The sequence below is a fragment of the Rhizobium sp. BK181 genome (genome assembly GCF_014193305.1).
GTDB lineage: Bacteria > Pseudomonadota > Alphaproteobacteria > Rhizobiales > Rhizobiaceae > Rhizobium.
In genome coordinates this window covers 1-56,470 of the sequence record NZ_JACHZA010000009.1, presented here as the reverse complement: position 1 = coordinate 56,470, position 56,470 = coordinate 1, and the positions used below count along the sequence as shown (strand labels likewise).

54 protein-coding genes and 3 pseudogenes (1 of these 57 cut by a window edge) are annotated in these 56,470 nt (G+C 58.3%); 29 read left to right on the top strand and 28 right to left on the bottom strand.

Annotated features, from left to right (window positions below; genetic code table 11):
- The 5 genes from FHT77_RS19805 to FHT77_RS19785 all read left to right on the top strand — a co-directional run.
- Window positions 1-807: the 3' portion of a hypothetical protein gene (locus FHT77_RS19805; RefSeq protein ID WP_183756621.1), read on the top strand. The gene continues 42 nt to the left of window position 1, outside the view; 807 of the gene's 849 nt are visible here — the last part of the coding sequence; its start codon lies off the left edge, out of view; it ends in the stop codon at window positions 805-807.
- A gap of 121 nt (window positions 808-928) precedes the next feature.
- Window positions 929-3,154: a tetratricopeptide repeat protein gene (locus FHT77_RS19800; protein WP_183756742.1), complete on the top strand. Its 2,226-nt coding sequence runs from the start codon at window positions 929-931 to the stop codon at window positions 3,152-3,154.
- 917 nt (window positions 3,155-4,071) lie between these two features.
- Window positions 4,072-4,308 (top strand): hypothetical protein, encoded by a 237-nt coding sequence (locus FHT77_RS19795; RefSeq protein WP_183756761.1) that lies wholly within the window; start codon window positions 4,072-4,074, stop codon window positions 4,306-4,308.
- A gap of 798 nt (window positions 4,309-5,106) precedes the next feature.
- Window positions 5,107-5,349, top strand: coding sequence for a DUF982 domain-containing protein (locus tag FHT77_RS19790; RefSeq protein ID WP_183756620.1), 243 nt, complete (start codon window positions 5,107-5,109; stop codon window positions 5,347-5,349).
- Window positions 5,350-5,604: 255 nt separating this feature from the next.
- Window positions 5,605-6,330 carry a Crp/Fnr family transcriptional regulator gene (locus FHT77_RS19785; RefSeq protein WP_183756619.1) on the top strand — a complete coding sequence of 242 codons (726 nt, stop codon included), beginning with the start codon at window positions 5,605-5,607 and terminating at the stop codon, window positions 6,328-6,330.
- 11 nt (window positions 6,331-6,341) lie between these two features.
- Here the strand turns inward: FHT77_RS19785 and FHT77_RS19780 are convergent, their stop codons facing one another.
- Window positions 6,342-6,581 (bottom strand): DUF6894 family protein, encoded by a 240-nt coding sequence (locus FHT77_RS19780; protein WP_183756618.1) that lies wholly within the window; start codon window positions 6,579-6,581, stop codon window positions 6,342-6,344.
- Between the two features lie 437 nt (window positions 6,582-7,018).
- Between FHT77_RS19780 and FHT77_RS19775 the strand changes: the two genes are divergently transcribed.
- Window positions 7,019-7,384, top strand: coding sequence for a response regulator (locus FHT77_RS19775; RefSeq protein WP_312859761.1), 366 nt, complete (start codon window positions 7,019-7,021; stop codon window positions 7,382-7,384).
- 135 nt (window positions 7,385-7,519) lie between these two features.
- On the opposite strand, the gene FHT77_RS19770 is transcribed toward FHT77_RS19775, so the two are convergent.
- From FHT77_RS19770 to FHT77_RS19760, 3 genes and pseudogenes are all read right to left on the bottom strand, one after another.
- A complete protein-coding gene (locus FHT77_RS19770) occupies window positions 7,520-7,708 on the bottom strand; it encodes a hypothetical protein (RefSeq protein WP_183756617.1) in 189 nt (62 codons plus the stop codon).
- 100 nt (window positions 7,709-7,808) lie between these two features.
- Window positions 7,809-8,019 (bottom strand): annotated as a pseudogene (locus FHT77_RS19765) (cold-shock protein).
- Window positions 8,020-9,183: 1,164 nt separating this feature from the next.
- On the bottom strand, window positions 9,184-10,098 hold the full coding sequence (locus FHT77_RS19760; RefSeq protein WP_183756616.1) for a MurR/RpiR family transcriptional regulator: 915 nt from the start codon (window positions 10,096-10,098) through the stop codon (window positions 9,184-9,186).
- A gap of 22 nt (window positions 10,099-10,120) precedes the next feature.
- Between FHT77_RS19760 and FHT77_RS19755 the strand changes: the two genes are divergently transcribed.
- The 6 genes from FHT77_RS19755 to FHT77_RS19730 all read left to right on the top strand — a co-directional run bounded on the left by FHT77_RS19755 (window position 10,121) and on the right by FHT77_RS19730 (window position 15,483).
- A complete protein-coding gene (locus tag FHT77_RS19755; RefSeq protein ID WP_183756615.1) occupies window positions 10,121-10,939 on the top strand; it encodes a transporter substrate-binding domain-containing protein in 819 nt (272 codons plus the stop codon).
- Window positions 10,940-11,002: 63 nt separating this feature from the next.
- Window positions 11,003-11,692: an ABC transporter permease gene (locus tag FHT77_RS19750; protein WP_183756614.1), complete on the top strand. Its 690-nt coding sequence runs from the start codon at window positions 11,003-11,005 to the stop codon at window positions 11,690-11,692.
- On the top strand, window positions 11,689-12,432 hold the full coding sequence (locus tag FHT77_RS19745) for an ABC transporter permease (protein ID WP_183756613.1): 744 nt from the start codon (window positions 11,689-11,691) through the stop codon (window positions 12,430-12,432). Before FHT77_RS19750 ends, FHT77_RS19745 begins: the two co-directional genes overlap by 4 nt.
- Entirely contained in the window at window positions 12,425-13,540 is a 1,116-nt protein-coding gene (locus FHT77_RS19740) for a succinylglutamate desuccinylase/aspartoacylase family protein (RefSeq protein WP_183756612.1), read from the top strand. The genes FHT77_RS19745 and FHT77_RS19740 overlap by 8 nt, the downstream gene beginning before the upstream one ends.
- A 23-nt stretch (window positions 13,541-13,563) precedes the next feature.
- Window positions 13,564-14,325, top strand: coding sequence for an ATP-binding cassette domain-containing protein (locus FHT77_RS19735; RefSeq protein ID WP_183756740.1), 762 nt, complete (start codon window positions 13,564-13,566; stop codon window positions 14,323-14,325).
- A gap of 456 nt (window positions 14,326-14,781) precedes the next feature.
- On the top strand, window positions 14,782-15,483 hold the full coding sequence (locus FHT77_RS19730; protein ID WP_312859760.1) for an SDR family NAD(P)-dependent oxidoreductase: 702 nt from the start codon (window positions 14,782-14,784) through the stop codon (window positions 15,481-15,483).
- A 103-nt stretch (window positions 15,484-15,586) separates the two neighbouring features.
- On the opposite strand, the gene FHT77_RS19725 is transcribed toward FHT77_RS19730, so the two are convergent.
- The 5 genes and pseudogenes from FHT77_RS19725 to FHT77_RS19710 all read right to left on the bottom strand — a co-directional run.
- On the bottom strand, window positions 15,587-15,949 hold the full coding sequence (locus FHT77_RS19725; RefSeq protein WP_183756738.1) for a DUF2147 domain-containing protein: 363 nt from the start codon (window positions 15,947-15,949) through the stop codon (window positions 15,587-15,589).
- 280 nt (window positions 15,950-16,229) lie between these two features.
- Window positions 16,230-16,880: a ChrR family anti-sigma-E factor gene (locus tag FHT77_RS19720; protein ID WP_183756611.1), complete on the bottom strand. Its 651-nt coding sequence runs from the start codon at window positions 16,878-16,880 to the stop codon at window positions 16,230-16,232.
- Window positions 16,877-17,446 carry a sigma-70 family RNA polymerase sigma factor gene (locus FHT77_RS19715; protein WP_246712721.1) on the bottom strand — a complete coding sequence of 190 codons (570 nt, stop codon included), beginning with the start codon at window positions 17,444-17,446 and terminating at the stop codon, window positions 16,877-16,879. Before FHT77_RS19715 ends, FHT77_RS19720 begins: the two co-directional genes overlap by 4 nt.
- Before the next feature lie 103 nt (window positions 17,447-17,549).
- Window positions 17,550-17,924, bottom strand: coding sequence for a DUF1365 family protein (locus FHT77_RS32280; RefSeq protein WP_409527464.1), 375 nt, complete (start codon window positions 17,922-17,924; stop codon window positions 17,550-17,552).
- Between the two features lie 35 nt (window positions 17,925-17,959).
- Window positions 17,960-18,049, bottom strand: a pseudogene (locus FHT77_RS19710) (NAD(P)-binding protein); the annotation flags it as partial.
- 209 nt (window positions 18,050-18,258) lie between these two features.
- Here FHT77_RS19710 and FHT77_RS19705 point away from each other — a divergent pair.
- On the top strand, window positions 18,259-18,519 hold the full coding sequence (locus FHT77_RS19705; RefSeq protein ID WP_183756610.1) for a ribbon-helix-helix domain-containing protein: 261 nt from the start codon (window positions 18,259-18,261) through the stop codon (window positions 18,517-18,519).
- Entirely contained in the window at window positions 18,516-18,878 is a 363-nt protein-coding gene (locus FHT77_RS19700) for a type II toxin-antitoxin system RelE/ParE family toxin (RefSeq protein WP_183756609.1), read from the top strand. The genes FHT77_RS19705 and FHT77_RS19700 overlap by 4 nt, the downstream gene beginning before the upstream one ends.
- 350 nt (window positions 18,879-19,228) lie before the next feature.
- Here FHT77_RS19700 and FHT77_RS19695 read toward each other — a convergent pair.
- A pseudogene (locus FHT77_RS19695) lies at window positions 19,229-20,214 on the bottom strand (IS1595 family transposase); the annotation flags it as partial.
- Between the two features lie 298 nt (window positions 20,215-20,512).
- Here FHT77_RS19695 and FHT77_RS19690 point away from each other — a divergent pair.
- The 5 genes from FHT77_RS19690 to FHT77_RS31415 all read left to right on the top strand — a co-directional run bounded on the left by FHT77_RS19690 (window position 20,513) and on the right by FHT77_RS31415 (window position 24,305).
- Window positions 20,513-21,319 (top strand): DUF1295 domain-containing protein, encoded by an 807-nt coding sequence (locus FHT77_RS19690; protein WP_183756608.1) that lies wholly within the window; start codon window positions 20,513-20,515, stop codon window positions 21,317-21,319.
- A complete protein-coding gene (locus tag FHT77_RS19685; protein WP_183756607.1) occupies window positions 21,316-22,344 on the top strand; it encodes a cyclopropane-fatty-acyl-phospholipid synthase family protein in 1,029 nt (342 codons plus the stop codon). Before FHT77_RS19690 ends, FHT77_RS19685 begins: the two co-directional genes overlap by 4 nt.
- Complete coding sequence (locus FHT77_RS19680; RefSeq protein ID WP_183756606.1) at window positions 22,341-22,907, top strand: hypothetical protein; 567 nt, start codon at window positions 22,341-22,343, stop codon at window positions 22,905-22,907. The genes FHT77_RS19685 and FHT77_RS19680 overlap by 4 nt, the downstream gene beginning before the upstream one ends.
- 15 nt (window positions 22,908-22,922) lie before the next feature.
- The gene (locus FHT77_RS19675; protein ID WP_183756605.1) at window positions 22,923-23,453 is read left to right on the top strand and encodes a lipocalin family protein; all 531 of its coding nucleotides are present in this window, start codon (window positions 22,923-22,925) and stop codon (window positions 23,451-23,453) included.
- Window positions 23,454-23,825: 372 nt separating this feature from the next.
- Window positions 23,826-24,305, top strand: coding sequence for an ankyrin repeat domain-containing protein (locus tag FHT77_RS31415; RefSeq protein WP_312859759.1), 480 nt, complete (start codon window positions 23,826-23,828; stop codon window positions 24,303-24,305).
- Between the two features lie 319 nt (window positions 24,306-24,624).
- Here the strand turns inward: FHT77_RS31415 and FHT77_RS19665 are convergent, their stop codons facing one another.
- Window positions 24,625-26,349, bottom strand: a complete 1,725-nt coding sequence (locus tag FHT77_RS19665) for an adenylate/guanylate cyclase domain-containing protein (protein ID WP_183756604.1) — start codon at window positions 26,347-26,349, stop codon at window positions 24,625-24,627.
- A gap of 609 nt (window positions 26,350-26,958) precedes the next feature.
- Window positions 26,959-27,879, bottom strand: coding sequence for a LysR family transcriptional regulator (locus FHT77_RS19660; protein ID WP_183756603.1), 921 nt, complete (start codon window positions 27,877-27,879; stop codon window positions 26,959-26,961).
- 107 nt (window positions 27,880-27,986) lie between these two features.
- Between FHT77_RS19660 and FHT77_RS19655 the strand changes: the two genes are divergently transcribed.
- The 4 genes from FHT77_RS19655 to FHT77_RS19640 are packed head-to-tail and all read left to right on the top strand — an operon-like array spanning window position 27,987 to window position 31,711.
- Window positions 27,987-29,069, top strand: coding sequence for a 4-oxalomesaconate tautomerase (locus FHT77_RS19655; protein ID WP_183756602.1), 1,083 nt, complete (start codon window positions 27,987-27,989; stop codon window positions 29,067-29,069).
- 41 nt (window positions 29,070-29,110) lie between these two features.
- Window positions 29,111-30,115: an ABC transporter substrate-binding protein gene (locus FHT77_RS19650; protein WP_183756601.1), complete on the top strand. Its 1,005-nt coding sequence runs from the start codon at window positions 29,111-29,113 to the stop codon at window positions 30,113-30,115.
- An 11-nt stretch (window positions 30,116-30,126) separates the two neighbouring features.
- Entirely contained in the window at window positions 30,127-30,948 is an 822-nt protein-coding gene (locus FHT77_RS19645; protein WP_246712795.1) for an ABC transporter ATP-binding protein, read from the top strand.
- Window positions 30,935-31,711, top strand: a complete 777-nt coding sequence (locus tag FHT77_RS19640) for an ABC transporter permease (RefSeq protein WP_183756600.1) — start codon at window positions 30,935-30,937, stop codon at window positions 31,709-31,711. Before FHT77_RS19645 ends, FHT77_RS19640 begins: the two co-directional genes overlap by 14 nt.
- Window positions 31,712-32,520: 809 nt before the next feature.
- On the opposite strand, the gene FHT77_RS19635 is transcribed toward FHT77_RS19640, so the two are convergent.
- The 3 genes from FHT77_RS19635 to FHT77_RS19625 are packed head-to-tail and all read right to left on the bottom strand — an operon-like array spanning window position 32,521 to window position 35,183.
- Window positions 32,521-33,975 carry an EAL domain-containing protein gene (locus tag FHT77_RS19635; protein WP_183756599.1) on the bottom strand — a complete coding sequence of 485 codons (1,455 nt, stop codon included), beginning with the start codon at window positions 33,973-33,975 and terminating at the stop codon, window positions 32,521-32,523.
- A 15-nt stretch (window positions 33,976-33,990) separates the two neighbouring features.
- The gene (locus tag FHT77_RS19630; RefSeq protein ID WP_183756598.1) at window positions 33,991-34,695 is read right to left on the bottom strand and encodes a response regulator transcription factor; all 705 of its coding nucleotides are present in this window, start codon (window positions 34,693-34,695) and stop codon (window positions 33,991-33,993) included.
- Window positions 34,692-35,183, bottom strand: a complete 492-nt coding sequence (locus tag FHT77_RS19625) for a hypothetical protein (protein WP_183756597.1) — start codon at window positions 35,181-35,183, stop codon at window positions 34,692-34,694. The genes FHT77_RS19630 and FHT77_RS19625 overlap by 4 nt, the downstream gene beginning before the upstream one ends.
- 199 nt (window positions 35,184-35,382) lie before the next feature.
- On the opposite strand from FHT77_RS19625, the gene FHT77_RS19620 reads away from it, so the two are divergent.
- Window positions 35,383-38,214: a PAS domain-containing sensor histidine kinase gene (locus FHT77_RS19620; RefSeq protein WP_183756596.1), complete on the top strand. Its 2,832-nt coding sequence runs from the start codon at window positions 35,383-35,385 to the stop codon at window positions 38,212-38,214.
- 135 nt (window positions 38,215-38,349) lie between these two features.
- Here FHT77_RS19620 and FHT77_RS19615 read toward each other — a convergent pair whose 3' ends face one another.
- The 6 genes from FHT77_RS19615 to FHT77_RS19590 all read right to left on the bottom strand — a co-directional run bounded on the left by FHT77_RS19615 (window position 38,350) and on the right by FHT77_RS19590 (window position 44,429).
- Window positions 38,350-38,670, bottom strand: coding sequence for a putative quinol monooxygenase (locus tag FHT77_RS19615; protein WP_183756595.1), 321 nt, complete (start codon window positions 38,668-38,670; stop codon window positions 38,350-38,352).
- A 4-nt stretch (window positions 38,671-38,674) separates the two neighbouring features.
- Window positions 38,675-39,610: an ABC transporter permease gene (locus FHT77_RS19610; protein WP_183756594.1), complete on the bottom strand. Its 936-nt coding sequence runs from the start codon at window positions 39,608-39,610 to the stop codon at window positions 38,675-38,677.
- Window positions 39,603-41,177 (bottom strand): sugar ABC transporter ATP-binding protein, encoded by a 1,575-nt coding sequence (locus FHT77_RS19605; RefSeq protein ID WP_183756593.1) that lies wholly within the window; start codon window positions 41,175-41,177, stop codon window positions 39,603-39,605. Before FHT77_RS19605 ends, FHT77_RS19610 begins: the two co-directional genes overlap by 8 nt.
- On the bottom strand, window positions 41,174-42,340 hold the full coding sequence (locus FHT77_RS19600) for a Gfo/Idh/MocA family protein (RefSeq protein WP_183756592.1): 1,167 nt from the start codon (window positions 42,338-42,340) through the stop codon (window positions 41,174-41,176). Before FHT77_RS19600 ends, FHT77_RS19605 begins: the two co-directional genes overlap by 4 nt.
- 110 nt (window positions 42,341-42,450) lie before the next feature.
- On the bottom strand, window positions 42,451-43,572 hold the full coding sequence (locus FHT77_RS19595) for a substrate-binding domain-containing protein (RefSeq protein WP_183756591.1): 1,122 nt from the start codon (window positions 43,570-43,572) through the stop codon (window positions 42,451-42,453).
- Window positions 43,573-43,616: 44 nt separating this feature from the next.
- The gene (locus tag FHT77_RS19590; RefSeq protein ID WP_183756590.1) at window positions 43,617-44,429 is read right to left on the bottom strand and encodes a sugar phosphate isomerase/epimerase; all 813 of its coding nucleotides are present in this window, start codon (window positions 44,427-44,429) and stop codon (window positions 43,617-43,619) included.
- A 191-nt stretch (window positions 44,430-44,620) separates the two neighbouring features.
- Between FHT77_RS19590 and FHT77_RS19585 the strand changes: the two genes are divergently transcribed.
- Window positions 44,621-45,973 carry an ROK family protein gene (locus tag FHT77_RS19585; protein ID WP_183756589.1) on the top strand — a complete coding sequence of 451 codons (1,353 nt, stop codon included), beginning with the start codon at window positions 44,621-44,623 and terminating at the stop codon, window positions 45,971-45,973.
- An 11-nt stretch (window positions 45,974-45,984) separates the two neighbouring features.
- Window positions 45,985-47,016 carry a substrate-binding domain-containing protein gene (locus FHT77_RS19580; RefSeq protein ID WP_183756588.1) on the top strand — a complete coding sequence of 344 codons (1,032 nt, stop codon included), beginning with the start codon at window positions 45,985-45,987 and terminating at the stop codon, window positions 47,014-47,016.
- 367 nt (window positions 47,017-47,383) lie between these two features.
- Here the strand turns inward: FHT77_RS19580 and FHT77_RS19575 are convergent, their stop codons facing one another.
- From FHT77_RS19575 to FHT77_RS19565, 3 genes are read right to left on the bottom strand one after another with little or no spacing between them, the layout of a single operon-like run.
- Window positions 47,384-47,809 (bottom strand): MEDS domain-containing protein, encoded by a 426-nt coding sequence (locus tag FHT77_RS19575; RefSeq protein WP_183756587.1) that lies wholly within the window; start codon window positions 47,807-47,809, stop codon window positions 47,384-47,386.
- Complete coding sequence (locus tag FHT77_RS19570) at window positions 47,806-48,030, bottom strand: hypothetical protein (RefSeq protein WP_183756586.1); 225 nt, start codon at window positions 48,028-48,030, stop codon at window positions 47,806-47,808. The genes FHT77_RS19575 and FHT77_RS19570 overlap by 4 nt, the downstream gene beginning before the upstream one ends.
- 1 nt (window position 48,031) lies before the next feature.
- Window positions 48,032-48,790: a GAF domain-containing protein gene (locus FHT77_RS19565; RefSeq protein WP_183756585.1), complete on the bottom strand. Its 759-nt coding sequence runs from the start codon at window positions 48,788-48,790 to the stop codon at window positions 48,032-48,034.
- A 434-nt stretch (window positions 48,791-49,224) separates the two neighbouring features.
- On the opposite strand from FHT77_RS19565, the gene FHT77_RS19560 reads away from it, so the two are divergent.
- The 3 genes from FHT77_RS19560 (at window position 49,225) to FHT77_RS19550 (ending at window position 52,331) form a co-directional block, all read left to right on the top strand.
- Entirely contained in the window at window positions 49,225-50,928 is a 1,704-nt protein-coding gene (locus tag FHT77_RS19560; protein WP_183756584.1) for an ATP-binding protein, read from the top strand.
- Between the two features lie 7 nt (window positions 50,929-50,935).
- Window positions 50,936-51,553, top strand: coding sequence for a response regulator transcription factor (locus tag FHT77_RS19555; RefSeq protein ID WP_183756583.1), 618 nt, complete (start codon window positions 50,936-50,938; stop codon window positions 51,551-51,553).
- 283 nt (window positions 51,554-51,836) lie between these two features.
- Complete coding sequence (locus FHT77_RS19550) at window positions 51,837-52,331, top strand: hypothetical protein (protein ID WP_183756582.1); 495 nt, start codon at window positions 51,837-51,839, stop codon at window positions 52,329-52,331.
- A gap of 727 nt (window positions 52,332-53,058) precedes the next feature.
- Here the strand turns inward: FHT77_RS19550 and FHT77_RS19545 are convergent.
- The 4 genes from FHT77_RS19545 to FHT77_RS19530 all read right to left on the bottom strand — a co-directional run bounded on the left by FHT77_RS19545 (window position 53,059) and on the right by FHT77_RS19530 (window position 56,467).
- Window positions 53,059-53,358, bottom strand: coding sequence for a putative quinol monooxygenase (locus FHT77_RS19545; RefSeq protein ID WP_183756581.1), 300 nt, complete (start codon window positions 53,356-53,358; stop codon window positions 53,059-53,061).
- A gap of 73 nt (window positions 53,359-53,431) precedes the next feature.
- On the bottom strand, window positions 53,432-55,114 hold the full coding sequence (locus FHT77_RS19540) for a cation:proton antiporter (protein ID WP_183756580.1): 1,683 nt from the start codon (window positions 55,112-55,114) through the stop codon (window positions 53,432-53,434).
- 343 nt (window positions 55,115-55,457) lie between these two features.
- On the bottom strand, window positions 55,458-56,111 hold the full coding sequence (locus tag FHT77_RS19535; RefSeq protein ID WP_183756579.1) for a BON domain-containing protein: 654 nt from the start codon (window positions 56,109-56,111) through the stop codon (window positions 55,458-55,460).
- A gap of 212 nt (window positions 56,112-56,323) precedes the next feature.
- A complete protein-coding gene (locus FHT77_RS19530) occupies window positions 56,324-56,467 on the bottom strand; it encodes an Hsp20/alpha crystallin family protein (protein WP_246719964.1) in 144 nt (47 codons plus the stop codon).
- Window positions 56,468-56,470: the final 3 nt, after the last annotated feature.

Below are 56,470 nucleotides of genomic sequence, written 5' to 3'. Positions count from 1 at the left end.
GTTGCTCTTGGTAATGCCCATGCGCAGGACGCTCCGAAAAAGCCGCATGTACCGCTCGAAAAAGGCATCGGCGTCGTCACGCCGACCGGGCCGGTACCGTCTCTGGCAGTGATCAACTCTGCGGGCGCTCGGATTGAAAACGGAAAACTCGTACTCAATGGCGTTGCCGCCAATTCGATCGTGTTTGCCGACCGGCCGGTACGGGCTGCCGGACATGTGATGACGGATCAGTTCATCATGCAATGGGACGATGGCAAGGACAATTTCGCGGTCGATCCACCGAATGCGACGGTCTCGGTGCTGGGGGGCGACGGGTCTGATGTGAGCGACGCTGTCGTGACATTGAAGACCCCGAAACTTGATGGCACGACGCTGACATTCGACATCACCGTTCTTGAGGGAAGCCTCAATGGCGCGACGGGGCCGGCCGCAGTCTTTATTGATCACTTCGGCGGAGGGGGTGGATTTGGCGGAGGTGGGTTTGGCGGAGGAAGTTTTGGCGGCGGTGGCTTCCGTGGAGGCGACTTTGGCGGAGGTAGCTTTGGCGGACGTGATTTTGCAGGGGGCGACTTCCGTGGAGGTTTTCGAGACGACGACGTTCATACCGGCGATACCAACATCAACCGTGTGAGTGGCACCTACTGGCATGCCCCCGTCTATCGCGGCGCCTGGTATCGCGGTGCCCCTGTCGCCACCGGTGTCGTAGCGGGCGCGGCTATCGGCGCGGCAGCAACACGCCCCTACTACTATAACAACTACTACAACAACCAGCAGTGCGGCTACTATCCCTTCCCGCCGTGCTACTGATGCCCGCCGTCGTCACGCCGCCAGGCGGCGTGACATTCCACAAGAGCAGCGTTGGAGCAGCTGAGTGATAACGTTCGATCGGTCATTGGCCGCGTGGATAACAGTATTGCCGGTCCTTCTGATGATTTTGTTCCTGGGACGGAGCGCTTTTGCCGACACTGTCCCTGCCTCCAGTCCTGACCCCCGGATAAGCATGCATAATGGTTTCGTTGATGAAACCGCTTGCGCTTCCTGCCATCAAGATCAAGCCGCTGCTTTCAAGCGATCCCACCACGCCAACGCAATGGCACTTGCCAACGGCAGTACAGTTCGCGGTGATTTCAACAATGTCAGGTATGAGCACGATGGCATTGTAACGACTTTCCATCGCCGCGATGCCCGGTTCTTCGTGAAAACCGAAGGATCGGACGGAAAGGAAACCGAGTTCGAAGTTCGATACACCTTTGCCTACGAGCCGCTGCAGCAGTATCTCGTTGAAACCGGCGCAGGACGACTACAGGCACTCGACGTCGCATGGGACACGACCGGAAAGCAATGGTTCTGGCTTGGCAATGACACACCGCGCAAACCCGGCTCGACCTATCACTGGACCGGGCCGTTTTATCGTTGGAACCGCACCTGCATCGACTGCCATTCGACCGACCCTCAAGCAAACTTCCAACCTGCGACGAACGAATACAAATCGACCTATGTCGCAACGAGCATCGGCTGTCAGTCCTGTCACGGACCTGGTGCAAAACATGTCGCCTGGGCGGCAAAGGGCCAGGACCATCCAGGTGATCAGGCGGACCCTGGACTTTCCAGGGTCGATGCCAATGCCTGTCTGGCTTGCCATTCCAGACGAGTACGCCTTCGAGACGGCTACGAGCCCGGAAAGCCGTTTCTCGACTACTTTTCTCCCGCATTGCTGCGAAGCGATCTCTATTTTCCCGATGGACAGATACGTGATGAAGTCTTTGAGTACGGTTCGTTTCAGCAAAGCAAAATGGCAGCGGCTGGAGTGACATGCCTTGATTGTCATCGTCCACATGAGGCGGGTTTGAAGACCGAAGGCAACGCGCTTTGCACCCAGTGTCACACGCAGACCAAGCTGGACCGCTTCGTCAAGCAGGATCCGAGCGGCCTGTTCGACGACCCTTCTCATACCCATCATCCTGTCGGATCGGCCGGCGCGCAATGTGCCAACTGTCATATGCCCGAACGGACATACATGAAGGTCGATCCGAGACGGGACCATTCGTTCGTCATTCCCCGGCCGGATCTGTCGATGACCTTCTCAACGCCGAACGCATGCACGACGTGTCATACCGATAAAGATGATGACTGGGCCGCCAGGACCATGGATAGATGGTACGATTTTGGCTGGCGCAATCGTCCAACCATCACCCACGCATTCGCAGCTTTGGAAAACCGCACGCAAGCAGCGGAGCAGGCATTGCGAAAGCTCGTCAATGACCGAAATCAGCCGGGAATCATAAGGGGAAGCGCCATCACCCGATTGAGCCAGATCGCAGGTGAGGATGTTACCGCAGATATTCACGCAGCATCATCTGATCCGGATCCATTGGTCAGACTCGGCGCATCCGAGGCCGCATCGAACATTCCGCCGGAGCGCAGGCTGGATGCGATCGGGGATCTGCTCGGTGATGAAATGCGAGCGGTTCGTATCGCAGCGGCGACTGCTCTCGGCAACACGCCCGCCGAGGTGTTCGGCAGCCAACGACCGGGCTTCGAGGCCGCGGTCGAAGACCTGCGCAGCTACGTCAGTTCAAACGCTGATTTTGCAGAGACGCAGAGCAATTACGGATTCTTCCTGTTTGGCCAACACCGTATACCGGAGGCCGAGGGATACTTCAAACGAGCGATTAGCCTTGACCCGACACTTGAAGGTGTCCACGTCAACCTTGCGGAATTTTATCGTGCCATCGGGCAGAACGATAAGGCCGAACAGGCCTACGCCGAAGCAATTTCAGTGTCGCCGGAGCGCGCGGAGCTGCGATTTGGGCATGGGCTCGCTCTGGTTCGCAGCAAGCGACTGGACGATGCGATTGTCGAGCTTGAACAAGCGGTGCGGCTGGATCCCCGGAGCCCGCGGTACAAGACGACGCTTACCGTCGCGCTGGACTCAATCGGAAAGACCCAAGAGGCTCTGAACAGGCTCGATCACTGGGCATCCGAGACGTCCGATCCGGCCATTTCAGGCCTGGCACTGGAATACAGTCTGAAGCTGCAGCTGCTGCCGCAGGCGTTGAAGTTTGCGGAGCAATTGGCAAGGCTGAGACCGCAAGACCAACGGATTTCTGACCTCGTCCGACGGTTGCGAGCGGCGACAACCAATCCCAACTAGACTGGCCATGGAGGCTTCGCAATTTCAGATTATTGCGCGCTAGGTAGCACTTCAAGAGACCGCCGGAGCGAACTTAAAACTGGATAAAACTTGGGGGCAAGGTCGAATGTGTTGAGATCTGGTTCTGGCGACGAGCTTTCCTGGAGACGCTACTGATCAGGCCTTGTTGACGGCGGGCGGAGTGGCCCTAGGGCTGCCAAAAGATCTCTGGATGTCTTATGGCCCTTGAGAAAAAGGTCCAATAGTCTGGACGCAGCAACGCTGCCCACGAGACTGTTCGGATCAACCTTAGTCTCCTTGCACCACTGGGAGAACGCGTCGAATACCGGAGAAAGATCATCGAACGAGATTGTACGGAGCATTTCCGACACTCATCGCCCTCCAACTTAGAGGGGCGAAAGCAACTCGTGTGCTTCCTGTCGATCGTAGCCAGGAGATGCCGACCGATAGATAAAACCCTATGGAGGATTAAGAACGGCCGCAATTAACTTTGACATAGCGTGATGCGCTGATGTTAATCGTCTCTTGTCGGTCGACGGCGTTCTCCTGGGCGGCATCCTGGGAACCATGATAAGACGGTGTACCGCGCATCAACTGGATTTCAAAACCGGGCCCCTGCCCCGGTCCCTGCACTTCCCAACGGGCGCCCACCCTCCCCTTCACATGCGCCCGATCGCGCGGCTGGGCGCCTCTCGACTGCGAGCGGCTTTTCGTCGGCGAGGAGGCGTCTGGGACGCCACGATTTTCCATCCAGCGATTAAATAAGGCAAAAAAAATGAACTTAGAAGGCGGGGGCGGTCAAACCCTTCGCGTTTCCTTTTATTTCTAACACCCTAAGTATCCCGGGTCGGCCCATAGACAACTGGCGGGACCGCTTGAGAGATAACTGTGCTCTTGCCGACCAAGAGAGCACGGACATGACGAAGTCTTTATCTTCCTCTCTCGATGAACTTCAAATGAAGATTGTTCTGGACGCGGTTCAAGAGTGGTGCTCAACACGTCGAGTGGATATCGATAGTGATGAAGGCCGCTGGGCAATGACAGTGGCCGTTGACCGTATTCAGACTGTCGATCCATATTCTGCCGCCGCCACTGATGAAATGGTGCGGTACCTTAGTTCCGCTTGCAGTTCCGAAGCGACCCACAAAGCGTAACCAAACTCCTGCGCTTGCCGATAATTTGCTGATGGACAGCCTGCGCAATTCTGCCCGTACGTGCCGAACCTGCGGGTGGACTGCAAGAGGATAGCTACCATGCCTCTCTCTAAGAGTGGTGGACCTACTGGCCCTGTCGATGGCATTGAGCGACGCCCCGTGAAGCCGAGCACGCTGCCGAAGCCCCGTGGAAATACAATCTCAATTTGTGGTTTTGCTGAAAGGCTGATAAAAACAAAAAATTGCATTAATTTCTTTGCATCCCGAGCCACTCTCGGGCATGATGACTTCATCAGCAGCCATTGTTAAGGGCGCTTCTGACTAGGGCTTGGGCCCTCGCCCCAATTAGAAGGAGGACGTCAGTGTCTTCCCCACTCGGCTACGTCTTACATTCCAGGGACCTGACGATGCTGCAAGGCGTCTTGGAGGAAGCTGGATACAATTCTGCCAAAAGTGTTGCGCATCCTGAGCGATACGACCTTGCGGCGAAGCTTCTGATACAACGCTTTCAAGGTGGGATGACTTCCGCCGACGACCTAACCAGGGAACTGAAAAGGGTCCTCGGCACGACGATTTCTGCAATGTCTCCACCGAGCTTCGAGCGGACGCGCGCCTCTATTCAGGGACTGCCATTGCCATAGAAACGTCGGGGAACGGCCTTGCTTCTCCAACTGCCCATGTAGACTGACAAGCGGGATTCGAGGAAGGATCGCGCGGGTGACGAATGTTTCTCACTCACATTGTGCGCGGGCTAATCGTGTAATCCACTAATCCGCGAATTTGGCCGGCCACGCGCTTATGTCAACACTTGAATGGGTCATCGTAATTGTAGAGCGCAACCGGTCATTCCACACCGTGTCGTCTGCAGAGCAAGCTCTTCAGCTGCTTCTCAAGAACTGGCCAGTTACCACCGGCACCACCTTTATCTCGGCGATGGAGGCTTGTGCCGGCGCGCTTAGAGGGGCGGTCAGCCAGGGAGAAGCGCAAGCCGCATTTCTCGCCGCAGCTCTTCAAGCGGGAGTCGTGTTTCGGAACGCCTAATTCCTCCCGTACTTCCTGGCGGCCGTTGCGTTAAAGCCCCGCCTTATCAGATCGATTGCGTAAAAAGCTGTGGCTGGGCGAAACGGCAAAGAGATGTGGGTCGCAAGTTAAGAAAAACTAGAACAATGCCTTGCGCACGGTAACACCGAAATCGTACGAACCTGCTGTGGCTGGCGGAACATTTGACCACGCCGTACGGTTAGACTTCTATTCATAGGCGTTTGGTAACACCCAAGCTCCGGCATGGAGCAAGAAATGGTACGCCTCGACCAATCGAATGTCGGCAACACTCTTCTGCGGACGATCAGTGCGCAAACCTTCGGCCGGCTCGCTCACGGCATGGAGCGCGTCGACCTGCCCACCAAACATGTTCTCGTCGAGGATAGTGTCCCTCCTGACTACATCTATTTTCTGGAGAGCGGCCTTGGGTCCATGGTCGTCACCAGTTCCGACGACGAAGCTATCGAAGTGGGGCATATCGGCCGGGAAGGCGCGTCCGGTATGCATCTGATGCTCGCCATAGAGGGAGCGCCCGGGCGGACCTTCATGCAAGTGGCTGGCAGTGGCATCCGCGTCCCAGCATCGCTATTCATGAAAGCAGTCACTGAGGATGAGGAAACCCGGGCCTTTTTTCTTCGTTATTTTCATACCACCGTCGTCCAGCTCAGTCATTCGGCCTTGGCCAATGCCCGATACAATATGCAGGAACGGATGGCTCGATGGCTTTTGATGTGCCATGATCGCCTCGATGGCGACAATCTCGGTGTGACCCACGAGTTCCTAGCGCTGATGCTGGGAGTTCGTCGTTCGGGTGTTACCGAACAGCTTCACGTCCTGGAAGGTATACGGGCCATTCGGTCCACACGCGGAAACATCCACGTGCGGGATCGAGAGAAGCTGATAACTATCGCAGGCGGCAGCTATGGGATTCCCGAACGCGAGTATGAGCGAGTTCTAGGATTGCCGCTTAGGGTAAAGTGAGTCGATACCGATCACTCGCTGCGCGTTATGGTGTCTCGGAATGGCAGCGACAGAACAACGTCGCCGGCGTCATCACGGATCTCCACCGAGCGTGACGAAACGTCCTGCCCCATCAGGATCGCATTGCTCATGATGCTACGGGCGTCTTTGATAGCCTCGCTGCGCGCCGCGTCCAAGGTGGGAAGATCCGTCCCTTCGAAATCTTCCTGGATGCCGCTGCTCATGACGATGTTGAAGTAGAAGCGAGGCATGCGATCTTTCTCTTGTCACACCAGCAGCGACGACGTTACCTTGATACCAACAGGCAAAACGTTGGCGGCAGTATTTCGTTGCTCTCACCGCGCGTCCGGCACACTTAGACTACAGGAGTTTCCTGTCGCTGAGAACCGTGATCCTTTCCGGGCGATGCAGGCACGGCGGTCGAAAGCGTTTCTCCGCGTCCGTGGCGACCAAGGGAATGCGACGTTCTCCTAACCTCTGGGTGTGAAGAATCCCGCCGGTTGAGGACCTCGGTCATTTTCCCTTCACTCATTCTTCGCTCTTGGCGTCTGACAGGAATGTCGCCACGCTTTTCCGGTCGCAAATTTCCTGGCTGGAACCAGGCAGTCAATGGCGCGTTTGTACGCCAACGTACATTCCCTCGCGGTTTTGCCCTAGAGCATTCCTCCAAAGAGAAAAGCGAGCAAACGTGCCTGACTATCAGCCAGTTGTGCTTGTCGTGGAAGACGAGCCATTCTTGCGTTTGTCGACCGTCGCAGATCTTGAGGACGACGGTTTCATCGTGCTCGAGGCATCGAGCGCAGATGAAGCGATTGAGATTATCGAGGGTCGCCCGGACATCCAGGTGATCTTCACTGATATAGACATGCCCGGCAGCATGGATGGGCTGCGGCTCGCCGCGTTTGTTCGGGATCGCTGGCCGCCAATCAAGATCATTATTACATCTGGCAACAATCTGCCCGGTGCCAGTCTTCCACGCGACGTTCCTTTCATGGGCAAGCCATACAAACGTCAGGACGTGACGTCGGCGATTCGAATGATAATTTCACAGTGACGCTGCGAAGGGTTCATTTTTGGGAGGAGCAACGTCGGTGGCCGTTGCACCAAGCCTGTGGAATCAAGCGACGCCTGGCCACAGTGTCGAAATAGAGTTTTGACCAGGGCTGCTAGTAATCTGCGTAGTGGTCGTTCAACGGCTAGCATGGTCCTGCGCGTCCCGCGCTAGCCGCGCGTCTCGAAGACGCTGTGTTTTGACTTGGCGCGCTTGCTCTTCAGTTTCCAGTTCCTGGACGCCTTGGCCGTGCGCGCAGAACTGGGACTGGATAAGGCTAAACGCAATTTCGGCCTGCTGCCGGGATTTGCTGTAGGTCTGAGTCATGAAAATTTCCTTAGTCTGCAAAGCGATGGATAGGAAAATGCCGAGCAACCTGCCCGGCCTTTCAGATAATCATGCCGTCCCAGTGCCACTAGATCCGTGGTCAAAGAGATGGCAGGTCACAATTGGCGACCTGCAGGTTGCAGGCCGACATCTTCCCCGACTTGATGTCGCGCTCGAGCTCGTAACCAATCTTCTGACCCTCTACGATTTCGCGCATTCCGGCGCGTTCGACGGCAGAGATGTGAACGAGCGCGTCCGCGCCGCCCGAAGCCCTTCGTGGAGTTGGACCATCTTGCTGTGCCAATGGTCATGATGAACCCTTTCAAAGCAAAGAGTGCAGGACCGCAGAAGCTGCGCTTCCCGGACGACGTTACGACTGCTTCTGAAAGAGAAGGTTCGAATAGAGCGCGGTGCCAATCGCGCGGTAGACAAAGCTTGGCAAGCAAGAGATCGATAAAGCAAAAATAGAGACACTCTGGAAGAAGTCAACCGATAGTTTTTTTCGCAGCACTTACCACCATTAGTGAACTCGCGTTAACGTGTATCACGAAGCCGAGCCGGAATGGTCGAAGCTTCGATCGGGCCGACCCATTCATTCGAATAACGTATCAGAGATATGCGCGGCCGCCTGCTGCCGGACGTGGGCCAGCCGTTTACCAGCAGCACCAGCCGTGCTGCGAGGAGAGGAAGATGCCGGACACCGAAAGCCTTTCCCTACCCGGCGCGACCTTCTCATGGCCTCGTTTGCAACTCTTGCGGCTCCAGACTGCCGACGCCAATGGATACAACACAGAAGAGATCAAACGCCTACGCGAACGACGACACCGGGTTCGCCGAGAAACATGTCGAACGCAACGGACATCGGATCTACGTGCGCGACTATCCCGGCGGCGGCACAGCGTTCGTGATGATCCATGGCTTCCGGACAATAGCCGTATCGATAGGGACGTCTCTCCGCTCCTATGTGCCGCCGGGCGCCGGGTTATCGCCTTCGACTTCCTCGGATTCAGTGCGTCTCAAGGCGCGGCCTGGTCTAGCAAACGATGACGAAGGTAGCTGCCGGGCACGTGGTCAGATACGGCGCCGTGTTCTAACCATCTGCGCTCTGAGCTCCACACCCCAGTTGCTCAGGAGCTGAAATAGTTTAACGGATCGATCGCGCTTCCCGCGGCAGGATCCGCCGCCAAATCCGCAGGCTAGCGCACAACCTTGGCTGCTGACAATTGCGCGGCCACCTTCGAAAGCGTTCTCAGTTGAGGCGGCGGCATGACTTCTCTTGAGTCGTTGCGATAGGCCTGTAGCAGGTTTCGAATTCAGAGAAGAGGGTCGCAAATACGGGTGAGACTAAGGATTGAAGACGCCGCAGTAGCGATCACGCCCTCGAGCCCGGGAACATCAACCTTCCGCTTGTTGCCGCCCCCCGCTGGCGATGTCACCTATAACACTGCGTCGCTGACGTCGCTGGTATGTTCTGATCAGCCGCTGCCCGCGAGATAAGTTGCTATGGCACTTGCAAGTCTTTCGGCTTTTTTGAGGTTTTCTGGGTCAGAAATCAAAAACTCTGAAACCAAGGCCTCGATCAACACCAGACCTGGCACGCTGCTGCTGGAAATCACCGGATGCTGAGCGGGCGCGAGCAGCAACTCATTCGCGTATTCGGATATCGGTGATGCAGTGGAGTCGGTCAAAGCAATTACCTCTGCACCTCGCTCCCGTGCGAACCGGACCATTTCAACCGCGTCTTTCGAGTAACGAGGGAAAGAAATCGCTACGACGAGATCTCCCGTGGTGGACGAAGCCAGGCGCGCCGCAGCGGATTCGGTACCACCGTACTGCGCAATATTGACGACATTCTCTCGATAGGGCTGTAAACCCAACGTCAACATCGCCGCCAAGTGCGCGCTCAAGCCGAAACCGACGACGTACACACGATTGGCTGACCCTATCTTTCTGGATGCCGCCTTCAGCCTGTTCGCGGTTTCGGTCTCTTGAAGTTGGGCAACCAAAACTGCTGCTGATGCGAGACTTCTTTCAACCGCCCCGTTCCGCGAGCTGTCATCGCTCATTGTTTCGTTGAGCTTGCTGACAGGCGCGATGAGCGAGCCGATGATATTCCCGACAGCGGCCCGAAACTCGGCGAAACTGGCAACACCCAGATCCCGGGCGTACCTACTTATTGTCGAGGTCGAGACGCCTGTGATTTGCGAGAGGTCTTCAATGCCCCGGGTTGCTACAAAAACAGGATCCCTGAGCGTGAACTCCGAGAGTTGACGCTGGGACGCGGTTCCCTCCCTGAGTAATCGCGAGATTCTCTTTCCCAGCTTCGAAGTCGAGAATTGGCGGTCTGACTCCGCTGACCAGACTTTTGGATTATGGGAATCTGTTTTCATAAATTGACACCGTGAAAAAAAGTTGCCATCCTTAGAGCATACTAACGCTGAGGAGGAAACTATGCGTCTGAAAATTGCTGGGGTAATAGCATTAACACTATTTGCAACGCATCTTCGTGCCGAGGAGGCGACGGTCAGAGTGGGAGTTGAAGGCAACTACCCCCCATTCTCCCAAGTCAGCCCCGATGGGACCTTGAGCGGATTTGACATCGACATTGCCAACGCGATCTGCACGGAGATGAAGACAAAGTGCGCGATGGTCCAGCAGGAATGGGACGGCATGATTCCAGCCCTGAATGCGAGCAAGTTCGACATGATCGTTGCTTCCATGAGCATCAACGAGAAACGCAAAAAGGCGGTCAACTTCTCGAAACCGTACTATGATGTTCCCTCGCGCTGGATCGCGAAAGACGGCGCTTTCCAGTCTTGGAAGCCTGAGGACCTCAAGGGCAAGACGATCATCGTCCTCAGAAATTCGCCCCGGGCAGAATATCTGGCGAAGAACTACCCCGACAGCAATGTCCTGGCAGTAGACAAGGAACCAGCGGTCTACCTCGAACTTGCCGCAGGTCGCGGAGACATCGCATTCGGCTCGTCTGTCGTCTCAGCCGAGTCGTTCCTGAAAAAACCTGAAGGAAAAGGATTCTCACAGGTCGGTGATACTCTATTCCTCGATGAGGGAACCGACGGCGGTGTGGGAATAGCACTCAGGAAGGCCGACGACAATTTGCGGGCCAAGGTCGACGAGGCGCTAACAAACGTGATGAAGAACGGCACTTACAAGCAGATCGCTGCGAAGTATTTCGATTTCGACGTCACGCCGCTGTCCGCCAGGAAGTAAGTGCGTTCGGCTCCAGCGCAGGCAAAAAAAGGCGCTGGAGCTGCCTCACGGGGGTTCAAGATATTGTTTTACGGTTACCTGCCCATGATTCTCTCGGGGCTTAAGGTCACGCTCTCCGTCGCTTTCGCGTCCCTGGTGGTTGCCTCGGCTCTCGGCCTCGTCGGGGCGGTGGCGAAGGTTTATGGCAGCGGTTTGGCAAGGGGAGCCGCGACAGCTTATACGACGGTCGTACGTGCGCTTCCGGATCTCCTGGTCATGCTTGTCGTGTTCTATGGCGGGCAAATTATGCTCAACAGGTTCGGTGAGCGGGTCGGCTGGGGCTACGTGGATGTCGATCCCTTTCTGGCCGGGACTTCGACCCTGGGTTTCATTTTCGGCGCGTACCTGACCGAGACGTTTCGCGGGGCTATTTTAAGCGTTCCAGCGGGACAGATCGAGGCGGCTTTTTCGTGCGGCCTTCGCCGAAGGCAGGTCCTGCGGTTCATTCTCTTGCCCCAGATGATGCGGCACGCGATACCTGGATTGACGAATAATTGGTTGGTGATGCTCAAGGCAACCGCCCTGGTGTCGATCATCGGCCTAGACGATATGGTGCACCGAGCCGATCTGGCGTCCGCCGCCACGAGAGAGCCGTTCACTTTCTATGCGCTGATCGGATTGATCTATTTATCCGTCACCACGATTTCCGTAGTTATTTTCCAACTCGTTGAGCGCCGATTCTCGAGGGGCGTCAAGACATTGGGTGCCACATGATAACTTGGTCCATAGTCCTGGAATCATTGCCGGCATTCCTGTCTGGCCTCAAGATTACGATGGCTCTTCTCGCGCTGGTGACGCTGACTGGGTTTGCACTGTCGGTGCCGCTCGCGGTCGCCCGCGCCTCCAATTCGTTTTGGATTTCAAGACCAGTGTGGCTGTTCACTTACGTCATCCGCGGCACGCCGCTTCTGGTCCAGCTCTTCATCGTCTACTATGGGCTGGCGCAGTTCGCCGTTCTTCGAGAAAGCGCCCTGTGGCCTGTTCTCCGGTCGCCGTGGTTTTGCGCCTGGTTCGCATTGAGCTTGAACACCACCGCTTACACAGTCGAGATATTTTCTGGTGCCATTCGAGCCGTCCCTGGAGGCGAAGTCGAAGCTGCGCGATCGATCGGCCTTAACCGCTTGGCCGTCTTCACCAGCGTGATATGGCCCGCAGCCTGGCGGCGGGCTCTGCCCCAATATGGCAACGAGGTCATCATGATGATGCACGCAACGGCGTTGGCGAGCACAGTCACTATCGTAGAAGTCATGCGGGTCGCGCGGGACGTCTACACAAACTACCTCGTCATTGCGGAGTCTTTTGGCGTAGCGGCCCTGATTTATCTGTTTCTGACCATCGTCCTAGCACGGGCATTCAGGATGCTGGAGCATCGCTTTCTGCGTCACCTCTCGTCTTCACTAAAGAGTAATTTTGACTCAAAACATCCGAAATTGGATCGTGAAATTCATGCTTGAAACCGAATATCAGATTAAGGGGCGCGGAATTGGGACGGCTCATCTCCTGAAGTCCTTCACGTTTGGCGATCCCAATGCCCGTCCGCATGTCTATATCCAGGGTGGGCTACATGCGGACGAAGGTCCAGGAATGCTCGTCTCGAGGATGACATGCGAAAAACTGCTGATTTTGGAACAGACAGGCAAAATAAGCGGTCGGGTGACAGTAGTGCCTGTTGCCAATCCCATAGGTTTGTCGCAGTTCGGCCTCGGACAGCAAGAAGGCCGATTTGACGTCTACGACGGCCGAAACTTCAACCGGCATTATCCGGACCTCACCCTCGGCGTCGTCAGTAGGCTGGATTGCCTCCTCGGGGAAGATCCCAAGGAGAACGTGGCGATCATCCGCGAAGCCCTTCGCCAGGAAGTGGACGATTGGCCGGCCGATACACCTGCTGATTTGCTTCGCAAAAGGATTCTGCAGACATCTGTCGATGCAGACTACGTACTCGACCTTCACTGCGATGGGGAAGCCGAGGTCCACATTTATACCCAACCGGAGTTCATTGAAGCACTTGAGGCGCTGTCAGCATTTCTAAAGGCGCGCGCGGTGCTTATCGCCGAGGTTTCTGGTGACAACCCCTTCGACGAGGCCGTCTCCCAGCCGTGGGTCGCACTGCGCCAACTGTACGGCCGTCATGCTATCCCGGTTGGCTGCGTCGCAACTACGATCGAGCTACGGGGGCGATCAGACGTTCAAATTGACCTTGCGGCGCAAGATGCCGACGCGATTATCCAGTTCCTGATCGCAATTGGCGTGGTGCAAGGCGAAATGCAGAAGCCTCCTGAGATGCTCTGCGAACCTACGCCGCTTTCCGGTTCTCAAGCTCTGATCTCTCCGGCCGCCGGGCTGCTTTCCTATCGGTGTCAGCTAGGACAGTTCATCAATCGAGGCGACATCGTCGCCGACATTATCGATCCTTTGACGGGCCGAATAGATCACATAGAGGCAGCAACTTCCGGCATCTTCTATGCCCGGGCAGACACACGGATCGCGGAAGTAGGCAAACGCCTCGGTAAAATCGCGGGCAAAGACCCGATTAGAACGGGCTTGTTGCTAAGCCCATGACGAAGGAACATTCGGTGACGCCGATGCTACAAGCTAAGAATATCAAAAAACGTTTTGGAACTGTTGAAGTTCTCAAGGGAATCTCGCTCACCGCAAAACGAGGCGACGTCATTTCCATGATCGGCTCCTCGGGCTCCGGGAAAAGCACCTTCTTGCGCTGCCTGAACATGCTTGAGCGCCCCACAGAAGGCGAACTCACATGGAACGGTGACGCTCTGCGCCTCGTTCGAGACCGGAGCGGAAATCTTTCGGCCTCCGATAGAGGTCAGTTGACCAGTCTTCGCTCGTCAATCGCCATGGTCTTCCAACAATTCAACCTTTGGAGCCACATGACAGCGCTGGAGAACGTCATGCTTGGACCCCTCAAAGTTCAAGGAGTGTCAAAGAGTGCCGCCGCCGAGAAAGCGCAGGCATACCTCGAAAAGGTGGGCGTTTGGCATAGACGACATGCATATCCAACGTCGCTTTCCGGAGGTGAGCAACAACGGGTCGCCATTGCAAGAGCGCTTGCGATGGAGCCAGACATCATCCTCTTCGATGAACCAACATCGGCGCTCGATCCCGAACTCGTCGGCGAAGTGCTTAGGGTAATGAGGTCGCTCGCCAACGAAGGGAGGACGATGATCGTCGTTACGCACGAGATGGCGTTCGCCAGAGAAGTCGCAAACAGAGTCGTGTTTTTGCACAATGGCGTAATCGGCGAGGAGGGCAATCCAGCGGAAATTTTCGGGCATCCCAAGAGCGAGCGACTGAAGGCGTTTCTCTCCAATAATCTGACGCACTGACCCTTGGCTACATTGGGGCTGGCTACTGTCCGAACCGCTGACTGGCGGTTCGGCACGAGCGCCACACGAGCGGGATCTGGCTGGCTGCTGGCGATCAAGGAACCATCAGCTGGCCTAGCTGCTTTTGCGCTGCCCGTTTAAACTAGGCGGGCCTTGCCATTAATGATTAAAAGCTGGGTGGCGAGTGATCGGTTTCGCCGGAGCACCGTAGAATGTTTCAGGCCGATAAGCCGGGGTTGGCCTGCGATGGGAAGCAGGCCTAAGTGCTTTCCACGCACGACTGGCCTCCATGGGCTGTGGACCGGCCGCATGCTTGGGTGAGCTGGGTCACGGCTGACAAAGGTGAAGACATGTCAGGCGTGCGAAGCGTGTGACTACCAAGACTGACCACGAAACGGCTATCGAGAAAATTTTCGGCGGAAGTGAACGCAGTAACGCCTGGCGTGGAGCGAACCGATGGAGATTATGCAATCGCTGCCAGATCACTACAACGCACTGGTGATCGGCGCGTCTGGCGGCATCGGCTCGGCCCTTGTCGATGCTCTCGAGAACGACACAAGGAGCGGTTCGATTGTCGCCCTTTCTCGTTCGTACGATGGAATCGACATTACCAACGAAGCGACGATCGAGAACTGGGCGGCGCGGCTTAAGGACCGAGAGTTTCACCTTTTGATTTGCGCGACGGGAGCTTTGACGATCCAGGGAGCCGGGCCTGAAAAGTCGCTAAAGCAATTGAGCCCACAAAGTATGGCAAATCAGTTCGCAGTCAATGCGATCGGTCCGGCCCTCCTCTTGAAGCATTTTGCTCCGTTGATACCGCGCAGAGATCGCGCGCTCATTTGCGTTCTCTCCGCTCGTGTCGGGTCAATTGGCGATAACTATTTGGGCGGCTGGATTTCTTATAGAGCCTCTAAGGCGGCTCTCAATCAAATCGTCCGGACAGCCTCAATCGAAATTGGGCGAACACATCCAAACGCGATCGTTTTGGCAATCCATCCGGGGACTGTCGCGACAACCCTTTCTGAGCGATTTTCGAGCGGTTATGACCGGTTTTCGCCGCCGGAGGCTGCGCAGATGATACTACAGACGCTAGACTCGGCATCGACAATTTCGAGCGGAAGGTTTCTAGCTTATGACGAATCCGAAATAGTTTGGTAAGGTAAAAGGTCAGAACGAAAGCCGACGATGGCGGCAGAACGGAGCTTGTAGTTTTCCTGATGGGACCGCTTTTAAAGATCTATGTTGTAAATGAAGCCCGTCGTCATTCGAACCGTTGCCACGTCACGGCCTTGCAGACTATGCCGGCGAGCACGCATCCTCGCGTGGTCATCCGCTGCCCCGTTACTTCCACCGTCAGCTTGTAGGTAAGTCCCCGCTGGGGATCGAAGGCGGTTCCCGAATACAGGCCGCCGCCGTCTGGTCGCACTGTCATGACGAGCGTGTCGCCGGCTTTTTCCCGTGGGGTACCGGGCTTGATCCATAGGTTTGTTGCACACATATTGGAGCCGCAGGATGCGATTTTCACCCGCGCGTTTCCGTCGCCCCTCGCCCATTGCCCTGTCATGTCCGCCGCTGCCACTGGCGAAGCGATGGCGAAGGCCAGCATTGCTAAGATAGCAAACATCAACCCCGACGAGTTCGTGCCTCCAACTGCCTTCCGTAAAGACACGAGCTTTTCCTTCGCGCTTCTTTGACTCATTGAACAATCCTTCGTATTTCAAGGAAAGTACGAAAGCAGGGGAATTTCGGATCACTTCAACCCGGCGTGGTCGCGTGGTCATCTCGCTAAAAGGGTGCTGCATCACCTTTCAAAGGCCCTCGCGCGGGCGGTTGGATCGGAGGTGTTGGATCTGGTCCTTCCCGGTCCGATTGGGCGTCAACGAGAGCAGCCTACTGATGTTGAATCAAATGCGGAAAGCTTTCTGAAGAACCCTCATCAACAAGCTCTTGAACTTCAACGGCGCGTCCGTAACCGCAAGGCAAATACAATCTTTTGCATCCGTCGCTTTGGGGGTGTGCGTGAATGAGCCGTCGGCGATCTCGACGTCACCCGGGCCAAAGGTGGAAATCTCATCCTCAAAGCTTCCATCCAGCACAAGCGTGAGTTCGGTTCCGTTGTGCGAATGCTCGGGCACAGCTTGGCCTGCCGGTATCTTGAGAAGGCGAACGATCGTTGTTTTATCTTCTGTCGGGATGATCATTTGCGCCGCGCCACGCCCTAGAGCCCTCCACCTCAATCCACCAGCCATGTCGACGTACGACGCGAGAGGCTCGGGCAACAGAGCGCTCGCGCTGCGAGTTTGCTTTTTCGGAGGCGCTTCATCGGGTTTCGTTGCGATGATACGTTTTGTCATATCGCTCCAACCGTCATCGAGGTTCCCATCGGCCACTTCTGTCTCCAGAAAATATCCACCGATGCACTCATAGTTGCGGAACATAGCGCGGCAGGAGGAGCACATCGTCAGGTGGGTTGCGGCACCCAAGGCCCAACCAGCCTCGAGATTGCCCGCTGCGAGCCCACCGAGGAAGTGGTCGTCCAGATGATGACGGATCATTTGAGGTCCCTCAGCGCTTCCCGGAGCCGGTCGCATGCCAGGCGGATCCTCGATTTGACCGTTCCCAAAGGTATACCTAAGCGAACCGCGATCGCGCCGTGCGCCATTCCTTCGAAATATGAAAGTTTGAGCACTTCGAAATAGTCTTTCTTCAACTCGCTCATTGCCCTGACCAGCGCGTCAGCCTCCTGAGTTCGAACAAGGATATCGTCTGCTGGTTCCAGGTCGTCCGGCCGGAAGATCGGGTCCTCAAGGTCGAAATCCGGCTTCGGCCCTCGCCTCAACGCGTCAATCCTGACGTTTCGCGCGATCGCAAACATCCACGTAGAAGCTTGGCCCCGCTCGGGATCGAATAGATGCGCCTTCCGCCAGACTTGCACCATGGCTTCTTGCACGTACTCCTCGACCACCGCAGGCTCCTTGGACGTCCGCGACATGAACGATCTAAGCTTCGGAACGAAATACCTGTAGATCGCCTCAAACGCCTGCTTGTCCCGATCGTCTCCAACCCTTTTCATCAGAGCGTTGATCAACTCGCGATCCATTTGACCCGTATTGTTAGGCAATATTGATACCCTTGACAGCGAACATGGTCCGCCTGGCCGTTGTAAAACGGTTTGTGCGGTGCCATCGATTCCCGGCTCAGAATACGCTCGTAACAACATATGATTAATACGTCGGAAAAAGGAAACGGATCACTCGCTCATGGAGCCCACGCCCCCATTTGAAACTCGCCATCGAATTGAAGCATGGTCGGATCACGCGCGTGCGATAAGAAATCGGCGCTTCGGAATCAGAGGACGCAACGAAAGAGGCGGCCACCTGCCCCTTCAGGTTGAAACCAGATCGATCTCCTCGATCCTTGCAGTGAAATGAGCAGGGGTTGAAGCGGTCGACGCAGAACAGTTTCAGCCGTCGGTCGACTGCCTCGAGTTCGTCTAGATCGAGGAGCAGCGAGCAGATGCTATTGGCAAGACTATGGCGCGTCGGCCTTGAAGGTGAATGCGGGCCAGGTAGAAGCACCAATTTTGGTACCGTTGTCATGCAAACACTTCCTGCCCATCTGGCAGTGCGGCCGGCGCCTCGAAAACGGTGACTTCGCGTCGCTGCGACAACAGCCATGCCGCAGGGAGGCCAGAAATCCCACTCCCCACAACTGCTATCTTCAATCGCTTAAAGGCTTATCCCGTTCGTACAGGTTGATACCTGATGAAGTGTTAGCGGGCAGCCGACTCAGTACGACGCCAATTAGAGGATTACAGGAATCGGATGAAAATGCGCCAGGTTGCAGCGCCGATCCACAACAGGCTCAGGCGAGTTGACCAGTCAAGCTATTTGTCTTACATTGTCTTGCAGTTTGAGAAATCGGAGACGTTCTATGACCAAGTCGCAAGGATCGGAATCTGTGACGCTCCGCGTCCCCTCGGATGTGGTTGCGAGCATCGAGGCTATCGCTGAAGCTACCGATCGCTCAAGAAGCTACATCATCGTTCGCGCTCTGAAGACGTATCTCCTCAACGAAGGGGCGGATGTGTTGGCTGCGGTTCGTGGCCGCGATCAGATCGCGGCTGGCGAGTATGAGGACATCGATGACCTCATCGCTGATGTAGACAAAATCGTTGCCGGACAGGCTGCATGACGCGAGTGAAAGTCTCAAAAGATGCAGCCGACTTCGTCAGGAGTGAAGCGGCCTATCTTCGACGTCGCAATCCCCATGCCGCTCGCAGTTTCGCAGATACCGTAAGACGCGCGAAGGAAGTCTTGAGGACCTTCGCCGATGCGGGGAACGTGACGCATGGGCTCCAAATAGAGGGTGGGCTTACGCTCGTCGTCGATGCCTACCTATTCGACTACATGCGCGAAGATCGGGACGTAAACATCATCGCAGTCCGCCATGGTCGAATGCTTCAGTTAACTCCTGATGTCGAGGAAGACCTCGAAGACGACCTTGAGCTGAAAGGGTCGTATGATGATTCTTCCAGCACCTTTAAGCCGTAAATCTTGCCAGTTTCGCTTCGGTCTGCTTTCTGGGCCTTGCTCCCGTAATGGCCGATCCGAGCGGAATATGGCGCAGATACCCTTTGATGATCTTGGTTGGAGCCAGACCCGGCGGATGGACATACCGCCTCGTGTTGCTCCTCCCCTGATCTTCTTGGAGGGAGGGCGGAACGTGTGGGTGCCCGTCGCCGATATTTCCACCTCTTCTCGCTCCGCCGAACTTCGTCGAGTGCTTCGAAGATATCGCAACCGTGTTCCACGGCGTAGTCTTTGGCGCGGTCGAGCCTGTCAGGTCTGACCATGACGAGAACCTGATCCTCGTGCGCTTCTTTCCACTCGCCCGTGTCGCCGACGATGTCGCGCCATGTCGTTCGGCCAATCCGCTGACCGAGACCGAGGATGGTGTCGACGTTGGTCTGGAAATGTCGGCGGCGGTTCCAGCGGAAGACGAACTCGTTGGCGTAAATGTCGACGTGCTTGTCGCGGACACCGTGATACGTCCCGTAGCTCCACCGCTTGAAATTGGCGAAGAGGCGGTGCACCCACGGCAGGACCTCATGCGCAGGCGGTGCATCGACGGCGCTCAGGTTGATCGCCTGGTGACCACGATCTTCCAACTCCTGTAGGCGGTGTTGCCGTCGGTGAGGAGCAGGCTGCCGACGGCGGTGTTGTCCCGGATGAAGGCGTGCAGGCTCTCGCGATTGATGTTGACGATGCGCTGCAGCCGACAACGCGCAGGGTACTTTCCTGCCTCCACCTCCACCGCTCCAATCATGTAAATCTTGCCGATGGGGCTGCGTCCCTGACCGCCACCGTCTGGCTCGTCCTTGCGGCGGAACGGCACGTTGGTCTCGTCGATCTCGATCATGCCACGTAGCGGTCGCCTGTCGGGATCGACCATTGCCCGCCGGAGCTTGTGAAGTAGAAGCCAAGCGGTCTTGTAGCTGCCGAGGCCCAGCTTCGGCTGGAGTTGAAGGGCGGACATCCCGTTCGAGTGGGTGGCGAGAAGGTAGGCTGCCAGGAACCAGATGCGGAGCGGGAGATGCGTGCCATGCATCACCGTTCCGGCGACGAGCGAGGTCTGGTGGCGACAGCCCGTGGCAGTTCGCGTCCCGTTATCATCGACGACAACGCCCTGGCATTCCCAAACCCATGGGCGAGCCTCCAACCGCCAGGCACGGTTCCCTCCGCAACACGGGCATCGCAAGCCGCTCTTCCAACGCTTCTTCGCCAGATATTCCGCGCAGGGGTAATAGTCGGCGAAGTCCGAGGTGAACTTCTCCAGCGATGGCGGCTTGTCGTTCGCCCAGCGTGGCGGAAACAGGCTCTCGCTCATGCCCTCCCTTTATCGCAGGAGGGGAAATGAGTCATTTTGCAACGCTAATTTAGATGCGATTAATACCTGTGCGAACGGGATAAGCCATATCGCTTACCGCCCTCAGTCCGATCTGAGAGTGCCATTAAACCCTCTTCTCCGGCCATCGATCGTGGCCTTGCTTTGTTTTACATACGAGAAATTGCCCGGGTTGGTTTCATGAATCGAAAATTTTTGAACATTTCGGAGTTTTTCGAAACCAAAACTCTAATGCGTCCGTAGACATCGGCTGTATCGCTTCGAGCTGATCGAGGAAATGATGGAGTTGGATGTTCTCATCATAATCGCAACTTGGCTGTCGGTTGCCATGTCGATCGCTTGGGCGGTACAGCGCGCCACGGGCCTGAGTGGTTGGATCGATACGATTTGGACTTTTGCGGTCGGCAGCAGCGGGGTCTTTGCCGCACTGTCCGCCAATGGAAATTTCGATAGGCGCATCGCCGCGCTCGTCATCATCACTGCTTGGTCGCTTCGGCTCGGCGGCCATATTGGATCGCGAACCAGGGGCGGCAGTGAAGATCCCCGGTACGCGAAGTTCATGGAGGAATGGGGGGATCGTGCCGCCTGGCGGCTTTTCGTCTTCCTGCAGATCCAGGCCGTGGTGGCGTTTGTTTTGGTCCTTGCGGTTTATCTCGCAGCACTGAACGATGCACCCTTTCCCCGGCTTATAGATGGACTGTGGCTATTGGTCGCTGCACTGTCGCTCGCTGGAGAGGCATTTTCCGACTTACAGCTGGCGCGTTTCCGCAAGACGCCGCAAGCAAAGACTGAAATTTGCGAAACTGGTTTCTGGCGCTATTCACGCCACCCCAATTACTTCTTCGAATGGCTTTTCTGGTGCTGTTGGCCGTTCTTTGCGCTAGGCCCCACACCATGGAGCTGGCTGTCTCTACTCGCGCCGCTGCTAATGTACTGGCTGCTCGTGCGTGTCTCCGGCATCCCGCCTCTTGAAGAACACATGATGCGCTCGCGCGGCGATAAGTTCCGCGCGCTGCAGGGACGCGTGAACGCCTTCTTTCCTGGTCCTCGAAAATCCGGCATCGCCCATCAAGGAAAACAGTCATGAATGTATTGGCCTTCGCCATAAATACCGCCGAACGCGCTCCGCTCACCGACGGCATGACGCTCGCCGGGATTGAGCTCCTCTGTCGGCGCTCCAAGCTCAAGCTTGCCGCGACCCCGGTCGAAACGGAGCAAGAGTTCGTCGAGACAATGAGCAGGTTTCCCATCGCGACCCACCCTAACGATGCCAACCAGCAGCACTACGAAGTTCCTGCGGAGTTCTTCGCGTTGGTACTCGGACCGCAGCAGAAATACTCCTGCGGCCTTTATCCGCACGCCGGCACCGCTCTTGAGGCAGCAGAGACCCATGCGCTTGCCGAAACGGTCAACCACGCTGCGATCGAAGATGGCATGAGCATCCTCGAACTGGGTTGCGGTTGGGGATCGCTGTCACTGCATCTCGCCACGCGATTTCCGAACTCGAAAATAACCTCGGTTTCGAATTCCGCTTCTCAGCGAGAATTCATTTGTGGGCGTGCGCGGGATCGCGGACTGACGAACCTCAAGGTGATAACCGCAGACATGAACGACTATGCGACAACCGATCGCCATGACCGCGTGGTCTCAGTAGAAATGTTCGAGCACATGTCCAACTGGCGCACCTTGCTGGCGCGTGTCCGTGCCTGGATTAAACCGGATGGAAGACTCTTTCTGCATGTCTTCACCCACAAGGATCGGTCTTACCGCTTTGATCACGACGATCCGACAGACTGGATCGCCCGCCATTTTTTCACCGGGGGAATCATGCCGGCACACGATCTGCCGCATCGGTTCGGCGACTTATTCAAAGTGGAGCAGGAATGGCGCTGGTCCGGCATGCATTATCGCCACACGGCACTCGGCTGGTTGGCGAATTTCGATCGCAACATCGAGCGCATCGAGCCCATTTTCCGTCAGGTCTACGGCAAGCGTGCGTCGTTGTGGCTTCGCCGTTGGCGGTTGTTTTTCCTCTCGACCGCCGGCCTCTTCGGCCACGACAACGGCGACGTCTGGGGCGTTGGCCACTATCTATTGGTTCCGACCCCGTGACCGACGGTGCGCGAAAATCGTTGGACCCTTTGACCCAGGCAAGCGTTACTGTCGCGTGGATCATTGTACTGAACAAACCGTTCTATCCGGTTTACGTATGGTATCTTGCCCGAGAAGGTGCCGCGGCATCGCTTGGCACGTTAATCGCCACACCATTCTTTGCCGCGATCCCATTCATAGCGCGGCGGTCAAGCCTGGCAGCTCGCGTTTCCCTTCCCCTTGTCGGCACCGTCGATACACTGTTCGAAACGAAGCTCTTTGGTCCGGCATCAGGTACCGAACTTTTTTATGCCGCGTGCATCCTGCTCGTGGCGGTGTCTTTCAAAGCTGAGGAGCTTTGGTGGCAACGCTGCGCGGCCTTAATCGTTTTCCTAATTTTCGTGTATTCCCGAAACTGCATCGGAACGCCGCTCTCTGTCTGGGACCGCGATGATCTATCGACGTTGCTAAGCCTAAACGCCTTTGCGGTCGCCGGTCTCACAACCTTTATCGCGCTCCGCTCCGCCGGAAACTTACGCGCTGCCGGACTCGGCGCTGGAAATGAGCATCAAAAGCACGGGTAATCTTAGGAGAGTAACATGTTGCCTACTCGCTTCGCGGCACTTCTGACTGCTGTGGTTAGCTTGGCTCTTACTACCGGAACGCAGGCTAACGCTGCGCCCGAGGTCGTCAAGGTTGGACCCGACCACTATCGGGGGACTTGGCTGGAGGTTGGGCGGACTCCGATGTTTCTCACAGACGGTTGCGTTGCGGGTTATTCGACTTACCGAAAGGGCAAAACGCCGAGCGAGGTTATGGTCGAGGATGGCTGCCACGACGGTACTCCCAAGGGTCGGCTGAAGACCGTCCGCGGCACGGGAAAGATCCAGGATTTCGGGACGACAAACGCAAAGATGCGCGTCCGTTATCCATGGCTCATCACCTTCAACTACTGGGTACTCTATGTATCACCTGATAAATCCTGGTTCATCAGTGCTAACCCAGCTATGACCAATCTCTGGATCTATTCGAGAACAGTTCCTTCCAAGGCGCTCCTTCGAAAGATGGTCCGCAAGGCCGACGAGCTTGGCTATGATGTCCGGAGGCTGGAGTTTCCGCCAGCCCGGTAGATAAATGTGTTCGAGATCAACAAGACGACACCAAGCCCTAACAGCAAGTCTCTTGATGCACCATGAACCGGCGCGATCCTGGTGCGAAGTTTGAAAAGGCCGGCGAACGCATACGGGTTCTTTACTTGATTCTCCCACGTTGATCAGTCGGAGCCGAGTGTGCGCCCTGCTCACTCATAGGAAATTGGGAAGTATTTTGGGTCGGCAAGGAGGCTCGAGGATTGGCTCCAATATCATTGCGCTCTCTCAACCACGCCTCTCGTTGTCGCGGTGCGTAGCGGCCATTCCGATGCAGCAGAACCTCTTGTTAAAGCGGGGCCGACGTGAAAAAGGAGTCCTCGCTCGGACGCCTCTACCGCTGCCGTCCTGACGGTGTCTTCGGATCACCTCCGCTTGCTGGTTGCACATGGTGCCAATCCAAATGCCGCCCCACGTGGCGAGGGTATGTTGCACTTCGCGGTCGCCAGCAACTGCCTCGACTGCGTCAAGGCGCTCGTCGAATCGGGGGCAGACGTCAACGCTATCAGGGTGCGGTGTGATCCTAAACGCAACCCCTCTATAATAACGGCTTACCCCCTCGCAAAACACGTTCATGCGGATATTGCCGCCTACCTTCAACGGTATCGTTGTTCAGAAGTCTGCGCCGATTTCAGCGAAACTGGCGAACGGCGATCCAATCAAAGGTGCATCTGCTTCGCCTACACTTGCGCCAGCCGCCATGTCACTGGCGTGAAGGACCTGCCAAGAAGGGGCCCGAACCTGTGGAGCGTCGTAGGACGAATGAAGACCTCGACACCGTTCGGCCACTGCACCAAGACACCGAGAGTCTGGCCGGGTCCCTGTACATACTAGGACCTCAATATCTTCATCGCCGGTCCTCCTCTCACAGCGCCAGAGGTAGATATGGACATTGGTGGCGCACCCGACGAGGCCGATCGGCTGAACTGATCGCTCGCTTGAGAACGCTCAGCGACTGGCCTGTGCCTCTGCGCTGAGCCACGTCGAGGAGAGGTGAGACAAGGCGGCTAAAGTGGCTTTGGCACCCTTTTATGGCGTGTGGTCGATCCAGAGCTTCGTGGTGACCAGCAGCTCACTTCGATCTTCGGGGCAGCTTTTCTTACGGCGTGAGCCAGGTCGCTAACTTTATGAAACGATGGCCAACGAGCTTGATTTATTCAGGAAGGCCTGCGCTACGAAGCCCATCAAGGAATCGTTGCCGATCGGCGTCGAATTTGTAAGGCAGCCTCTTGCCCCATTCCGTGATTGAAAAATCGGGCTTCGCTTCGACTGCCATCGCAGCATGCTTCCGCGCGTCCTCGATTTGACCAAGCTTGGCGTGACAGGCTGCGACATAGGCATGGTAGAACGAGGGGCGGTCTACTATGCGGCTATACGCATCCAAAGCTTCGCAATAGAGTCCTGCATCGTGCAGCACGTACGCAAATGAACGCCAATACCAGTTGGGATGGTACGGGTTGAGCGACATCGCCTTGCGAGCCCATTCGACGCCCTCATCTGCTCTCCCGAGGTCTCGCAACATCTGCGCTCGGTACATCGCGGATAGCGCGTCACCGGGGTTGAGAGAAATGCTCCTCTCTGAATGAAACTCCGCTCGATCATATTGTTCAAGCCGCTTGTAGAGGAGGGCCAGAACCCTGTGGCAGCGGGTATCGTTGTCGTCGAGAGCGAGCGCCCGACGCGCACTCGCGAGCGCACGCTCGAGTTCCCCCGACGAGCGCGGCCCGACCCATTGCACGTAGATCGCCAAGGCGAGACATGCATGACCAGCCGCATAGTCTGGATCCAGTTCAACCGCCTTTTCGAACAGACATCGCGCTTGCGTGTTATGCTCCTCGCCCTCCAGGTTCAGCTCCTCGAGGCCGCGCAGGACATAGTCGTAAGCAACCATGTCATCGGGCCGCTTGCGCTTGGCGAACCGGGCGCCCGCCGCCTCGACCTGTCCCACGAGGGTCGCCACGATCGTCCGCACGACTTCGTCCTGCACCGCGAAGACGTCCTCCAACTCCCGGTCATACCTTTCGGCCCAGAGATGTGCATTGCTCACCACATCGATGAGCTGGGCCGTGATCCGGATCCGGCTGGCGGCGCGGCGAACGCTGCCTTCGACGACGTATTGCACGCCGAGCTTATGTGCCACTTCAGCTATGCTGATCTTCTCGTTGCGAAAGGCGAAGGCCGAATTGGGGGCGATGACGAAGAGGGTTCGGAAGCGGGACAGCTCGGTGGTGATATCCGCCGTGATACCGTCGCTGAAATAGACTTGCTGCGGGTCGTCGCTCATGTTTGCGAACGGCAAAACAGCGATTTTGACTTTGCCGAGCATGGGGGCCGGCGCACGCACCGGCTGGTTCGCGGGGTCGGCACGCCCGCGCAGGTGAAATACGCGCAGCGGTTCGGCTATGTTCTTGACCTTGCGTGGACCGAGGTCCTCAAAAATGAAGTCGAGTTTGTTCGTGACCTGCTCGTGCACGCTGGCGGCGACGCAAATTCCGCCGGGCTCCGCTAGCCCCTGCAGCCGATCGGCGATGTTAACCCCGTCGCCCTGAATGTCGTCGTCTTCGACGATCACATCCCCGAGATTGATGCCTACTCGAAATTCGAGCCGACGTTCTGGCATCCGTTTTGCATTTCGTTCAGCCTCGACGGCCTGCACGTCGGCGGCGCACCGAACGGCGTCGACGACACTGTGGAATTCCACCAACAGTCCGTCGCCCATGAGCTTGACCAGACGTCCGTGATGCTCGCTTATTTTTGGCTCGAAGACATCACGCAGTTCAGCCTGAAAACGGGCGCGCGTTCCCTCCTCGTCGAGCTGGCTGAGACGAGTATAGCCGACGACATCGGCTATCAGGATGGCGGCGAGGCGGCGCTGCATTTCCAATCGTAATTCGAAGCTGTCACTCGTGCGAGTATACAGATAGTCGGAGATGTTGCCATTCCCGTTTCTCACCGCACCTTAGCTGCTGGGTCGGCAGTGTTCCTCCATGATCGTCCCTCACCTCGCCAGTTCGTTTACCCCAAGGGGCGCCATCCCTCCATCAGTGCTCCTGTATTTTCTGCCCAATGTGGATACGTATGAGAGCTCCCTCGCGCTCGAGCACGCGACTTCGCCTGGCTGCCACGATCGATGTAGACCATCTTTTTCACGAAGCTGTGCGAGGAAGCGGCGTTGTCGACCTTGACCTGCTCGCCTCGGGTCCAGTTGTAGACATTCTGCCCTGTGCAGCCAAGCACAGAACCGATCTTCTCCCATGAGACGCCCGTGATCCTTTTGATCGCGGCGAGGGACGACGGAAGTCCTTTCTCAAACGGCGGCATCAACGAGCAGTGAGAGTTCCAGCCGCCACGGCGATGCCATTTCGAGCGGAGGAGCATCCCTGCGCCTCTTAACTTAGGCGGGTAGTAAAGACGCAGCCTCGTTCCGCCCGCAGCGAGTTCGGATACTTCCGGCTTCAACATATTTCCGCGAACAACGCATTGAATGCTAGGCAACAGCCGGAACGGGCGTCCCGTCCTTCCAAGTCTTGAGTAGCACTTCAATGAACTTCTCGGCGGCGGGCGACAGCTGCGCGCCGCGTCTGCGGACGATCCCGATGGTGCGCGTAACCACTGGGTCAACGATAGGGCGCGAGACCAAATACGGGTGCTCTTCCTGAGGGGTCGCCAGTCTTGGAAGAACTGAGATGCCGAGCCCAGCCTCGACAAGCCCCAATGAAGTATTGAGATGGGTGACCTCATAGAACCAGTTCAGCCTGAGGTTATGCTTCGCGAGCGCGCCATCCAATAAGGCCCGATTTCCGCTTGATCGATCGACGACAACGAGTGGGTAGCCATCGAGCTGTCCCCAGTTCAGTTGTTGATGAGCTGCAAGGGGGTGATCCCTGCGCATTGCAAGCACGAACGGGTCATCGATCAATGGCTCAAAGGAAAGATCCGGGTCCGAATTTCCCATCAGATTGATTCCGAATTCCACCTCCCCCCGTGCCACGGCTTGAAGGCCCTCGTTTGCCGTCAAATCACGTATACGAAGCCTGATATGGGGATAGTCAGATCCGAACTGCTTGATCACCGTGGGCAGAAAATAGAAGGCCGCGGTCGGAACACAGGCCATCGTGATTAGTCCGCGGCGCTTAGACCCTCCATCCTTTAAGGCAAAGAGCGAGCCATCAAACTCCTCGAGCATCCGCCTTACCAGCGGAAGCAACTCCTGCCCTGTGGCTGTCGCTGCAACGTGACGGGTCGTCCGATCGAGTAGTGGCGCGCCGATGGACTGCTCCAGCTTCTGAATGCGTCTTGTCAGAGCTGGTTGAGAGATATTGAGTGCCTCGGCGGCCCGATTGAAACTTTCGAGATCCACGACTGCCTGGAAAGCGCGGAGATCCAGAATCTCGCAATTGATGCTCATTTCGCAATAATCCCCTCAAAGATTGCATTTAACAAATAGCCTGATGTTTCGCATATTGCAATAAGCGGGCGGATTGATCCGACTAACGCAATATTCGAGGACATGTAATGAACGACCTGATACGCATACCTTGCGTCCTTATGCGCGGCGGCACTTCGCGGGGCCCGTTTTTTCTGGCCTCCGATCTGCCCGCAGATCAAGCTGGTCGTGACGCAGCGCTGCTCTCCATCATGGGATCGGGCCATCCGTTGCAGATTGATGGAATTGGAGGAGGAAACCCGGTAACGTCTAAAGTTGCAATCATCGGTCCCGCCAGCGTTCAGGGGGCAGACGTCGACTACCTGTTCGCCCAAGTGCGGACCGATCGACAGCTCGTGGACTACTCACCGAACTGCGGCAACATGCTCGCCGCTGTGGGTCCATTTGCGATCGAGGCTGGACTTGTGCCCGCCGGTAATTTCGACACGCTCGTACGGATTCATAACGTGAACACGGGAAAGATCATCGAGGCTAAGGTCCCGACCCGGAAAGGCGAAGTCATCTATCTGGGGGACGCGTCGATCGATGGAGTTCCGGGCCTCGCCGCGCCGATCGCCCTCACCTTTCTGGACGCAGCCGGCGCAAAGACGGGAAAGCTCTTTCCTACGGGCAAGCCGCTAGACGTGATCGCCGGGGTCGAAGTCACTGCGATCGATTGCGCAATTCCGATGGTTCTTGTTCGCGCCACAGACGTAGGCGTAACTGGCTACGAAGACGCTGGATCGCTATCAGCGAACCATGAGCTCATCGACCGCCTTGCCTCCATTAGGACTGAAGCAGGGCGATTGATGGGAATGGGAGATGTGTCCGACACGGTCATCCCCAAACCCGTTTTGATTTCCGCAGCCAAGAAAGGTGGAACTATATCAGTGAGATACTTCATGCCCAATGACTGCCACCCTGCTCTCGCTACCACAGGTGCCGTCGGGATTGCCACGGCCGCCACGACCCCAGGGACGGTAGCAGCACAAATCGTCGGCGAACAATCACTGCCGGCGCTAGTTCGTATTGAACACCCCAGCGGACGGATCGACGTGCAGCTGGAGACTCGAAACGGATCGACGGTCGCGGGCCTTGTGAGGACCGCGAGGAGACTATTCGAAGGATACGCCTTCGCTAAGCCGAAAGAGCGTGTTGAAAACGCTGCATAAACCGCTCCGGCGAAGACCCGAGCACATAGGGAGGAATTCTCATGCGTAAATATCTCTTGGCAGCAGCTACAGCGCTGTCTCTCACTTCCGCAGCTCATGCCGCCGACCCTGTTCGCATGAGCGTGGGCTCCTATAATCTCAACAACTTGCCCTTCCCGGTGGCTGAAAGCCTCGGGTTCTACAAGGAGGAGGGTTTGGACGTCACGACAGAGAACTTCGCTCAGGGTGGCTCGAAAGTCCTCCAGGCCCTGGTGGCTGGGTCGACCGACGTCGCTGTCGGTTTTTATGACCACACGATCCAGATGCAGTCCCAAGGCAAACATGTCGTCGGCTTCGTCCAGCTCGCAAGGAATTCAGGTCTTGTTCTCGCTGGCAAGAACGATACTGACTTCGATCCGGCCAAGCCAGAAACGATCAAAGGCAAGAATGTCGGCATCACTGCTCCAGGTTCTTCGTCTGACTTCTTCATCCGCTATTATCTCAAGCAGCATGGTCTGACCGATAACGATATCTCGATCATCGGCGTCGGCTCTGGTGCCGCGGCTGTAGCCGCCCTCCAGCAAGGGAAGATCGACCTCCTGGTGAACTATGACCCCGCCGCCACGATCGTCGTTGAGCGTGAGCTGGGTAAAATTCTAATCGACGCAAGAAGCGACGACGGTGCCAAGGCCGTATACGGAGGCATTTATCCAACATCCGTACTCTATGCCAACCAAGACTACATCAACGAGCATCCTGACGTAATTCAGAAGGTCACTAACGCAACCGTGAAAGCACTTCATTGGATGAAGGATCACTCTGCTGAGGAGATCGTGGCCCAGCTCCCGGATGATTTCGTTTCGGGCGACAAGCAGACGTACATCAAGGCAGTCGAGAATGCGAAGGCAATCTTCTCGCAGGATGGCCGGTTCACGCCCGCGGACCTCGAGGTTCCTCTCGCAGTGCTCAAGAGCTTCAACGAAAGCGTTGGCAAGGCCACAATCGACCTCAACACGACGTACACAAACAAGTTCGTCGAAGCCGCTGGCCATAGTGCTGAAAATTAAGGGGTGTAATAATGGCAAACGCAGTAAGGAAAATCGAGGCGGTGTCTCAACCTGGCCTTCCCCCGATGGTCACCATAGACAACGTCACCATGGCGTTCGGATCCTTTGTCGCAGTTGAAAACGTGAACCTCACGGTCGGCAACGGGGAATTCCTTGCCATCGTGGGCCCTACGGGTTGCGGTAAATCGACAATTCTCAATGCGGTCGCGGGCCTTCTGAAGCCGGCAAAAGGAGAGGTCTGTATTGACGGGACGCCCGTCAAGGACGTGCAAAACAACATCGGGTACTTGTTCCAGCAAGACGCGTTGCTGCCGTGGAAGACGGCATATCAAAACGTCGAGTTGGGTTTGTTGTTTCGCGGGGTGGCAGCCGAAGAGCGTCATCGCAAGGTCACTGCTTGGTTGGAGAAAGTTGGACTCAAGGGTTTCGAGAAACGCTTTCCACACCAACTGTCGGGCGGCCAGCGCAAGCGCGTACAGATGGCGCAGGCGCTAATCACCGAACCAAAAGTCATCTTGATGGATGAGCCCTTCTCGGCGCTGGACATTCACACTCGCCACTTGATGCAGAACGAACTGCTCAAGCTTTGGCAAGAAGACCGGCGCGCGGTGGTGATGATCACCCATGATCTGGAAGAGGCTATCGCTCTGGGCGACCGCGTTATTGTTCTAGCTTCCGGACCACGCAGTCGTGTGATCGAGAGCTTCGGTGTAGATCTCGAACGTCCACGAGACGTGGCCGAGATCAAACTCGACCCAAAGTTCATGACCCTTTACCGCGATATCTGGGCGTCCCTACGGGGAGAAGTGGAGAAAAGCTATGCAGGCCATTAACGTCCGCCTAATCCAAATCACACTGCTGATAGTAATCCTCGGCGCTTGGCAGTTGGGCGTCACATACGGCCTTATCGATCGCTTCTTCTTCCCGGCACCCTATGACATCGTCAACCAGGTGATCAGTTGGGTAAGCGATCCGGGCTTTTACAAGCACGTCGGCATTACGCTCAGCGAGACTGTGCTAGGCTATCTCATAGGGACCGGCCTTGGTGTCGCCGCCGGCGTATGGCTCGGTCTGAGCCCCTCTATCGCGCGTATCCTCGACCCGTTCATTAAAGCCGTCAACGCGATCCCGCGCGTGGTGCTTGCTCCTATTTTCGTCCTGTGGCTGGGGCTCGGCCTGTGGTCGAAGGTAGCCTTGGCGGTCACGCTGGTCTTCTTCGTCACGTTCTTCAACGCGCTTCAGGGCGTCCGCGAAGTAAACCCAGTCGTGCTGTCGAATACCCGCATCCTCGGGGCGCGGCGGTCCGAGTTGCTACGCCATGTCTACTTCCCAGCAGCTGCAACGTGGATTCTCTCCTCGCTGCGTACCTCCGTCGGCTTTGCCGTGGTCGGCGCAATCATTGGCGAATACCTCGGCGCATCTGCCGGTCTCGGCTATCTAATCGCGCGCTCTGAGGGTAACTTCGACGCGGTGGGCGTGTTCGGCGGGATCATCATCCTCGCGGTATTCGTTTTGATCATAGACCTGTTCCTCGATGTGGCCGAGAAGCGTCTCATCACATGGAAGCCACGGCCTGGCGAAGAACGGCCGGCTTAGTGGTGATCTATCTCATTACGCGAAAGGGCGGCACATAAGCCGCCCTTTCTTTTGCTACATTGCAGGTTCGCACGAAGTCTGGCGTGATGTAACGGGCCAATTTATGGACCTCGGTCTTATCCTTTCAGGTCCACCTAGCAGCAGACCGTGCGGTTCCGGCCATGAACCTACTCATTGATCGCGCAGTCCTCAACTGTCTTTCTCCGCATATCCAAGCCTGGGCCACGATGAGGTGACTAACACAGAGGTCGTCGTTCACCGCGGGAAGCCGTCGTCGGGCGGTCATGAGACAGCAACTACCCTGAGTTCGTTTTTGAAGCAGCGCCCATTTGGGAGCGGGATGCATTGATTATGATACTTGCGGACCGCCCTGGGGAAAGCGGCGAGGTACCATTCGCTCCAGCTTAACACCGTCTTTTCCCGACGTTGGCCTAAGCCACTTCGAGACTAGGGCTGGATCTTGAAGCTCATCACTACGCAGAGCACGCGACTGTCGGTCGCCTTTTCACCTCACTTCTTCTTTGTGGCGTTTTGGCTCGCCTTTGCCAGAGAAAATAGAGTCGGAGGGGCGGCGTAACTATTTGTAGAATTTTACTTTTTTGGCTTCCTACCTTGTTGTCTCGTATCTGACTCTTGGAAAAGCTCGACCAAGTGACCAGAGGCTATGAGCGCCGTCCGTTGCAAAGTGCATCGATGGCCGCGGGATAGCTTCGCACAGGGCGGTCGAGTCGGCGGCATCGTGCCGGACCTCATGGCCAACATCAGCGTGTGCGCCTAGCGGTGAGCTTTCGCGCAGGCGTCCATGCCAATCAGGCAAGGGCCAAGCTTCTCGAAGACGGTGTGCATCTGCCCCAGTCGCAAGAACGGTGCAGAACAACCTGCCCATCTGCATCAACGCTTAGTCTCTCCCACCGGGGCGGCTCCTCTATATCACAGGCGCTGGCGGGTCGGCCGAAAAGGAACCCCTGGCCATAGTGACAACCAAGCTCTCGTAGTGCGGAAAGCTCTTCCACGGTTTCCACACCCTCGGCGACAACGTGCTTTCCCAGTGCCGTTGCCATATCGATGATGGCCTTCACAATGGCAAGGTCGGCGTTGGAACTTGTCATTGCACGCACGAAGGCGCCGTCGATCTTGATCTGGTCATAGGCAAGTTCCTTAAGGTGTACGAGGGACGCGAAGCCGGTGCCGAAATCGTCAAAGGCAACGATGAAGCCCGCCGCCCGCAGCGCCTCGAGCTGCATGCCTATATCGACGCCCTGCTCCGACAGCATGACCCCTTCCGTGACCTCGATCTGGAGATGCCGAGGCGACAGTCCTGCCGACCGGGTCGCGTCCAGGATTTCATCGACAAGGCAGCGGCTGTCGGGAAACGCGACTAACTGCGACGACGAAACGTTGATCGCGATATGCCCGAAATCGACGCCGGCCGTCACCCACGCCCTGGCTTGTGCGACGGCGCACTGCAGCACAAAACTGCCGATGCGCCTGGAGAGTGCTGGGTCATCCAGAGCCGCGGCAAAGGCCGCCGGACCGATTGCCGAGCCATCTGCTCTCTTCAGCCTCAGAAGTGCCTCAAAGCCGACGCGCCGTCCGGTATCGAGCGCAATCTTCGGCTGGTAATGGAGTGCGAAGAGACCCTCCGCGAGCGCCTCTTCCGCCAGGGCCAGCGCCGCCTTGTCTAATTTCGCGCGATTGAGCCGACCAGAATCGATCCGGGTCAACAGATACCGGTCTTCGGATTGCAGGAGACGTTCCACGGCGCAACGCGCCAGCCGAGCCAGCAAGCCGCGTACGTCGGCCCCGAGACGTCGCGGCACCCGATCGAGAACGCAGAGCGAGCCGAGCCGAAGCCCAGGCTCGATCTCCAGCGGCACGCCGGCATAGAATCGGATTCTATCGTTTCCCGTGACGAAAGGGTTTTCTGCAAAACGGACATCGCGAGCGGCGTCCGGCACAACGAAGGGGCTCGACGACTGGATTGTGTAGTCGCAGAAGGCATCCACCCTGGAAGACCCGACACCATCAATGCCCCGCTTCGACTTGAACCACTGACGTTCGCCGTCCAGCAAGGTGATGAGGCCAATCGGCGCATCGGCCGCAAGGCAAGCAGCTTCGACCAGTGCATCGAGCACCGGATCCGCACCGGACGACACAATGGACAGTTCTCTCAGACGTTTGAGGCGAGCCGCTTCGTTCGGCGAGGGGCCTTCGCGTCCAAACGTTTCCGCGGAAGTCAGGTGACGGTCAACACACTGAAGCATATGGCTCTTCTATTCCTACCGTTGTTGGATTTCGCTCAGGCGATAGCCCACACCGCGGACCGTCTTGATGACCTCACCGCTCGCGGCATCCAGTTCTGCAAGCTTGCCGCGCAGCCTGTTGATGTACACGTCGATCGTCTTGTCGCGAGGATCGTGTTCACGAAAGAGCGCCTGACGTGCAATGCACGACTTTGAGCAGTCTTCTCCCACACTATTGAAAAGGACCTGCAGTATCCTTCCTTCAAGTGCGGTCAGCGGCTGATTGACGCCGTCGAAATTCATGGAAAGGCGTGCGATGTCGCAATCTATATTGCCGATCTTGAAAGCAACGCTCTGCCGCAGAGTGCTGCGGCTTGATCGCGCTTCGTGCAGGCGATGGACACGGGCGCGCAGTTCCTTCACGCTGAACGGCTTCATCACATAGTCATCCGCACCGACACTGATGGCGTCCGCCCGGCTATCGGCGTCTCCAACGCCCGAGATCATGATGATAGGCACGTCGGAGCGTGAGCGCGCTGCACGAAGCAGCTCCAGGCCGCTCCCGTCGGTCAGGTTGATGTCGATGAGGATGCAATCATAGGCAGCAAGTTCGTTTGAATGAATGAAGCGGTTCGCTTGCCTCACGGATGCAAGACAGTCCAGCCGGTCCCGGGAATCCGACCAGTTCAATCGCAACATATCAACGACGTCTCGCTGATCTTCGATGATCATTATGTTCATGGTCTCTTCGAATGTTTGGTGGGGTAACCAAAGCCTCTTTCCTCTCCATCATAGGGCGGGGCTGGCATTGGGCGCAGCATGGGCAGCACGTTTTCGCTAACTGATATGGTTCTTGGGCTGAGGCTTTCCAAGGTGGAAAACGACGAGTTCATACGTGCCAGCCGATTGACGAAGTCTGGCCTCAATTCTTTGACGAAGCAAAGATGCAGGACCCCCGGATCGCGCTCAACAACGATACTGCCGACCAAGACGTCAAACCTGCCGAAAACAAGGTAAAGGTGATCGGGAATCTGCGACTTTCCAATCCGCACCGTCGCCCCACCCTCGCTGATCTCCATGACGAGGCAGCGTACGATTTGCGTCTTACGCATCCATTTTCCGGTGAAGAGGAGATTGCAGAAGAGCGTAACGCTTCGGCGGTACCACTTACGGCTGAAGTAGTCGGATTCTACGCGGTTGAGATAGGTCGTTCTCTTTGTCGCTTTCACAGTGTGACCTCCATGCTTGCCGGAACCTCATCCGCGGGCGGAAGGTGGCAGTTGGTGGCATCGATTAGAACGTCTCACCGTTAAGCGACAGTGGCGCCAAGTTTAAATAAGGTAAAATTTAGTGATCCCTCATGGATTGCGGCATCGCTTGGGACTATCGAGAGGTTGAAATCAGCGAGGTCTGAGGAGGATGCAAGTCGTGCAATGGAAAAACGCAACTGCTGGCAAGGGCTATGGCATCCTGATGACCGGTCTCAGGCAATGTGCAAGGGATCGATTTTGCTGGGGAGTGCTGGTTGGCGCCATCTCCGCTTTCGTCGTGACATGGCTGCCGACGACTGCATGGCTCTATGTGATGGGCGCAACGCTGATCATGGCTTGGCGAATCCGTCAGGATGGGGTCCTGCATCGCGACGCTCCCCGACGGTCGCACGATATCATTGGAGACCAGGCTCTTCTCAAGATTGCCGGCAAGGCCGCCAAGCTCGGCGGATGGGTGGTGCATCTGCCGGACCGGAGAATCGAATGGTCGGATGAAACCTGGGCGATCCACGAGAGACCAAGGGGCAGGCCGGTTACTTTCGAGGAAGGGATCGGCTATTTTGCGCCGGAATGGCGAGATGCGATCACGCGGCACTTCGAGTCCTGCGTTGCGACCGGTCTACCCTACGATACCGAGGTGAAGATCATTGATTGCACGGGCCGGCGGAAATGGGTTCGCGCAATCGGCGTGGGGATCCGCGATGAGATGGGCCACATCTCCCGAATACAGGGTGCCCTCCAGGATATCGATGAGCGCAAGCGGCTGGAAAATACGGCAAGGGATCTTGAGCGGCGCTTAGCGGAGTCGATGGAGAACATCAGCGATGCGTTTTTCCAGCTCGATACCGATTGGCGCTTCACCTATCTTAATCATCAGGCCGAATGTCTGCTGGAACGCCCGCGATCGGGGCTTCTAGGCCGCCTGATCTGGCAGGAGTTTCCGGAGGCCTCCTCGGGGATCATCCGTCAGCACTACGAGCGCGCCGTCCGCGAAAACCAGACGGCCGATTTCGAAGTATTTTACGAGTCCCTGGACGCATGGTTCTCGGTCACCGCCTATCCGGGTCCGGCAGGGCTGACTGTGTATTTCCGAGATGTAACGAAGCGGCATGCGGCCGATCAGCACTTGCACCTGCTGGAAATGGCAATCTCGAGAATCGAGGATTTCGTCATGATAACCAAGGCCGCATCCCAGCCAGGGGGCGACCAGACGATCGTTTACCTCAACGAGGCCTTCGTCAGGATCACCGGCTATTCCCCACACGACGCGATCGGCCGCTCCCCCGGCTTTCTCCAGGGGCAGCGGACTGACGCCAACACCATCGACGAGATCAACAGCGCCATCGCGCGGTCGGAAGCGATCCGAGCCGAACTTGTCAACTACGCAAAGGACGGCCGCGAGTATTGGGTAGACATGAGCATCGCACCCATTGTCGACTCCGCTGGTCGCGCCACCCATTTTGTCGCGACCGGTCGCGATATCACCGACAGAAAGCGAACGGAAGAAAAGCTGGCTGAAAGCGAGGAACGCTTCTCGATCGTCGCCATGATGACCACAGACGCGATCTGGGACTGGGACATTGCAAGAGGTCATGTACAATGGAATAGCAATATGGCCTCCGTCTTCGGGCATGAGGACATATCGGTGGAGGACGGTTTTCGGGAATGGGAATCCAAGATCCATCCGGACGACCGCGCACGCGTAGTGTCCAGCGTGCATGCAGCAATTGATGGGCGAGCAGAAACGTGGCAGGAGGAATTTCGCTTCCGCCGCGGAACGGGGACCTATGCCGAGGTCCTCGATCAGGCCCATATCATCCGCAATGGCGCAGGCGATGCGACCCGGATGGTAGGTGGCATTCGGGACATCACCGAGACACGGCTGAACGAGGCAAAACGGCTGCAGGCGCAGCGGCTTGAAGCGATAGGACAACTGACGGGCGGCGTCGCCCATGATTTCAACAACCTGCTGACGGTCATTATCGGGACTGCGGAGACATTAGCCGACGAGATTGCCGATCCGCGACTTTCTGCAATCGCGCAATTGAACCACAAGGCCTCGCGGCAAAGCGCCGCCCTCACACGCCAGCTCCTCACCTTCGCGGGCCGGCAACCCCTCGAGCCGGCGTCGCTGAACATCAACAGAACCATACGGGCCATGGAGGGATTGCTGTCGACTGCTCTTGGCGAAACGATCATCCTGCACCTTGCGCTTGATCCGGCCGCAGGTCACGTCAGAGCGGACGCCGCGCAACTGGAAGCGTCCATCATGAACCTGTGCATCAACGCACGCGACGCAATGCCGGATGGTGGCAGGCTGGTGATCTCGACGGCGCAAAGCGGGGACGACGCGGTGATCCAAATCTCCGACAACGGCGACGGAATGGATGCGGAGACGCGCGCAAAGGCCTTTGAGCCTTTCTTCACCACGAAACCGTTCGGCAAGGGCAGCGGGTTAGGTCTTAGCATGGTGTACGGCTTCGTGCGACAATCAGGGGGCGGGATCGAAATTGAATCGGAGCCGGGCAAGGGAACAACCATTCTCCTGTCTTTTCCCCGACTTGCGTCTATGGAAACATACGCGGAGCCTGTCTCGAATGGGCTGCTCAAGGGTGGCAGTGAGCGCATTCTCGTCGTGGAGGATGATCCTATGGTCCGGGATTTCGCCGCCGATATACTCGTTTCGCTCGGCTACTCCGTCACATGCTCCGGTGATGCAACGGAAGCGTTGAGGATAGTGGAAACCGACGGCCCATTCCATCTGGTTTTCTCGGATGTCGTCATGCCCGGCCCGATTGACGGCCACGCCATGGCGAGGGAGATCATGGCGCGTCATCCGAACCTGCCGGTTGTCCTGGCCACAGGTTACGCCGACATCGAACGCATCGGCGCCACGTCGCGATTCCGGCCAATTGCAAAGCCCTATACGCGACGGCAGCTCGCGGAAACTTTGCGGGAGGCGATCGACGCGTCGGAAAATAATAGATGAGCACCCCTGCCTTTGATAGGTCGAACAGGGACGATCAAAGCCGCGCGCACCAGCGCCGAGTTGCACAGGCGCGGCCTCGCCGTTTCGCGCCTAGACTTAGACTACAGACTAGCGATGGTCTGCCCGTGTCCCGGCTTAGACGCAGTCCGACCGACTTATTCCAGTAGCCTCCGCCAAAAGTAGCCGCCATATGTCGATCGGTTTTGCGAGCAAGCGGTCGATCTCGCTTAGCAGCGGCTTGAGGTGTTGCATTTCCATGTGCGCGTCGAGATCCGCCTGGCTCTTCCAGTTCTCGTAGAACACAAACACGCAAGGATCGCCCGCATCGACATGAAGGTTATAGTCGATGCAGCCTTGTTCGGACCGGGTAGGCTCGACCTGATTGACGAGAAGGTGCAACAGCTCATCTCGCGTTTCCGGACGGGCCGTCAGCGTTGCAATGAGCGAAACGGTCATGGTATCAGCTCCGCTTCTGGCTGAGCGCTACGGCGAGAATGATGATGCCGCCGCGGGCGATCAATTGCTGGCTGAATTCTAGCCCCATCAGGATGAGACCGTTATTGATGAGGCCGATCATCAGGGCGCCGACGATAGTGCCGATTACGGTTCCCTTGCCGCCGAAAAGGCTCGTGCCGCCAAGCACCGCCGCGGCGATGACCGAGAGTTCATCACCCTCGCCGAGCTGGAAACGACCGGACTGCAGGCGTCCCGCGTAGAGCATGCCGGCGAGCGCTGCCGCGGAGGAAGAGATGACCAGCACCCTGAACTTGATTGCCTTGGTGTCGATGCCGGAATAGCGCGCCGCCGTCTCGCCGCCGCCGGTCGCCAACACACGCCGGCCGAAGCCGGAGCGCCGCAGCGCGATGTGGCCGATGCCGCCGAGCACGGCCATCCAGAAGAGCAGTACCGGCACAGGGCCGAGATTGCCGCCGCCGAAGAGCCACGAATAGCCGGGCGACAGGATCGGCACGGCAGCCGTCGCGGAAACCCACATGGCGACGCCCTTGGCGATGCCCATCATGGCAAGCGTGGTGAGGAACGAGGGAATGCCGATGCGGGTGGTCAACCATCCGTTGAACATACCGACCGCAAGACCCGTAGCGATGCCGACACCGACCCCGGCGACCGGTCCTCCGACGGCGATCGCCATGGCAACGGTGACGGTCGAAAGGCCAGCGACCGCGCCGACCGAAAGATCGATCTCACCGGCCGAGAGCACGAAGGTCATGGCGATCGCCATGACGGCGATCATGGCCGTCTGCCGCACGATGTTGAGCAAATTGTTCGGATTGAGGAACCCCTTGTCGGCCAACGCCACCGCGAAGACGACGAAGATGACCACGAAACCAATGTAGATGATGTTCTGGCGCCAGTTGGCGAAGAAGGCGTTAGCCATTGGATACCTCTTGAACCGCAAGGGCTTTCTGGATTTCGATCTGCAGCCGCTGTTCGGCCGCCTGGAGGCGGTGCGCAAGATCATCGGGGGGCACCGCCGGGTCTTCCAGTGCCTCGCGCGCCAGATCCTGGTGCACGCGCCCCTCGGACATCACGAGAATGCGATCGCAGGCGGTCAAAAGCTCGGAAAGTTCGGATGAGATCATGATGATGCCCTTGCCGGCGGCGGCAAGCTCGCGAACCAGACGGATAATCTCGGATTTCGAACCGATATCGATGCCTGCCGTCGGCTCGTCGAGGATGAGGATGTCCGGATTGGTGGCCAACCACTTACCTATAACTACCTTCTGCTGGTTGCCGCCCGAAAGCGTCGAGACGGCGTGGTCGCGGCTCGCCGTTTTCACGCGCAGGCGCTCGATCTGCGCGTCAGTCAGGTTGTTTGCCGCCTTGGTATCAACGAGGCCACCCGTGGAAAGCCGGTCGATGACGGCGAGGATCATGTTGGAGGCAACCGAATGGGCGGGAATGATGCCCTGCGTGGCACGCGCTTCCGGCACCAGCGCGACACCCGCGGCAATCGCGTCGCCCGGCTTACGGATCGTGACGGCGCGGCCCTTGATATATATCTCGCCCTTGACGGCCGGGTCGATGCCGGCGATCACCCGCGCAAGCGACGAACGGCCCGAGCCGAGCAGTCCTGCGAGCCCCAGGATTTCGCCGCAGTGCAGCGTCAGGGAAATGTTCTTAGGCTTTTGAATGCCGCTGACATTTGCGAGTTGCAGCAGCACTTCGCCCTTGACGGCCTCGCCGCGCTCGACGTCGGAAAGCCCTTTCGAGCGTCGGCCGACGATATGCTCTATCATCGTGTCGATCGGCAATTCACTCAGCGGCGAAGTGATGACGTGGCGACCGTCGCGCAGGATCGTCGCGCGGTCGGCGATGCGAGCGATCTCGTCCATACGGTGGCTGACATAGATGATTGCCACCCCCTTCGCCTTCAGCTTGCGCAGGAAGATGAAGAGCCGCTCGACATCGGGAACGGCAAGCGCCGTCGATGGTTCGTCCAAAACCAGCACCTTGGCATCCTGCGAGATCGCCTTGGCGATCTCCGTCAACTGTTTCTGGCCGGCGCCGAGATCGCCGACCACGGCCCTCGGATCGACGAAGACGTCGAGCAGCGCGAAAATGTCCGCTGCGCGCCGCTCGGCTTCCCGGTCATCGATAAACCCCGTGCCGTCACGGCATTCGCGTGTCAGGAAGATGTTCTGGGCAACCGTCAAAGTCGGAACCAGACTCATTTCCTGGTAGTTCATCGCGATGCCGGCCGCGCGCGATGCCTCCGGCGAATGCGTCGTCAGGGGCAAGCCGCCGACCTCGATTGCGCCCTGGTCGGGGCGATGTACCCCGTTAAGCACCTTGAGGATCGTCGACTTGCCGGCGCCATTGCCGCCGAGCAGGGCATGGACCTCCCCGGGCAAGACCTCGAAGGACACGTCGTCGAGCGCGCGTACCCCTCCGAAGGCCTTGGATATGCCGGTCATGCGGACGGCAGCGGCGCTCGCAGTCATCCCACCTTCTCCCACTTTCCAGTTTCGCCGGAGCGGATGAGGGCGTCGGCGACGAGTTCCGTCAGCAGTCCGTCCTCGAAGTTCGGGCTCGGTTGCCGGTTCTTCGCAATAGCCGAGAAGAAATCGTAGCACTCGACGATCTTCGTCTCCGAATAGCCGATGCCGAGACCGGGGATTGGCCAAAGACCGTTGCCATAGGGGTGCGCCGGACCGGTATAGACGGTGCGGAAGCCTCGGGCATCCGCCGGATCGTCGGCAAACATCACCTGAAGCTCGTCGCGGCGCTCGTAGTTGAAGTGGATCGAACCCTTGGTGCCATGGATTTCCAGCGTAATGAAGTTGTTGCGGCCATAGGCGTTGCGGGTGGCTTCCAGGCTTCCGATCGCGTCGCCCTCGAATTTTAGCATCGAGACAACCTCATCGTCGACATCCACCTCGCCGCGTTCGGCGTCCGCGGCCTTCTCTGCCGCGCCGAGCTTGTCGACACCGCCCTGCTGTAGTGGCCGCGTCTTGTTGTAGGTGGTGGTGATCGCGTTGACCTCGGCGATCGGGCCGACGAGATAGTGGGCGAGATCGACGACATGGGTGGCGATGTCGCCGACCGTACCGGAGCCGGCAATCTTCTTCTGGAAGCGCCAGGAAAGGGGTGAATCGGGGTCGGCAGACCAGTCCTGCAGATAGGTGCCGCGGAAATTGAGAATACGGCCGATGCGGCCCTCCTCGATATATTTCTTCGCAAGCGCCACGGCCGGGGTCCGGCGGTAGTTGAAGGCGACCATATGGATGACGCCGGCGGCCTTTACCGCGTCATGCATCGCCCTCGCCTCCGCGACGGTGCGGGCGAGCGGCTTCTCACAGATGATGTGCTTGCCGGCTTTAGCGGCCTCAATAGCGATCTCGGCATGCACATTGTTCGGCGTGCAGATATCGACGACGTCGATATCCGGCCGGTTGACGACGGCCCGCCAGTCCGAGGACGCCTCTTCGAAGCCGTAGCGCCGACGCGCCTCGTCCGCCGTGCTGTCGGTCACGTCGACGACGACCTTGCGGTGGGGAATGGCCGGTGCGGGCCAGAAGAACATCGGCATGGAGGCGTAGGCCATGGCATGCGCCTTGCCCATGAAGCCGCCGCCAATCATGGCGACGTTCATCACTTTGGTCATCAGTTTTCTCCTGAAAGAGGTCGGCTGCAGCGAGCCACGTTCCGTCTACCGGCCGAAGCCGGATCATGTCTTTCGGCACGGGGCACCCTGGGTGCCCCGTGCCTGGTCGGTCACTGTCCGAGGCTTGACTTGATGTTGTCAGTCGCCTCGGCCGAATAAACCGCCTTCCAGCCATCGAGCAGCGTCTCACGCGTCACCGGCAGAGCCGGCAGCGCGACGAAGGCGGGCGCTTGCTTACCGAGCAGCGCATAGCCGGCAAGCTTGGCTTCGACCACGCCGGCGTCATAAGGCCGCTGTGCGCCAAGCCCCTTGACGAAACCGCCTTGGGCCATTGAGATCGCCACGTTCTCGCCGAGATCGATCGTGGTAATGACGAGATCGTCGCGGCCGGCAACGCGCGCTGCCGAGATCACGCCTTCGGCCGGCACGTCCCAGACCGCCCAGATGCCCTTGATGTTCGGGTTGGAGGTGAGGATCGCGGACGCCGCCTTCTCCGCATCACCCGAGAAGTCGGGTCCGCCGATGCCCTGCTCGGCCACGATCTTGATGTTGGGGTAGTCGGACGCGATCGTCGCCTTGAAGCCATCGTAGCGCTGCTTGGTGACGAAGAAGTCGGCAGCATGGAAGACAAGTCCGATATCACCCTCCCCCTTCAACGCCTTCGCCATGAGATGCGCAGCGGCGACGCCGTTGCCGTAGTTGTCAGCCGACACCACTGACACGTAATCCTTCCCGGCCACAAAGCCGGTCGGCACGTTATCCATGAAAACGAGCTTGGTGCCAGCCTCCGCCGCCGCCCTGTAGGCCCCGGCGGTCGCCGTCGGGTCGGTCGGGATCGATACGATTATGCTCGGCTTCTGCGCCATGATGGTCTCGATGTCGGAGACCTGCTTTTCCGGCTTGAAGCCGGCGTCGGTCACCGCAAGGACCTTGATACCCATGGCGGCGAACTGTGTCTGCAAGCCGTTGATCTGGGCGCGCGACCAGTCGTTGCCGCCGTAATGCATGACGATGGCGGCCGTCGCGTTCATCGCCTTGATCTTGGCCAGTTCCTCATCGCTCAACGTGACATCGGAGGCAGGCGACGGAGATTCTCCTGAAGGTCCCTTGGAAAGAACCGTCTTCTGAAGCTCCGCCAGCGCGGTATCCGGATCGGCAAATGCCGGTGCACCATATGCAAGAGTGAGCGCCAGCACGGCGGCCGTGCCTAACAGAGCTCGTCTTTTTATCATCACTTTCTCCTCCCAAAATGGGGCTCCCGCCCCGGTCACGACCGTCAGGCCGATTTAAGATAGGCCATGCTCGCTTTCGCTCCCTCAAGCGGATCAGGCCAGGAATCGAGTTCGGTACAAACCCAGCCGGCAAAGCCGGTCTCTCGAAGGGCCGCGATGATCCCGTCCGTCGGGATGTCGCCACGGTCGATCGGCGTGAACGCGAAGGGCTCCTTCTGGAAACCCTTAAGATGGACATAGGAGATGCGCGCTGCATGTTCGCGCACAAGCGCCGCCGGATCGCCACCGGCAGCGGCGAGATGGGCCGTGTCCGGGCAGAAGTCGATACCGGTAAGTGCAAAGATCTTGCGCACTTCCGCCGGTCCCTCGACAATTGTCGAGAGATGCGGGTGGTAGTGGGCGGCAAGACCCCGCGCTTCGGCGATCTCCTTTACCCGGTCGAGCGCTGCTGCGAGCTTGTGATAATCCGCCTCGCGGATGCCGTCGAAGCGCTTTGCACCGCCGCCGACGACGAGATGGGGTGCGCCGAGTTCGGCGGCGCGATCCGCAGCACGCACAACCCGGGCAAGCTCCTCCGGCAGGATATCGTCGAAGATGAAGTTGCCGCCGGCATAGGTCGCGACGAGCGTCAACCCATTGTCGTCAAGCAGCGTCCGCATGTCGGCTGCGCTGAAATCGAGCAGATTGCCGTCGAAGAGCTCGACGCCTTCGTAACCGGCCTTTGCGATATCGGCAAAGGCACGACGCATGTCCCCAAAGGTTCGATAGGCAAGATTGGTAACCGATGTAACGCCAACGGCGTCTCCGCCGAGGTTGCCCCAGCAATTCGCATGATAGGCGAGCTTGAATTCCGACATCGGCGCCTCCTCCCAGTGACTCTTCAACTCGTGCGACGAGTGTTACGTCGGCAAAAAATCTATGTCAACATTTTAAACACATATTAACCCAGTCTTTTGCAGATTTAATACAAAAGTTTGAAGTTGCCAGCCGAAAGCTTGCTGGCTATCACTTCAGACGAGATCGGAATCGCGGGCGAAAGGATGCGGTCATGCCAAGGATGGCATCTGTGGAGGCGGACATCCGCCCACGACGCAAGGGCCGCCCTAGCGTCTCGGAAACCGCTGCCCCGAGCCTCGTGGACATTCTTAATCTCGTGAGGACCGGTCGCGCGACGACCCGCCAGGAGATCGAACGGCAAAGCGAACTCGGCCGTGCCGTGGTAGCGGACCGGCTCGCCACGCTCGGCGAGCTCGGACTGGTCGACGAAAGCGAGCTCGCCACCGCCACCGGAGGCCGGGCGCCGCGCCTCGTGCGGTTTTCCGGGGATCGCGGACGCATTCTCGTCGCCACGCTCGATCAGACCGCACTCGGCGTCGGCGTTGCCGATCTTTCCGGCTCGCTGCTGATGGAGCATCACGAGACAACCGAATTCGCTCAGCCGGCGTCGGCCCTTGCAGAACGGCTGGTGACGCTGTTCCGCTGGATTCTTGAGCGGCAGTCAAATCCTCGGCTCTACGGCATTTCCATTTCCGTACCCGGCGCCGTCTCCGACGGCGGCGAGACACTTTTCCAGCGTGCCACACCGGGTGTCCTTCCGGGTTGGGAGAGCTTTCCGCTGGTGGAAACGCTGGTCGCCGCCTTCAACGCTCCAGTCTGGCTTCGCTCCAGCGTCGAAACAATGACGATGGGCGAACTCCACGCCGGTGCCGGACGCAATCAACGCACGATGCTTTTGGTCAAGGTCGGCAAACGCATCGGCGCCGGGTTGGCAAGCGACGGAACGCTGTTTCGCGGCGCGCAGGGTACCGTCGGCCTCATCGGTTCGGTACCGGTGACGCTAGGCGACAGGGCCGGCACCCTTGAGGCGATGGCGGGATCGGACCACATCGCCCAGGACGGCAGGCTTGCGGCGGAGAGCGGAGCGAGCCCAGTCCTCGCCGAGCTTGTTCGGCGGGGCGGCGATATCACGGCGCTCGAAGTCGCCCAAGCCGCCCAAATGGGCGATGCGGCTGCAATCGAGATCCTGTCGCAGAGTGGCCGGCTGATCGGCCAGGTGGTGGCGACGCTCGCCAACATGCTGAACCCGGCGCTCATCGTGCTGTCCGGTTCGATCGCCCAGACCAATGACATTCTTCTCGCCTCCGCGCGGGAGGCGATCTACGGTGCCTGCCATCCGCTCGTCAGCCGCGATCTGCAGATCATCCGCTCACAGATGGGCAGCTCGTCGGGGCTTGTCGGGGCCGCCATCGTCGCGACCGAAGGCCTCTTCGCGGCACCGATGCTGCGAGACTGGATCATGTCGGGCCAGCCCCAAACGCATCCGCTTTTCCAGCAGATGAAAACCGAGATCGCCCAGCGGAAGATCATCAAGGGAGACAGTGTCCGTCCGCCGGACATGTGAGGAGGATTTGAATGGCGATTACCGGTCTTGGACCTCACGGCGAACGCGCCTCGGCACCCGAGCGCGTGCTGCTCCTGCCCGAAGACATGGAGCGGGCGCGGGCAAGCGGCTTGCGCGTCGCAATCGTGCTGCACACGCTTGAGAGCGACTGGGCCAAGCAGCAGCTTTCGGGCATCGTCGGCACGCTCGGCAATTGCGGGGTCGCGGTGATCGACGTGGTCGATTGCGCTTTCGACCCGGAGGCGCAGATAGAGGCCCTGGAGCGCCTGATCCTTGAGGCACCGGATGCAATCATATCGCTGCCCGTCGCCAACTCGAAAGTCGCGGCACCGCATGCGCGCGTTTCAGCGGCCGGCATCAAGCTCGTCCTGCTCGATAACGTGCCGACCGGCCTGCTTCCAGGCAAGGACTATGTCTCGCTGATCTCGGCGGACAATTTCGGCCTCGGAAAGATCGCGGCGGAAGGATTGTCACCGCATCTGCCCGAGGGCGCCGAGGTGGGCGTGCTCGGCTATGACGCCGATTTCTTCGCAACCAACGAACGCGAGATCGCCTTCGTGAAATGGATGCAGGTCAACCGCCCGGATGTTTCGCTGCACGTACGGCGTTTTCCGGCGCTATCAGCGGTCGCAGCAACCACGCGGGCGCTTGCCGAAACCCATCCCGAACTTGCCGGCCTATTTGTCGTATGGGACACGCCGGCAATGACTGCCGCCCGGATTCTCGAAGTGATGGGCCGCAAGATTTCGATGGCGACGGTGGATCTTGGCCAGGAGGCCACAATCGGCCTTGCGGCCAACGAGCCGCTTGTGGCGATTGCCGCCCAGCAGCCGTTCCGGCAAGGCGAAACCGCTGCTTCCATCACCGTCACCGCCCTGCTCGACCGCCTCGCCCCGGCCTGGGTTGCCCTTCCAGGCCTCGCCGTGACGGCGCGCAATGTCGTGGAGAGCTTTCAAACCGTATGGCGCATGCCTGCGCCACATGAAGTTCTCCGCAAGCTCAGTCTGGTCGGCCTGAAGAGATCGGACCGGCCCCTGCCTTGAGAACAGAAACCCTTTAAAGGCGCAGTTCTTGTGAAGGAGCAATATTTAAGCGATGTCGAAAGCTCTGCGCGTGGTGGCGCCGGGAAAGCCAGGCTGCTGGCTATGGATCGGCCCGTTAGAGAGGCACGTGCGCGATCGGCTCGTCCCGCGTACCGACGAAAGCCCCGGTTTCAAAACGCCTTGGATGGTTTCGCCTCACCGAAAGGCGGCCTTGAGCCAACCTTTCCTGAAACGCCCATTTGTCCTGAACCCTCAGGTTGGAGCCGATTATTGCATCGCCTTCATTTCCGAGGCGGGGATCGAAACGTGAGCCGATCGCCTTGGCAATATGCCGCTATGCCGGTAAAGGCGTGGTGCAGCCGTCGGCCTATGCCCGATAGGATCGAGTCGGTCCGGTTCGCGACTGGACCTCGCGAATGAAATCCTGCGGGCGCGTGAAGAAACTGTTCTCGACGAGGACGCCGCCGATGATCACCATCGGATGCGTACGAAGAATATCGATGGCATGCGGCGCCGTCAGCAGATTGGCATCGAAGGTACAGATTACCGGGTCGTCGTAATTCGACAGCACGCTATTGAGGCGCATCTCGTACTCCACCCATTCATTGCTACTCTTCCAGTCGTCTACTGCCGCTTCGGCATGCGCGACCATCCGCGTCAAGGGGAACCCGAGACCGGCTCCGGCCTTCAGGGCCTCCTGGATGAGGACGAGCATGGCATCCTTGTTGAAGCGCCCGGTCCTGAGATAGGTATCCTCTGGCACCGCTACTTCGAGTTGCCGGCTCTTCCTCACCTTCTCGACGTCGATACCGGGTTGCGCAACCGCTGAAAGTGATCCTCCTTGTGGTGATCGGGGAGGACGTGATAGGCGCGCTGGCCGCAGTTGATGCCGTCGCAAACAAATGGAAGCAACGTATGGTATTCTTCCGCCGCCGAGTTGAAGAACGCACAGACATGCCGGTCGCCGCGCAGCATGGTTCCGCCAAAGGGAATGGGCTGGGGCGTCGACTTCATATCAGTCTCCCGGATCTGATCTTGTATTATTATGCTGGTTTGGCACCACGCTCTTTTGTTGCTCCAGGCTGTCCGCGATCTGGAGGGCAAGCCGATCAAGCGGAGCATGATCGAACTCGCTCTCTACCTGCGCTTTGCGAAAGTGCGTCGAGAGCATGCCCCAGAGACGGCCATTGCTGCTGATCAGCGGGGTCGATTGCACGGCAGCAATGCCGTCGGCGCTCATCATGTCGAGCTCAACAGTGCCCACAAACAGGTAACTCGTCGAGACGTCTTCGACAAACACACGCATGCGCCTCGTGAGCGCCGCAGCGCAAGTGGTGTTGGTGTCGCGACGCACGATGCTGAAAAAGCTCTCGGCTTTGCTGGAGAAACCGCGGCTGGCAACAAGTTTAAGGCAGTCGGTACTTTCGTCAAAGCGTTGCAGAGTGCCCATGTCGGCGCCCGTTATGGCGATCGCGATATCTAGAGCCGGGAATAGGTCCAGACCAAGACTCCTGGAGTTTTTTAGCCGCTGTAGGGCCACGTCAATGTTTTGCCCAACCGCGCCGTCGAGGGGCTCCTTGAGTTTTGCCACCGTCGTGCCTCCGAGAGCTCCGCTGCGTGCGGCCGAGCAAGGCCGAAAATGTAAAGGGGGATTGCCGCCTAAGCCATTAAGTAATTTTTCGTAATTGTCATGGTCGTGGTGAACCGCCATGAAAATCTGACGGTCCGTGCGTGTGCTCGACTTCTGCTCTGCCGCGCCTTCTGCGAAGAGCATTTCCCCGTTGTGCGCAATGCCCAAAGGCCACATGAATTCCGGCGTCGGCCGTGCGGAGCATCTGAACGGCTATGGTTTCAGCTCTCATAACTCGCAGCATTTAAGCTTTCCAACGGTTGACGAAGGGCTGAAAGCCTCACCACGGCCCGTAGTTCCTATGTCGAGCCACCCATGCCCTTAGAATTAAATGCGTTGGGCAATCGAGGCAGGTGATATATAGTCCGGCCAGGAAGCGGTGGCTGCGCGGCCTATACATGGTGTGAACTTTTCTTAGCAAACATTGGAAATTGCACCTTCGGCCTGTGTGAACGTTCCGCAACAGCGAAAGGCTCTTCGCTACCCGGCAACTTCGGAGGTCATTCTTGCCGCTCTGCTTCGGCGTTATGGACAAGCGCTGAAGGTTCGATACGCGTCCTGTATTTGGATCAGGCGACATGCTCAGGGTCGACGAGCTTTTCGAACCGCAAGAGCTAAGGCATTGCATCCGCGATCTCGTCGCGCTTTCAACGCTGCCGGCAATCTGGAAAGACTACAATTCGCGGCAGATCGCCGACAGTGTCGCAGCCGCGTTGATCTCCATGCTCAACGCGGATGTCATTTACGTGGCTGCGCCGGGGCTGCGCGACGAAGCTGCGGTAGAAGTTATGCGAACGAGCCAGGCGGTGGGTGTCGAGTCGTTTGGTCGCATCGAAAGCATTCTGCGCGCTGCATGGCTCGGAACCCACGAGCAGACATTCGTGATCGACAACCCGTTTGGGAGCGGGGCATTCCATATGGCGGCGGTGCCGATGGGCTTTGGCGGCGGCGGCGGGATTGTCGCTGGTTCCGTCAACCCGCATTTTCCGAGCGAGACGCATCGACTGCTTCTCGGAATTGCCGCAAGCCACGCGACCCTCGCGATACAGCGCGGGCATGCGGAAGCGCAGCAGCGGCGTACGGCAAGTCTGATCGAGCGATCCTCCGAGTTCGTTGGTTTTGCACGTTTGGAAGGCACCGTACAGTATCTCAACAAGGCTGGCTGCGACCTGCTGGGGCTTTCCGGCATTGAGGAAGCGCGCCAGCTTAGCATCTTCGACTTCCTGGCTCCAGAGGAGCAAGCGCGCGCGCATCGCGAACTGATGCCTCTGGTAAGGGAGACCGGGCGCTGGCTCGGCGAGCTCAATTTCCGGCATTTCAAGACTGGGGAAGACATTCCCTTCCTGGTCGAATGGTTCCGCATCGACGAACTGCGCACCGGTCGCCCTATGAACATGGCAACCGTCAGCCGCGATCTGAGGGGGCAAAGAATGCTTGAAGAAAATCTTCGACGCCTCAACGAATCGCTTGAGCAGCGGGTGTCTGAACGAACATGCGAGTTGGCGGAAGCGCTCGAGCGACTGACCCTCGAAGCCAAGGAACGCGAGCGGGCGGATGTTCGCGCGCAAGAACTGCAGTTGGAGCTCCTTCATGCGTCCCGGCTGAGCGCAGCCGGGCAGATGGCCGGTGCATTGGCGCATGAATTGAACCAACCGCTGACCGCGTTCACCAACTCGGTCAACGCCGGTCGCCGGATGATGGCAAGAAGCACACATAGCGCCGACACCGTCCGGGAAGTGCTCGACGAAGCCGCAGACCAGGCGCTGCGCGCTGGTGAGATCATTCGGCGTCTGCGAGAGTTTGTCACGCGTGGCGAGACGGAAATGCGGATTGAAAAACTCCCCGACTTGATTTGCGAAGCCAGCGATCTCGCTTCAGTGGGAGCCGGAGCACACGACGTGCGGACCCGGCTGAGCTTCGATCCGCGCGCCGATGCGGTGTTAGGAAACCGAATTCAACTTCAGCAGGTCATGCTCAACCTGATCCGCAACGCTCATGAGGCGTTGGCAGAGAGTGAGCAGCGCGAGTTGGACGTGGCCACGTCGCGGCTCGATCATGAGTCGATCGAGATCACGGTGGCAGATCGTGGCTCTGGCCTGGCGGACGACATTGTCGAACACCTCTTTGAGCCATTCCACACCACCAAAAGCAACGGCATGGGATTGGGGCTGTCGATCTGCCGCACGATCGTCGAGGCCCACGGCGGCAAGTTGCGATACGAGCCGAACGCAGGCGGCGGCGCAATCTTTCGCGTGACCCTGCCTGTCCCGCAGGAGCGATGAGACGAAGATGACCACCGCCCCGTTCGTTTACGTTGTTGATGACGACCCTGCGATCCGCCGGTCGCTGGAGCGCCTACTGGAGGCGGTTGGTTTCCGGGTGGTCTCGTATGCCACGCCCGCGGGATTCCTCGGCGTTGCGGACGACTTGGCCATGGGCTGTGTTCTGCTGGATCTTCGCATGCCGGAGATGGACGGCTTCGAGGTTCAGGCTCGCCTTCTGCTGATAAACCCGGACTTGCCCGTCATCGTGATAACCGCTCAAGGCGACGTGCAGACTGCGGTCCGTGCGATGAAGGCGGGAGCAGTCGACTTCATTGAGAAGCCCTACAGTGACGATGTCCTGGTAGCGGCGATTGAGTCGGCGCTGAAGACCGGCGCGGCCACGGGTCGAGCCGACGATATATCTGCGGCGGCCTTGCTGATCGATACGCTCAGTCCACGCGAGCGAGAGGTTCTCGAGGCACTGGTGGCCGGGCAGCCAAACAAGGTCATCGCCTTCAGTCTCGGCATCAGTGTGCGCACGGTCGAGGTTCACCGCTCGCACATGATGGACCGTTTGGGCGTGCGTCAACTCGGCCAAGCGGAACGGCTTTCAGTTCTTGCGAGCCTTGCTCAGGCGGGATGAGCACATATTTGCGGTGCGGGTGTCGTCCGCACGAGCACAACATCATCCTCGCTACGCTCATGCACACGCGCCTCACTGCTTATGCTTTGTACAGGCCTGGAAAGTCTTCCCGCTCGGTCGCTAGAATATGGTGTCTGACTTTGCCCCCTCGTTTGAGGCGCCAACGATACTACCCAACAGTTCATCGTGGCCTTGCCGTTACGGATTTGTAAGTTTGATTCCGCCGGCTCCTCGCCTATTTTCATTGGCTGTAACAACTATATGCACAAGGACAACGTAGCCTATGAGCTTTCTTCCCCGCGTGACCGAACTGACCCGGGAATTCGTGTCCAGGCAGTTCGATGATTTGGGTCCCGATGCATGCATGGAGGAGATCGTGGCGTGCCTGACCCGGGAAAACCCGGAGTTTCTGGAGATGGCACGCAAGTGCGCATCCGACTTCAGGGACGCGTCGCGGATCATGGTCGGCTTCGGCATGTTTTACCAGCTGCTGACCCTGCAATCCGCCGATGGCAACGATCATTCAGTCATGCATGCCCTGCCGAGCGTGACGGCACAGACGCGTGACGCGCTGGTGCGCGACATCGATGAGGAGGGCGTCGAAGCATTCACGGTCAGAGCGATTGGTGATATGGAACGCACCAACCCAGAGCTGATGCAAATGGCCCATGCTTTCGCCTCGCGCCACGAGGACTACTTGCGCTTGATGCAGGGCTTTGCCCTGCTCTACAAATCCCTCATCGTTCAGGCTGCGGCCGACCGCAAATATCTGCACTGACGATCTCGGCGCGGAGAAAAGTGTGCCCGGTCAGATCGGTCGTGCCTGTTTCATCTCGAAGCTCTCACGGCAAGATGCACCCGTTTAAGCGCTGCAAATGAGTCCGTAATCAGACACTGCGGAGGCCCGGCCAGGCTCGGGGAGGATGCGGCGGCGCATCGCCTGGCCGGGCCGTGCAGCGGGCGTCTGCACGATTGCAACCCAACCGGGAGGACGCTCCCGGCCTTGATGATCATCAGTTTTACCTGAGCAAGACCGCATTCAAAACAATCTGCCTGTGTCTTACCGAGCCGGCTTCAGTGCACGGGGGCCAGCGCATCCATCGCGACCTGGATCGAGGCAGCGAGCTCCGGCGCCGAGAAGCCGCCCTGGGTTCGTGAGGCGGTGGTCGACATTCAAAGTCGCCATGGAAGAAGGATATGATCGCCGCACCGTGCTAACCGTGATAACCGTCAGTTTTTTGCGGTTCCGCCTATATCGTGGTGGGACCAGCAAGGGGCCCGCTGTCCCGTGGTCGGCGAGGCCCGTTTAGGCCGGCGCGGAGGTCTTGATCGTCAGCAAGGTCCTGACGACCCATGCATCGCGTCTCGGCGTGGCCACCGCTTGCGACCATAGCATGCGGCACCTGCGGACGGAGCGAATCGAATTCTCTGCTCTCTTGGCGTCTTGGACGGCACAAGCGTTCAGCAAGCAGCCGCTGGAGATGATATCGGTCGTCCGCGCCGCTTCACGGCAGCTTGGCTGCGAGCACATCAATCTTCTCGATCTGAGGCGGCGTGCGAAGCAATTCCCCCGCGCGCACCATCAATGCCTCGGCGACCTTTCCCGCGAGATGGGCGTCGCGGCCGGCATCGTCCGGGAATACGTCGAAGATGCCGAACGTCGCGGGACCCATCTTGATTGCGAACCAGGCTTTCGTTGCCGGTTCCGCCTCCACCAGCGGCAGGGCGCTTAAGAGGAATTCCTCGACCTTGGATTCGAAACCCGGCTTGGCTTCCAGTCGGACATAGAGCGCCTTCTTGACCATGATCATTTCCTTCAATGTTTACGTTTGTTCACTCATATTGGCAGTCATACCCTTGGGCCTCGGACCCTTCTTCTCATCCCTGGACGAGCCCCGCCCTGACCGTGTTCACGATGCGAGCCGCGTCGTCCTGCGTCTTCCCACACAGCAGCAGCGCGCGATCCGCGAGTTCGAGGCCAGCTGCGAGATTTTCCGGGAACACCGCGGTTGCGTCGAGCCGCGCCAAGTGCGCCATATCGAGATCGTCAGCGGTCGAAACGAGGGAAGCCGGCGCCGTTTCGAGCGCCTTAATCCGATGCAGGACGCGCTCCACCGTGTTGCGATGATCGAAAGTGATGACAACCAAAAGTGCTCGTTCCAGCCCCACCGCCTCGAGAATGCGATAATGTCTCGCGTCGCCGAAGACGACCTCATGAGATTGCCGGCGTGCGGCACGATACCGTGACAAATCCGTTTCAATGGCGATATAGGGGATATCCGCCGATTCCAGGACTGTTGCGACGAGGCGACCCACGCGACCGCAACCGCACAGGATGACGTGATCATGGAAGTCACCGCTTTGCGCTCGGATCGATGCTTCCGTTGCTGCGAAGCGGCGATCACGACGGCCGAAAGGCCATTCGGCCCAGTGGTTGCGCTGTATGACGAGGGGGGCGAGCCCCATCGTAAGGGCAAGCGCTATCAGCATCGGCTGGCCCAATTCAGGCGAGACGATGCCGGACTGGAGAGCAAGCGCCATGAGGAGCAATCCGAACTCGCCGCCATGCGCGAGAATGACAGCGGCCCTCGCCGATGCCTCCCGGTGCACCCCGGTAATGAGGCCGGTCGCGAAAGCCAAGAGCGCCTTTGCGGGAACGAACACGAGCACCCAAAGGATGATCGAGCCTGGAAAGCTCGTTATGGCCGACAAATCGATACCCATCCCCACGGTAATGAAGAACAGGCCCACCAAAACGTCGCGGAATGGCCGGATGTCTTCCTCTACACGATGGCGAAATTCGCTCTCGCCAATGACCATGCCGGCGACAAAGGCTCCGATCGGCGGGGCCAGCCCTGCAAGATGGACGACATAGGCGGTGCCGAGGGCAGTCATTAGCACCCACAAAAGGAAGAGGTCGGCGGAACGGGACTTGAGTACCCACGAGAATCCAAGGCGGATCAATGGCCGCGCGATGACGGCTGCGGCGAGAAGAGCCGCGGTCGCAACCGCCATCTGCTTTAGAATTGCCATGGGAGCCAGGGTTCCGTCCTTGGACCACGCGTCCGCCAGGATGAGCAGCGGGAGTGTTGCCAGGTCTTGGAAAAGCAATATTCCGAGCGCGAGCCGCCCGTGCCGACTGGTGATTTCACCCTGCTCAGCGAGTTGCTTCAGGGCGATGGCTGTCGACGACATGGCAATGGCGCCGCCCATGATGATTGCCGGTTGTACCGCCACGCCGATCAGGAAAAGCCCCATCGCCACGAGAGCCATCGTCATGCCCACCTGCAGGCTGCCGGCGCCAAGCACATCCCAGCGCGCGCCGAGAACTGTTGGAATCGAGAATTCGAGGCCGACCATGAACATCAGAAAGATCAGGCCGAGTTCCGCCAGAAACTGCGTATCCTGCGCGGAGCCGATCAGGTTGAAGCCGTGCGGCCCGAGCGCTACGCCGACGAGCAGGTAGCCCGTGGCCGCGGGCATCCTGAACGCGCTAAAGAAACCGACCGCGAGTCCCGACGCGGCGAGCAGGATTAGTGTTCGGGCCAGCAAATCGTGCATTGCTATCTCGGCGCTCTGCCACGGACATGGTCCGGCGACTGGGGATCAGGTGGGGATTTAGCCTCGACACATTGACGGCCATCCGAGGCGTCTGTGTGAGGATCACCCATTTCATGGGAATCTTGTCGTGCAGATGTCTGCGGGCGGCCGAGATACATGGGAATCCACGAAGGGGGATCACTCGCGGGAAACGACCCTATGCTGGCCAGTTCAATCTGGTCTGGATCCATCGTCTCGGGCAGATGCGGTTCGGGGTCCCGTTTACGGCGCACGCCACAAGCTCCTCTATCAGGGGATGCCAGCCGGGCCAGTAGAAAGCGCGGCTGGCATCAACGTTGATTGATCACGGTGAGATGGTTATGCGGTTGTCAACCTTGGTGACGCCGGGCGCCCGCCAGGCCGCACGCTCCGCCTCCTGCCGTTCCGCCCAGGTGCGCACGGAGCCCGTCAGGGTCACTTCGCCGCCGCTGGCGGTCACTGTCACGCGGTTCGCGTCGACCTCGACCATTCGCTTCAGCGCCGCCTCGATCTGGGACTTGACTTCCGTTGGCGTGACGCGCGGCTTTAGCGTCACCAGGTTCGAGATACCCTTGACACCCTTGACCTTTCGCACGGCCGCTTCAGCGCGGTTGCGTTGATATTCCCACTCGGCACTGCCTTCGAGGGTTACCCAACCGTCCTTGACGACGACCTTGAAGTTTTCGTGGGAGTAGGGAAGCTCGAACTTGAGTGCCTCCACGGCAGCGCGTGCGATCTCCGGATCGGGTTTTTCGTGAAGCGACGGCAGTCGAACCTCGATGTCGTTGGCGACACCGAGAACACCCTTGACCCGCTTGGTTGCTTTCTCGGCCTCATATTTCTGGGCGAAGCTGCGCACAAAGCCGCTGAGCGTGACGACCCCACTTTTCACCGCCACTCCGATGTCAGAGGCATCTATGTCCGGATCCCATTTGAGTTCGCTTTCCACATCACGTTTGATGTCGCTATCTGTTGTCATGTCGCGATCCTCCGTATTGAGTGATTAGGCTACGCTGAAGGTGGTTTTGCCTGCGCAGCATTACGAAGCTAGCTCACATGTGCAGCCTCCGACTTGACAGCTATCAGTTTTGGTTGGGAAGACTTCACGGGCGTTAGCCGGAGCAGAACTAAAAATGTCCGCAACCGGGGGACGGTTGCGGACAATATGGCGGGTTGCGAGGGGAGGACGGCTTAACCCGCCTGGACAGGAATGCGCTTTGTGTCTGCTTGCACTTCCCGTGATTTTGGAATTACGAGCGTTAACACACCATTTTTGAACGTGGCCGTAGCCGCATCGGGGTCGATTCCGTCGGGAAGAGGCACGGTACGCTCCATCGC

Excerpts from the sequence above, each read along its gene's own strand:
- FHT77_RS19760 (WP_183756616.1), bottom strand. The coding sequence starts at position 10,098 with ATGAAAACAGATTCCCATAATCCAAAAGTCTGGTCAGCGGAGTCAGAC.
- FHT77_RS19580 (WP_183756588.1), top strand. The coding sequence starts at position 45,985 with ATGGCGATTACCGGTCTTGGACCTCACGGCGAACGCGCCTCGGCACCC.
- FHT77_RS19735 (WP_183756740.1), top strand. The coding sequence starts at position 13,564 with ATGCTACAAGCTAAGAATATCAAAAAACGTTTTGGAACTGTTGAAGTT.
- FHT77_RS19655 (WP_183756602.1), top strand. The coding sequence starts at position 27,987 with ATGAACGACCTGATACGCATACCTTGCGTCCTTATGCGCGGCGGCACT.
- FHT77_RS19790 (WP_183756620.1), top strand. The coding sequence starts at position 5,107 with ATGTCAACACTTGAATGGGTCATCGTAATTGTAGAGCGCAACCGGTCA.
- FHT77_RS19665 (WP_183756604.1), bottom strand. The coding sequence starts at position 26,349 with ATGCAGCGCCGCCTCGCCGCCATCCTGATAGCCGATGTCGTCGGCTAT.
- FHT77_RS19545 (WP_183756581.1), bottom strand. The coding sequence starts at position 53,358 with ATGGTCAAGAAGGCGCTCTATGTCCGACTGGAAGCCAAGCCGGGTTTC.
- FHT77_RS19535 (WP_183756579.1), bottom strand. The coding sequence starts at position 56,111 with ATGACAACAGATAGCGACATCAAACGTGATGTGGAAAGCGAACTCAAA.
- FHT77_RS19685 (WP_183756607.1), top strand. The coding sequence starts at position 21,316 with ATGAATGTATTGGCCTTCGCCATAAATACCGCCGAACGCGCTCCGCTC.
- FHT77_RS19720 (WP_183756611.1), bottom strand. The coding sequence starts at position 16,880 with ATGATCCGTCATCATCTGGACGACCACTTCCTCGGTGGGCTCGCAGCG.
- FHT77_RS19645 (WP_246712795.1), top strand. The coding sequence starts at position 30,127 with ATGGCAAACGCAGTAAGGAAAATCGAGGCGGTGTCTCAACCTGGCCTT.
- FHT77_RS19730 (WP_312859760.1), top strand. The coding sequence starts at position 14,782 with ATGGAGATTATGCAATCGCTGCCAGATCACTACAACGCACTGGTGATC.
- FHT77_RS19725 (WP_183756738.1), bottom strand. The coding sequence starts at position 15,949 with ATGTTTGCTATCTTAGCAATGCTGGCCTTCGCCATCGCTTCGCCAGTG.
- FHT77_RS19540 (WP_183756580.1), bottom strand. The coding sequence starts at position 55,114 with ATGCACGATTTGCTGGCCCGAACACTAATCCTGCTCGCCGCGTCGGGA.
- FHT77_RS19605 (WP_183756593.1), bottom strand. The coding sequence starts at position 41,177 with ATGACTGCGAGCGCCGCTGCCGTCCGCATGACCGGCATATCCAAGGCC.
- FHT77_RS19705 (WP_183756610.1), top strand. The coding sequence starts at position 18,259 with ATGACCAAGTCGCAAGGATCGGAATCTGTGACGCTCCGCGTCCCCTCG.
- FHT77_RS19740 (WP_183756612.1), top strand. The coding sequence starts at position 12,425 with ATGCTTGAAACCGAATATCAGATTAAGGGGCGCGGAATTGGGACGGCT.
- FHT77_RS19675 (WP_183756605.1), top strand. The coding sequence starts at position 22,923 with ATGTTGCCTACTCGCTTCGCGGCACTTCTGACTGCTGTGGTTAGCTTG.
- FHT77_RS19530 (WP_246719964.1), bottom strand. The coding sequence starts at position 56,467 with ATGGAGCGTACCGTGCCTCTTCCCGACGGAATCGACCCCGATGCGGCT.
- FHT77_RS19630 (WP_183756598.1), bottom strand. The coding sequence starts at position 34,695 with ATGAACATAATGATCATCGAAGATCAGCGAGACGTCGTTGATATGTTG.
- FHT77_RS19770 (WP_183756617.1), bottom strand. The coding sequence starts at position 7,708 with ATGACTCAGACCTACAGCAAATCCCGGCAGCAGGCCGAAATTGCGTTT.
- FHT77_RS19785 (WP_183756619.1), top strand. The coding sequence starts at position 5,605 with ATGGTACGCCTCGACCAATCGAATGTCGGCAACACTCTTCTGCGGACG.
- FHT77_RS32280 (WP_409527464.1), bottom strand. The coding sequence starts at position 17,924 with ATGACAACGGTACCAAAATTGGTGCTTCTACCTGGCCCGCATTCACCT.
- FHT77_RS19560 (WP_183756584.1), top strand. The coding sequence starts at position 49,225 with ATGCTCAGGGTCGACGAGCTTTTCGAACCGCAAGAGCTAAGGCATTGC.
- FHT77_RS19570 (WP_183756586.1), bottom strand. The coding sequence starts at position 48,030 with ATGAAGTCGACGCCCCAGCCCATTCCCTTTGGCGGAACCATGCTGCGC.
- FHT77_RS19640 (WP_183756600.1), top strand. The coding sequence starts at position 30,935 with ATGCAGGCCATTAACGTCCGCCTAATCCAAATCACACTGCTGATAGTA.
- FHT77_RS19700 (WP_183756609.1), top strand. The coding sequence starts at position 18,516 with ATGACGCGAGTGAAAGTCTCAAAAGATGCAGCCGACTTCGTCAGGAGT.
- FHT77_RS19555 (WP_183756583.1), top strand. The coding sequence starts at position 50,936 with ATGACCACCGCCCCGTTCGTTTACGTTGTTGATGACGACCCTGCGATC.
- FHT77_RS19780 (WP_183756618.1), bottom strand. The coding sequence starts at position 6,581 with ATGCCTCGCTTCTACTTCAACATCGTCATGAGCAGCGGCATCCAGGAA.
- FHT77_RS19690 (WP_183756608.1), top strand. The coding sequence starts at position 20,513 with ATGGAGTTGGATGTTCTCATCATAATCGCAACTTGGCTGTCGGTTGCC.
- FHT77_RS19615 (WP_183756595.1), bottom strand. The coding sequence starts at position 38,670 with ATGACCGTTTCGCTCATTGCAACGCTGACGGCCCGTCCGGAAACGCGA.
- FHT77_RS19745 (WP_183756613.1), top strand. The coding sequence starts at position 11,689 with ATGATAACTTGGTCCATAGTCCTGGAATCATTGCCGGCATTCCTGTCT.
- FHT77_RS19600 (WP_183756592.1), bottom strand. The coding sequence starts at position 42,340 with ATGACCAAAGTGATGAACGTCGCCATGATTGGCGGCGGCTTCATGGGC.
- FHT77_RS19800 (WP_183756742.1), top strand. The coding sequence starts at position 929 with ATGATTTTGTTCCTGGGACGGAGCGCTTTTGCCGACACTGTCCCTGCC.
- FHT77_RS19565 (WP_183756585.1), bottom strand. The coding sequence starts at position 48,790 with ATGCTCTTCGCAGAAGGCGCGGCAGAGCAGAAGTCGAGCACACGCACG.
- FHT77_RS19635 (WP_183756599.1), bottom strand. The coding sequence starts at position 33,975 with ATGCTTCAGTGTGTTGACCGTCACCTGACTTCCGCGGAAACGTTTGGA.
- FHT77_RS19795 (WP_183756761.1), top strand. The coding sequence starts at position 4,072 with ATGACGAAGTCTTTATCTTCCTCTCTCGATGAACTTCAAATGAAGATT.
- FHT77_RS19610 (WP_183756594.1), bottom strand. The coding sequence starts at position 39,610 with ATGGCTAACGCCTTCTTCGCCAACTGGCGCCAGAACATCATCTACATT.
- FHT77_RS19660 (WP_183756603.1), bottom strand. The coding sequence starts at position 27,879 with ATGAGCATCAATTGCGAGATTCTGGATCTCCGCGCTTTCCAGGCAGTC.
- FHT77_RS19550 (WP_183756582.1), top strand. The coding sequence starts at position 51,837 with ATGAGCTTTCTTCCCCGCGTGACCGAACTGACCCGGGAATTCGTGTCC.
- FHT77_RS19650 (WP_183756601.1), top strand. The coding sequence starts at position 29,111 with ATGCGTAAATATCTCTTGGCAGCAGCTACAGCGCTGTCTCTCACTTCC.
- FHT77_RS19595 (WP_183756591.1), bottom strand. The coding sequence starts at position 43,572 with ATGATAAAAAGACGAGCTCTGTTAGGCACGGCCGCCGTGCTGGCGCTC.
- FHT77_RS19590 (WP_183756590.1), bottom strand. The coding sequence starts at position 44,429 with ATGTCGGAATTCAAGCTCGCCTATCATGCGAATTGCTGGGGCAACCTC.
- FHT77_RS19585 (WP_183756589.1), top strand. The coding sequence starts at position 44,621 with ATGCCAAGGATGGCATCTGTGGAGGCGGACATCCGCCCACGACGCAAG.